The sequence below is a fragment of the Kosakonia sp. CCTCC M2018092 genome (genome assembly GCF_003864115.1).
Lineage (GTDB): Bacteria > Pseudomonadota > Gammaproteobacteria > Enterobacterales > Enterobacteriaceae > Kosakonia > Kosakonia cowanii.
On record NZ_CP034225.1, the window covers coordinates 230,686 to 288,356 of the forward strand.

A 57,671-nucleotide genomic window follows, 5' to 3' on the forward strand; every position below is an offset into this window, starting at 1 on the left:
CACTTATTCCTGTGCTTTAAGTAGCGGTAAATTTCGGAGCATTCGTTTTGCAACGATTTATGAATAAACCCGGTATTACGCAGTTGACCACCGCAGAACAGGGTCGTTCATTTTATCGCTGGGGAAAGAAATCAGAATACGCTCTTATTACGTTAGAGCAATGTCGGCATACCCGCCATACGGCGCGAGAGAAAGAGTGAAAACTCCCGGCGACAGAGGCCGCCGGGAAGGGGATTAGCGGGGGATTTGCTGCGTGATGCAGTGGATGTTACCGCCGCCAAGCAGGATCTCGCGAGCCGGCACGCCGGTGATAATGAAATCCGGAAACATCTCAGTAAACAGTGCCTGCGCCGCGCCATCGGTCGCCGGGTCCAGCAGCGGGAAAATGATCTGCTGGTTGCTGACCAGATAGTTGACGTAGGAACCCGCCAGGCGGTTGCCTTCGTGACGCTCAATCGCCGTGCCTTTCTCGACGTCGCACGTCTCTTCCGCGCTGGCGTAAAGCGGCTGCGGAGAGGGCACTTTCCACACTTTCAGGCGACGACCCTGCGCATCTTCCACGCTTTGCAGCACTTCAAGCGCTGCCATGGAGCGGGCGTACTGCGGATCGTTTTCATCATCGGTCCAGTGCAGGGCAACTTCGCCCGGGCGCACAAAGCAACACATGTTATCGATATGACCGTCGGTCTCATCGTTAAACACGCCGTCCGGCAGCCAGATGATCTGCGCTACGCCAAGGTAGTCACGCAACTGCTGTTCGATCTGCGCTTTGCTCAGGTTTGGGTTGCGGTTGGCGTTAAGCAGACACTCCGCGGTGGTCAGCAGGGTCCCTTCGCCATCAACGTGAATCGAGCCGCCTTCCAGCACCAGGTCCGTGTGGTAGCACGGCATCTGGTGGTAGTTTGCTACCTGTTCTGCCACTAACTGATCGCGATCCCAGCTGGCGTAGAGACCGCCGTTAAGGCCGCCCCATGCGTTAAATGTCCAGCTAATACCGCGTTTTTCGCCCGCAGCATTGGTCACGACCGTCGGGCCGGTATCGCGCATCCAGGCATCGTCGCTCTCCATCTCCACCAGCGTGACGTCGGCGGGCATCGCTGCCTGCGCTTTCGCCATTTCCGCTGCCGGCACGCCCATAATGACCGGCGTGGTACGGGAGATCGCTTTTGCCACCGCAGAGAAAGCCTGCTGCGCGGGCGCGGCGTCGGCACGCCAGTTATCCGTGCGGTAGGGCCAAATCATCCACACGGCCTGATGTGGCGCCCACTCGGCGGGCATGCTAAATCCGTCTTTTACCGGCATGGTCAGCTGTGACATTACTTGCTCCTTACGCTGCCATCGGAGGTTGCCAGCGCGGTGTACATGTTCGGACGACGGTCGCGGAACAGGCCCCAGGAGGCGCGCTGTGCGGCAATAGCATCGAGATCGAATGTGTGAACCAGCACGGCTTCGCTGGTTTTGTTTGCCTGCTCAACCAGCGCACCGGTCTGATCGGCAATGAAAGAGGAGCCGTAGAAGGTCATTTCCAGGCCTTCAATATATTTGCTGGCTTCGGTACCGATACGGTTAGAGGCGATCACCGGCACAACGTTCGCGGCAGCGTGGCCCTGCTGGACGCGGGTCCAGTGCGGCTGGCTGTCGATATCCGGGTAAGCCGGTTCTGAACCGATAGCGGTCGGGTAGAAAATCAGTTCCGCGCCCTGCAGAGCCAGGCAGCGAGCGGTTTCCGGGAACCACTGATCCCAGCAGATGCCGACGCCGATTTTCGCATAGCGGGTGTTCCACACTTTGAAGCCGGTATCACCCGGGATGAAGAACTGTTTTTCCTGGTACGCCGGGCCGTTCGGGATGTGCGTTTTACGGTAGGTGTCGAGCACGCTGCCGTCGGCATCAATCATTACCAGCGAGTTGTAGTAGGCATTGTTGCTCTTCTCGAACAGGCTCAGCGGCAGCACCACTTCCAGCTCTTTTGCCAGGGCAGAGAAATGTTTGATAAGCGGGCTGTTGTCCACTTCCTGCGCCAGCGCATAGTGCTCCGGGCTCTGATCGATGCAGAAGTAAGGCGCGGCGAACAGCTCCTGAATCAGGATCACCTGCGCGCCCTGGCGGTGAGCTTCACGTACCAGACGCTCGGCGTTCTGTACGTTTTTCTCCAGATCCCAGGTGCAGGCCATTTGGGTGGCGGCGACAGTTACATTTCTCATAAACATCTCCCGTAGGTCTCGGTTCGGTTAGTGCAAAATTTCAGCACTTATTGTGGCGCAAACTATAGCAACGATCTGCGTTATGAATAAAATGTATTGTTATCATGAAAACATGAACAGGATGCATAATTGTGGTCGATCTGAATTTGCTGCGCCTTATCCCGATTCTGGCGAAAGAGAGAAACGTCACCCGCGCGGCGCAGAAGGCGAATTTATCCCAGTCGGCCTTTAGCCACGCGCTCAACCGCCTGCGTGAACAGCTTAAGGATGAGATGTTTATTCGCACCCATAGCGGCATGGAGCCGACGCCCTATGCGGCGCGGATGATCCCGGTGATTGAGAGCGCGCTGAGCAAGCTCGATACCGCCACGCGCGGGCCAAGCCACTTCGATCCGGCGCGTGATGCGCACACCTTCTATATCGGTGCGGTCGACTACTTCGAATTTATGTTTATGCCGGTGCTCACCGCGCGCTTTAAAACTATCGCGCCGAATGTGCGGCTCTCGGTGGATATCCTTTCGGAGACGATCAAGGTCGAACGTGTGGAGAACGGGCAGCTGGATGCATTTATCGGCGTCGAAAATGTGCAGCACATTCCGCACTATTTTAATAAGCACCAGCTTATCTCCGATCACTTTGTCGCCATCGCCTCGCTTGAGCGCAGCGATCTGCCGGAACAGCTGACGATGCGCCATCTGGTCAGCGAGGCGCAAATTCACCTGCCTGCCGTCAGCTCCGGCGCAGACCATATCGACAACTGGCTCTTATCGCAGCACCTCTACCGCCCGCTGGCAACGGTAGTGCAAAGCTACGCCGTCGGCGGCCGTGTGGCCGTGGCATCGGGGTATTTAATGTGCGTCCCGTTTCGTATCGCCCAGGAGCTGGCAAAGATGTTGCCGCTGCGCATCATGACGCTGCCGGAAGGCGCGCCGTCGTACGATTTACTGCTGCTCTCGCACCGCCTCTATGACTACCAACCCGCCGTGCAGTGGCTGATCGACGAATTAAAAACGGTGCGGATATAGCGGGCGTTTTAAGGTTTCTACAATCAGAAACACGCTGATCTATAAGTAAAAGAGTGCGAGCGGGAGAGGATCTAAATTCACAAGGAGCGTTATCATTGCTTTCGGGTGAATTTTCCCCAACTATACCGCATCGCCCTGAGAGCCGGAGTTCACGATTGTGAAGATAGCTAAAATTACCCTTAACAACTTCCGCTGTTTTGAAAATATGGAAGTTAAATTTCATCCTCGTTTGACGATTCTTATCGCGCGTAACGGGGCAGGGAAATCAACGTTATTAGACGCAATTGCACTAGGGTTAGGTCCTTTTCTGACGCGTTTGCCTGGGGTGAGTGGCCTCAGTTTCAAGAAAACAGATTTTCGCATCAAGCCTGATGGTAAGCAGCCTGCTTACATGCGTATTAAATGCGAAAGTTTCTCTGGCGTGGTGTGGGACAGAACAGAAAAGCGCGATAAATCCAAAAAAACGCTCAATGCCATTCCGCCCGCCGTCGGTTTAAAAGCCCTCAACGAACATGTTGATACGTTTATCAATGCGCACAATGAGGGCGAACACTATACGTTGCCGGTTTTCATCTATTACGGCACCGGACGTGGTGTTTTTGATGTTCCCATGCGCAAGCGTGACTTTAAAAGCACATTTACCCGGTTCGAAGCGCTCGATGGCGCGCTTGAAAGCAGAACCAACTTCCGCCGTTTTGTGCAATATTTTTACGGCCTCGAAGAGAGAGAAAGCCGTCTGCAAAGAGAGCAGCGCTCCTTTGATATCGAACTGCCGGAATTGTCAGCAATAAGGCTTGCGATCAAACGTCTAATGCCGCAGTTCAGTAATATCCGTTCTGTTGAACCTGCGGGGATCATGGTTGACTGGGAAAAGCAGTATGTTGCGCATGATTCCGATGCCGATAGCCAAATTAAACTCACGCCATTACCTGAAAGCGGCAAGATAAAAAAATCGGAAATACATCAATTAAAGATCGAACAGCTTAGTGATGGATACCGCACCACCCTTGCGATGGTGATGGATATTGCCGGCAGGCTGGCAGAGGCAAATCCATTTTCATCAGACCCGCTGGCCTGTGAAGGGATCATCCTGATTGATGAGGTTGATCTGCACCTTCATCCTGAATGGCAGCGTGAGTTTATGCCGCGGCTGGTGGATGTTTTCCCCAACCTTCAGTTCATTGTCTCCACGCACTCGCCGTTTATTCTGCAATCCGTCAAAGAGGGCGAGTTGATCGACCTCGACCAGTTCAACGTGAACCACACTCCCGACCTCGGCAAAGAGATGAGCGTTGAAGATATCGCGCAGGAGTGGATGGGCATGGACAATGTGCAGCGTAGCGCACTGTTTAACAGGCAAGTTGAGGCAGCGAGACGTTATTACGCCCTATTAAATAGCGGTAAGTCTGAGGGCGATCCTCAAGTCGCAGCGTTATCAGAGGAATTAGATCGGCTGGAGACCTATTTTGGGGATAACCCGGTCTATGTGGCTTTATTACGGGCTGAACGCAGAAAAAGAGTGAAGGAGGCGAAATAATGAGGCCTGTTAAACGCCCGGCATATACCGGCCCGGCGGTGACACATTATCAAGCTTATTTGCAGCCATTGATTGAGGCTTTCGGCACTTACTGCTCATATTGTGAACGGCTGGATAAATTCGATGTGGAGCATGTGGCGCCAAAATCACTTAACCCTGCGCTGGCAACCACGTGGAGCAATATGCTGCTGGGTTGCCCGCGCTGTAACCGTGATTTCAAAAGAAGCAATAATAACAGCCGGTTGAATTATGTCTGGCCTGACACGCATAACACCTACAAGTTACTGAAATACTGGCCTGATGGTCGCGTACAGCCCGCTTCAGGTCTTGATGAAGATATACATAAATATGTAGTGAATACCATCAACCTCGTGTGCCTGGATGATTCCGCGCAACCACAAAATCATTTAAACCTTGCCCGCCGGGCGGCCTTTAATGTTGCAGAGATATTTCTTGCCCATTACGAAAACAAAACCATGTCTATTGATGATGTGCTGACGGGAGCGACGCAGGGACACTGGTCAGTGTGGTTCACTGTATTTCAGGCACACCCGCAGGTGCTCGCGGCGCTGGAAGCGTTGCATCCGAATACCGCTATTCATCGCCCCTAATTGCGGTAAGTTCTTCGCATCTGGATAACAAAATGAAAAATTATCTCAAATGCAGCCTGGTTGCTCTTATGCCTCTACTTAGCGGCTGCCCGATGGGCGACCGTGTCGATCAGCGCTATAAGCCCGCAGAAACCGCCCCGGTGATGGTAAAAAACGCTCAGGTCTGTTTCACCATTAAAGACGCTGAAGATTATCAGCCCGCCTTTATTTCAATCGCGCCGCGCACCACCCCTTATAAAGAGCGTTGGTATCAACAAGCGCCGCGGTTAGCGGTAAAAGAGGGCGAAATGTGTATTCCACCCAGCCTCTATAAATTCCCTGACAGCGGGCAATTCCTTGCGACGTTTGTGCTCTCCTCGAAAGCCAAAGCGCAGACCACGGCGTTTAATACGCGTCGCTTTAACGTTGCCTTCGCGATTGACGCAGGCCATGCGAAACCTATCGCCGTTAACGACAGCGAGTTTTGACGCGTTTCATTAAACGGTCGCTGCTTTCCCGCTCGTGCCGCGCCAGGCATTCGGCATCTGCTGCGCGAGCCACTCGGCTTGCGGGCCGGGTGCTGCGCTGGCCTGCTGCACAAAGAACCCTTGCGCCTCTTCGCGTAGCGAGTCCGGTGAGTGAGTCGGCGACTGCATCACCACCAGCACACCCTGTCGATCCGCGCAGTAGTACCACTGGCACTGAGCCACATACCCGAGGCTGCGCTCGACACGCATCTGGTGGAAGAAGAGCGGCTGATAGCGCTGGATAAGCGCCTGCAGCTCTTCAATATCCTCTTCAACCGGCAGGAACAGCAGCAGCGCGTTGTCCTCCTCATGCGTATCCAGCATGAAGTGTTTCCCGGTCGCGATAAGCGGCGGCGCATCGGTTTCGGTCTCAACAGGAAAGAGAAAGGCGCTTAACAGGTGGGAGAGCGCCTGATGCAGCGCCTCGTCGCCGCCCGTCAGATGGGCTTGCCAGACCTGTTGAGTTGGCTGTGCGACAGAAGTTATCAGCTCGCGCGGCAGCTGCGCCAGCAAGCGGCGCACGGCGCTGCCCTGCATCTCGCGGGCGGTCTCCTGCGCCAGCGCAAGGCGCGCCTGCTCCCCGGCGTTAGCATCCTCGCGGTGTAAAATCTGGTTAATTTCCGCCAGCAGGGACTGCATCAGCAGCGCCTCTCCGCAGAGGTGAAGCTGCCAGATCCCCTGTTCACGCTGCACGGTCAACACCCCACCCTGGCGAGCCGCCCATGCACTGAGTGGGCGCAGGCGCGAGGCCAGCCAACAGCCGGTTTCATCGCTAAATGCCGTGGCGGGCTGTGGTCGCAGCCGCAGTGAAGCGTCGCCCTCTGCCGGTTGCCACGCCAGCGGCGCAGTGGCTGAAGGGAGCGCAGGCGCATGCAGCGGCGCAGGTGTCGGGAAGGGGGTAAAAGAGACCGGCTCATCAGTTGCCGCTTGCGGGACGAAAGGAGCCAGCGTCAGGGTAAAGCCCTGGCTCTCAACGGTTTCTCCGCTCACCTCAGGCGAGGCCCATAACCGGCTGACGTGCGCCGGAGTAAGGGCTGCCAGCAAGGCAGGCCAGCCGTCGGGATCGGGCGGCAGCAGGCCAATGGCGCGCGCGCGCAGCGCTTCAAGCGGCGCGAGCTGCATAAAAGCGTGCTGCGTAAAGCGGCAGAGCGCCTGACACTGCGCCTCGCTCAGGGCGCTGACGGCATCAAGCCAGCGGAAGAAGAGGAACTCAACCTGCGCGGCGCTGACGCTCTCATCGCGCAGCGTAAAGGTGAGCCGCAGCCAGAGGGTTTCGCTATTCAGACAATCGGCCTGCAGGTTGATGGCCGTTACCAGGTTGCGCTGGCGCCAGGTCTCCATCAGCCCGCCCGCGGTTTCGTCCAGCAGCAGGGTTTCCAGCAGACGCAGCGCGCCGCTGACGGCGGCGGGAGGGGTAAAGCTCAGCACCAGCATGGTTTCGCGCGGCTGATGCAGCGCGCAATCTCCCCGTTCGAGGATAAGCGGCATTACCGCATCGGACTCTCTGGCGGAGGGGGGCGGCGCGGCGCTACAGCGCGCCAGCGCTTCAAGATTCTCCAGCGTCTGCGGCCCCTGTAAAAAGAGGCGCAGATTCCCGGCGTGGTAGTGCTGCTGATGAAAAGCCTGCAAGGCCTGCTGAAGCGGGGCGGCTTCGTCGCCAAAACTTGCGTGATTGCCGATGCGAAAACGCGCCAGTTGACCATCGCCATCCAGCATTTTTAGCAGAGCGGCTTCACGGCGTTTTTCAGCATCGTGCTGCAACAGGCGATACTCTGCGTCGATCACCGAAGCTTCTGCGAGGATCTCGCTCTCATTAAGCTGCGGCGTCACCAGCATATCGGTGAGACGTAACAGCCCCGGCTCCAGCAGATCGGCAGGCACTTCAAAAAAGTAGGCTGTCTGCGCCAGGCGGGTTGAGGCATTAAGCCGCCCGCCCTGCGACGGTACCCAGCTGATTAGGCGCTGCGCCTGCGGAAAACCGAGGCTGCCGCGAAACAGCATATGCTCCAGCAGATGCGCCAGCCCCGGCCAGGCCTGCGGCTCTTGCAGGCTGCCGGCGTCGACGCACCACAGCGCTGCCGCCTGGCGCGCGTCGGGTTGATGCACCAGTGTGACGTGCAAACCATTGTCGAGGTGGAGCTGTCGGGTCTGCATGGTTAGCCTTTGACGATCAGTTGCGAGTTAACGCGGTTGCGAAAACGCAGTTCATGCACGCCGATGCGGCTATGGTTGGCCTCTTCGCGTGCCGCGAGAATGGTGCCGTGATGCGGCGATTTGCTGCATACCGGGTCGGCATTCGCCGCGTCGCCGGTCAGCATATAGGCCTGGCAGCGGCAGCCGCCAAAGTCCTGCTCCTTCTCCGGGCAGGAGCGGCATGGCTCCGGCATCCAGTCGTTGCCGCGATAGCGGTTAAAGCCGAAGGAGTCATACCAGATGTGCTCCAGCGAGTGCTCCAGCACCGAGGGGAATTTCACCGGCAGCTGGCGCGCGCTGTGGCACGGCAGCGCGGTGCCTTCCGGGGTCACGCTTAAGAAGATCGCTCCCCAGCCGCCCATGCAGCCCTTCGGGCGCTCTTCATAGTAGTCCGGGGTGACAAACAGTAAGTTGGTCAGGTTGCCGCTTTCCGCCATCTTCGCCCGGTAGTCGCTGACCACCGCTTCGGCGCGGGTAATCTGCTCGCGGCTCGGCAGCAGCCCTTCACGGTTAAGCTGTGCCCAGCCGTAAAACTGACAGGTCGCCAGCTCAACGTCATCGGCTTCCAGCTGTAACGCCAGCGCGATAATCCGGTCAATCTGGTCGATATTGTGCCGGTGCAAGACGAAGTTCAGCACCATCGGGTAGCCGAGCGCTTTGACCGCTTTCGCCATCGCCAGCTTCTGATGAAAGGCTTTCTCATTGCCCGCCAGCGCGGCATTCAGTTCAGGATCGCTCGCCTGGAAGCTGATCTGGATATGATCCAGCCCGGCATCGGCAAAAGTGTGCAGCTTCTTCTCGCTCAGGCCAATGCCGGAGGTGATCAGATTGGTGTAGAACCCCATCCCGCGCGCGGCGGCAATCAGCTCCGGCAAATCTTTGCGCAGCAGCGGTTCACCGCCGGAAAAGCCAAGCTGTACGCTGCCCATCGCCCGCGCCTGGCGAAACACCTCAATCCACTGTGCCGTGGTTAACTCCTGCTCCTGGGTCGAGAAATCGAGCGGGTTGGAGCAGTAGGGGCACTGTAGCGGGCAGCGATAGGTCAGCTCCGCCAGCAGCCAGAGCGGCGGATTGACGCTTTTGGCGGCCTCACTCACGGCAAATCACCCACTTCTGTGCATAGGCCTGCGCCAGGAAATCGAGCACGTCGGCAGCAAGCTCTTCGGCCTCGGGAAAACGCGCCTCCAGCGTGGCGATAATCTCGCCCACGCTTTTAATTCCATCCACTTCTGAGAGGATCGCCGTGGCGCTATCGTTCAGCTTCGCCATCCCTTCCGGGTAGAGGATCACATGGCAATCCTGCGCGGCTTCCCACTGTAAACGGTAGCCACGGCGAAAGGCGGGAATGTGATGTGCCTGAATGTGCATTACACCAGTCTCCTTGTGTGCCACACCGCGTCTGCGGTGACGGTGTGATAGGGTGCGCGATGAAGGCTGTAAGCCATGGTCATCGCATCAAGCATGCTCCAGAGGATGTCGAGTTTAAATTGCAGGATGTCGAGCATCCGCTGCTGCTTCTCAGCGGTGTCGCACCACTCCAGCGCCAGCGATAAACCGTGCTCGACATCGCGTCGCGCCTGGCCGAGACGGCTACGGAAGTAGTCATACCCCTGCGGTTCAATCCACGTGTAGTGCTGCGGCCAGCTGTCGAGGCGCGACTGGTGGATCTGCGGCGCGAAGAGTTCGGTCAGCGAACTGCAAGCCGCCTCTTGCCAGCAGGCGCGGCGGGCAAAGTTAACGTAAGCATCCACCGCAAAACGCACGCCCGGCAGCACCCGCTCTTCTGAGAGCAGGCTTTCGCGGGTTAACCCCACCGCTTCGCCAAGACGCAGCCAGGCTTCGATGCCGCCTTCGCTTTCCCCTTCGCCATCGTGATCGAGAATGCGTTGCACCCACTGGCGGCGCACATCCGGATGCGGGCAGTTGGCCATGATCGCCGCGTCTTTCAGCGGAATGCTGGTCTGGTAGTAAAAGCGGTTCGCGACCCAGCCCTGGATCTGCTCCCGCGTGGCTTCACCGTTATGCATCGCGATGTGATAAGGGTGATGAATATGATAGTACTGACCCTTCGCCCGTAATGCGGCCTCAAACTCCTCGGGCGTCAGGCATATTGCTTCACTCATGAAACCTCTTATAGCGCGATAACCATCCCGTCCCAGCTCACTTCAATCCCCTGTTGCTCAAGGCTTTTTCGTTCCGGGGAGGCTTCATTCAGGATCGGGTTGGTATTGTTAATATGAATTAAAATCTTGCGACGGGCGGGCAGCGTCGCGAGCAAAGATGCAAGACCCTGCTCTTCGGCTAACGCCAGGTGACCCATCGCTTTGCCGCTGTGGCCGCCAACGCCGCTGGCGCTCAGCTCGTTATCACGCCACAGCGTGCCGTCGATCAGCAGGCAGTCGGCGCGCTGCAACCACGGCATAATCGTCTCATCCGGCTCGCCGAGACCCGGTGCGTAAAGCAGGCTCTGCCCGCTGTTGCTGTCTTCAATAAACAGCGCCACGTTGTGCCCGGGTAGCGGGCGATCGCGGTAGGGCGAGTAGGGCGGTGCATTGCTCAGCAGCGGGATAGCGGTAAAGTGCAGCTGCGGGCAAACCGCCACCTGGAAGCGCGTCAGCGGCTCAACAGGGTGATGTTGCAGCCCGCCGTTCCAGTGGCTGAGCATCGGGAAGACGGGAAAGCCGGTGCTGAGATCATCATGCACTTCCGGCGTGCACCACACCTGATGTGGGCAGCCTTCACGCAGGCTTAGCAGCCCCGCGCTGTGATCAATCTGGCTGTCGGTCAGGATAATCGCGCCAATGGCGGTACCGCGCAGCTTTTCGGGTCTGTTCAGCGCAGGCGTGGCGCGTAATTGCTGGCTGATATCGGGCGAGGCGTTGCACAACACCCAGTTTTTGCCGTCATCGCTTATCGCAATCGACGATTGCGTGCGCGCTGAGGTTTGCATTGTGCCGTTACGCACTCCCGCGCAGTTCGGGCAGTTGCAGTTCCATTGGGGAAAGCCGCCGCCCGCTGCGGAACCTAAAACAGTAATCAGCATCTGTGTAAACCGGTAAGCAAAAAAGAGGAAGCCCGCAGCAAGGCGGGCGGGCGCGTTTAGCGGTTGGAAATATAGAGAGTGACTTCCAGACCTAAGCGCAGATCCACGAACGTTGGTTTAGTCCACATAGCGTAACTCCTTGGGATGAGAGGAGGTAACCCGCGTGATTCAGTTACCCCAGGTCATATTCAGAACTCGCAGCCAGTTGCGCCAGGCAAGTTTCTCTGCCAGCGGCTGGCTGATGCCAGACGATGTCAGCAGGGCCATGAGTCGCGGTAGCCCCGTGACATCGCCCAACTCTTCCGGCAGGTCGATGCCGTCAAAGTCGGAGCCGAATGCTACACGATCCTCACCAAGTTTAGTAAGCAGATAGTCGATGTGTTGGAAAATTTTGTGTAAAGGAGTGCGGGCGTCGCGCTTGCCATCTTCACGCAGGAATGCCGTGCCGAAGTTGACGCCCACCAGGCCGTCGCTGGCGGCAATCGCCTCCAGCTGAGCATCGGTGAGATTGCGCGGCTGTGGGCAGAGGGCGTGGGCATTGGAGTGGCTGGCGACCAGCGGCGCATTGCTGAGGGAGGCGGTGTCCCAGAACGCCCGTTCATTCATATGCGAGAGGTCGATCAAAATTCGCCGTTGGTTGCAGGCGCGGATAAGCCGTTTGCCCGCCTCGCTCAGGCCCGGCCCGGTATCCGGCGAGCCGGGAAAGCGGCCATTTACCCCTTCGCCAAAGGCGTTGGGCAGGTTCCAGAACGGCCCAATACTGCGCACGCCGCGTGCGACCAGCGCATCAAGCGGCTCTAACTCTGCGTTAAGCGCGTCGGCGCCTTCAATATGCAGCACCAGCGCAATGGTGCCATCTTGCAGGCACTGCGCAATCTCCTGCGCGCTGTGGCAGACGCGCATTCTGCCCTCTGAGGCGTCGACCATGCGATAGAAGAGATCGATCTGCTGGTGGGTGATCCGGAGCGGATCGTGCAGCGCCTGCGCTTCAGCGGGCGTGATGCCGCGCATCTCTGCGATATAACGAGCGGGCGGCACAAAGACGGCGAACAGCCCGCCGGCAAAACCGGCGCGCTGCATACGGGGAAAATCGAGATGGCCGCCGTTAAGGCCGCTGAAAACCTGTTCGACAGAGGTGTCTGGCTGCTCTATCCACAACCGCAGCAGCAGATCGTTATGACCATCAAACACCGGGAGTTGCGCTGCCATCTTTAAACCTTGTGTAAAAGCAAAACTGGCCGCGGGGGCCAGTTTGCGTGGAGCATTAACGCATGGTGACGAACTCTTCCGCCGCCGTCGGGTGGATGGCGACAGTGTTGTCGAAGTCCTTCTTGGTCGCCCCCATCTTCAGCGCTACGGCGAAGCCCTGCAACATCTCATCCATCCCGGAGCCGATGCCGTGAATACCGACAATCTTCTCCTCCGGCCCGACGCAGACCAGCTTCATGCGGCACGGCTGGCGGTGAGAGGTGACGGCGGTATACATCGCGGTAAAGGAGGATTTATAGACCTTCACCTGGTCGTCGCCATACTGCTCGCGCGCCTGCGGTTCGGTTAAACCAACGGTGCCGATTGGCGGGTGGCTGAAGACCACTGTCGGAATATTGCTGTAGTCCAGATGCTCGTCCGGCTTGTTGTTAAACAGGCGCTCAGAGAGGCGGCGGCCAGCGGCCACGGCCACCGGCGTCAGCTCAACCGCGCCGGTGTTATCGCCCACCGCGTAGATGCCGGGAACGCTGGTGTTCTGGAACTTATCCACTTCGATATAGCCCTTGTCGTTGGTTTTCACACCAGTCGCGGCAAGGTTGAAGTTATCGGTTTCCGGTTCGCGGCCAATCGCCCAAATCAGGCAGTCGACGGTCTGCGAACGGCCATCTTCCAGCGTGATCGTCAGGCTACCGTCGCCGTTTTTCACAACCGCAGTTGGCACGGCGTGGGTGTGCAGATTCGGGCCTTCTGCCGCCATCACTTCCACCAGCGTCTCGGTGATCATCGGATCGAAACTGCGCAGCGGCGCGTGTTTACGCACAAAGAGGTGCGTTTCCGCGCCGAGGCCGTTGATCACGCCCGCCAGTTCAACGGCGATATAGCCTGCGCCTACCACCGCCACGCGTTTCGGCAGCGCGGGCAGGGCGAAGAAACCGTCGGAATCGATGCCATATTCCGCGCCGGGAATCGACGGGTGGCTCGGGCGACCGCCGGTGGCGATCAGGATATGGTCAGCGGTGATCGTCTCGCCGTTCACTTCCACGGTTTTGGCATCGACAAAGCGTGCAAAGCCGCGGATCACATCCACGTTATTTTTGCCCAGCACGTTGTCATAAGAGGTGTGAATACGGTCAATGTAGGCGCTGCGGCTGGCGACCAGCTTGCCCCAGTCGAAGTGATTCACCGTGGTGTCGAAACCGTAATCCGGGCCGTAGAGATGGATCGCTTCGGCGATCTGCGCCGCATGCCACATCACCTTTTTCGGCACGCAGCCGACGTTAACGCAGGTGCCGCCCAGCTCTTTAGCTTCGATCAGCGCGCATTTTTGACCATACATGGCGGCACGGTTGATCGAGGCGATTCCGCCGCTGCCGCCACCGATGGCGAGGTAGTCATAATGTTTGCTCATGGTCGTTTCCTTAATCCTGAACGAAGTCGACAGTCGTGGCGCGATTGTAACGCGCCGGGCGTAATGCGCCACCGATGGCTGCGATTACTCGGGTACTACCTGGTTTATCAGCGTATGGCCTGTACCGGCCGGGACCAGTTTTTTGTGCAGCCACGGCAGCACGCTGTTCATTTGTGCTTCCAGTTTCCACGGCGGGTTAATCACGATCATGCCGGAGGCGGTCATGCCGCGCTGGTCGCTGTCCGGGCGCACGCCCAGCTCGATTTGCAGGATGTTGCGAATGCCGGTCGCTTCCAGATCGCGCAGCATGCGTTTGATCTGCTGGCGCATCACTACCGGATACCAGAGAGCGAAAACGCCGGTGGCAAAACGTTTGTGGCCTTCGCTGATGCCGCTCACTACCGCCTGGTAGTCGGTTTTGATCTCATATGGCGGGTCGATCAGAATCAGACCGCGGCGAGAGACCGGCGGCAGTTTGGCTTTTAATTGCTGATAGCCGTCGGCGCGCGCCACGCGAGTGCGTTCGTCTTTCTGGAACTCCTGGCGCAGCAGCGGGAAGTCGCTCGGGTGCAGCTCGGTCAGCATCAGGCTATCCTGCTCGCGCAGCAGCTGGCGGGCAATCAGCGGTGAGCCTGGGTAGTAACGCAGCTGCTCGCCACGGTTAAAGTGACGCACCACATTCATATAGGGTTCCAGCTCGGCGGGCAGATCGTCCTGCTGCCAGATGCGCGCAATCCCTTCCATATATTCACCGGTGCGCTCCGCATGCTCGCCGGAGAGCTGATAACGCCCCGCGCCTGCGTGGGTATCGAGATAGAGAAACGGTTTCTCTTTTTCTTTCAGCGCTTCGATGATCAGGCTCTGAACGGTGTGTTTGAGGACGTCGGCGTGGTTGCCCGCGTGGAAGCTGTGGCGATAACTGAGCATAGCGTTGGAGATTCCAGAAATTAAACGAGATTTCGCACAGTCTATCGCAGATCGCGGCGGATTACCGCTCAACCCTCCGCTTATTGCAGCGATACCCGGCTTAAGCGCACCCTCCGGCATTGAAATCTCCAGAAGTTAGCCCCATGCTAATCAAACACCCTTTTCAACAGGACTGCGCATATGACCAACCCCCTTTTGACGCCTTTCGAGTTACCGCCGTTTTCCCAAATTCGTCCTGAACACGTTGTCCCTGCGGTAACGAAAGCGCTGGACGACTGCCGAAACGCGGTTGAGAGCGTTGTCGCGCAGGGTGGCCCCTACACCTGGGCCAATCTTTGCCAGCCGCTGGCGGAAGTCGATGACCGCCTGGGTCGTCTCTTTTCTCCCGTCAGCCACCTGAATTCCGTGAAAAACAGCCCGGAACTGCGTGAAGCTTACGAACAGACCCTGCCGCTGCTCTCTGAGTACAGCACCTGGGTCGGCCAGCATGAAGGGCTCTATAACGCCTATCGCGATCTGCGCGATGGCGACCACTACGCTGAACTGAGCGTTGCCGAGAAAAAATCGGTCGATAACGCCCTGCGCGACTTCAAACTGTCGGGTATTGGCCTGCCGAAAGAGACGCAGAAACGCTATGGCGAAATCGCCGCGCGCCTCTCTGAACTGGGCAACCTCTACAGCAACAATGTGCTCGACGCCACCATGGGCTGGAGCAAGCTGGTTACCGACGAATCTGAACTCTCCGGTATGCCGGAAAGCGCCTTAGCGGCGGCGAAAGCGCAGGCGGAAGCCAAAGAGCAAGAGGGCTATCTGTTAACCCTCGATATTCCGAGCTACCTGCCGGTGATGACCTACTGCGACAACCAGGCGCTGCGCGAAGAGATGTACCGCGCGTACAGCACCCGCGCCTCCGATCAGGGGCCGAACGCTGGCAAATGGGATAACAGCCCGGTGATGGCAGAGATCCTCGCCCTGCGTCACGAACTTGCGCAACTGCTCGGCTTTGAGAGCTACGCGGATAAATCCCTGGCGACCAAAATGGCGGAAAACCCGGCGCAGGTGCTGGAGTTCTTAACCGATCTGGCGAAACGCGCGCGTCCGCAGGGCGAAAAAGAGCTGGCACAGCTGCGTGCTTTTGCGAAAGCGGAGTTTGGCGTTGACGATCTGCAACCGTGGGATATCGCCTACTACAGCGAAAAACAGAAGCAACATCTCTACAGCATTAGCGATGAGCAACTGCGCCCGTACTTCCCGGAAAACCGCGCCGTTAACGGCCTGTTCGAAGTGGTTAAACGCATTTACGGCATTACTGCTAAAGAGCGTACCGATGTTGATGTCTGGCACCCGGAAGTGCGCTTCTTCGAACTGTATGACGAAAACAACGAGCTGCGCGGCAGCTTCTACCTCGATCTCTATGCCCGCGAGCACAAACGCGGCGGGGCGTGGATGGATGATTGCGTCGGCCAGATGCGCCGCGCCGACGGCACGCTGCAAAAACCGGTCGCCTATCTCACCTGTAACTTCAACCGCCCGGTGAGCGGCAAACCGGCGCTCTTTACCCATGATGAAGTGATCACCCTGTTCCATGAGTTTGGTCATGGCCTGCACCATATGCTGACGCGGGTTGAAACCGCAGGCGTTGCGGGCATCAGCGGTGTGCCATGGGATGCGGTTGAGCTGCCGAGCCAGTTTATGGAGAACTGGTGCTGGGAGCCGGAAGCGCTGGCGTTTATCTCCGGTCACTTTGAGACCGGCGAGCCGCTGCCACAGGAGCTGCTGGATAAAATGCTGGCGGCGAAAAACTACCAGGCGGCGATGTTTATCCTGCGCCAGCTGGAGTTCGGCCTGTTCGACTTCCGTCTGCATGCGGAATTTAACCCGCAAGAGGGGGCGAAAATCCTCGAAACTCTGGCCGAGATCAAACGCCAGGTGGCGGTGATGCCTGGGCCGTCGTGGGGTCGTTTCCCGCACGCCTTCAGCCACATCTTCGCCGGCGGTTACGCCGCGGGTTACTACAGCTATCTGTGGGCCGATGTGCTGGCAGCCGACGCCTACTCCCGCTTCGAGGAAGAGGGGATTTTCAACCGTGAAACCGGGCAGTCGTTCCTCGATAACATCCTGACGCGCGGCGGTTCAGAAGAGCCGATGGAGCTGTTCAAACGCTTCCGTGGTCGCGAGCCGCAGATTGACGCGATGCTTGAGCATTATGGTATCGAAGGCTAACACTTGAAGATCTGCTTAGTGGATGAAACAGGCACCGGAGACGGTGCCTTATCCGATCTTATCGCCCGCTTTGGGCTGGAGCCGGATGATGACAACCTGATGGCGCTGGTTCGCACGCCAACCCATCTTGAACTGCGTAAACGCGATGAACCGAAACTCGGCGGTATCTTTGTCGATTTTGTCGCGGGCGCGATGGCACATCGGCGCAAGTTTGGCGGCGGTCGCGGGGAAGCGGTGGCGAAAGCGGTCGGCATCAAAGGCAGCTATCTGCCGGAAGTGGTGGATGCCACTGCCGGGCTCGGGCGCGACGCCTTTGTGCTCGCCTCCGTCGGTTGCCGGGTTCGCATGCTGGAGCGCAACCCGGTGGTTGCCGCTCTGCTGGAGGATGGTCTGCAGCGCGGCTACGCAGATGCGGAAGTCGGCCCGTGGCTGCGCGACCGGTTAACGCTGATCCACGCTTCAAGCCTTTCCGGGCTGGCAGATATCACGCCGCGCCCACAGGTGGTTTATCTCGATCCGATGTTTCCGCATAAGCAGAAGAGCGCGCTGGTGAAAAAAGAGATGCGGGTCTTTCAGTCGCTGGTTGGCCCGGATCTTGATGCCGATGGCTTACTGGAGCCTGCGCGTCAGTTAGCGATTAAACGCGTGGTGGTTAAACGGCCCGACTATGCGCCGCCGCTGGCAGGCGTCGCTACGCAATCTGCGGTGGTGACCAAAAGCCACCGTTTCGATATCTACCCCGGCTCCGGGGAATAAAAAAGCCCGGTGGCGTTGCGCGCACCGGGCGGTATTCAGGCTACTGACGAAAGGTCAACGAAGGATTATTCGTCCTCTTCATCGCGCAGCGGGACAATCAGCATATCCACATGAACGGTGTTAATCAGCTGGCGCGCAGAGGACATCAGTTTGCTCCAGAAGTCCTGATGATGGCCGCACACCACCAAATCCATATCATATTTTTTGATCGCATCGACCAGCACCTGGCCCAGATCGCCGCTGCCGCTGAGGGTTTCGGTAATCGGATAGCCTGCGTTGGTGGAGAGCTCCGTCAGCGCCTGGTGCGTTTCGTCGGAGATGCGCTTTTGCATATCGCCGAGGTTAACGTCGATAAGGCCGGTGTAGAGATCGGAGTAGTTCACATCGACATGAATCAGAGAAATTTTTGCGTTGTAAGGGCGCGCCATAGAGACGGCTTTATCAACCAGCAGCTTGCTTTCAGGGGAGAGATCGACGGCGATAAGGATGTGTTTGTAAGCCATAATGTTACTCCTTCCATAAGTTGTCGATGGCCATCCGGGTGAAACCCTGATGGGGTTGCGCTGCGCTCGCATCCTGCGTTGTACGTGAGCGTGGCGCCCGACTTTTCAGGTCGCATTCAAAATGATTCCTACCTTATAACGCTCTAACAGCACCGTCAATCAACCTGGATCACGATTCACTTACGTAATATTTACAGCGAGATGCAGGGATCTGCGTTCGCTTGTGGCAAAAAAAGAGCGCTATCTCCTACACTATTAAGAAACCGTACGGAAGAGAGAGACGGTGTCCCGAAGTTGTCCTGTTTCTTTGCGCGAGGTCAACTACGGAACATCGCCTTCGTTGTGGTCCGTCCGGAGCCTTGGTTACACTCTTTGTTGTCTACCTTAGTGGGGTTTTCAGGAGCGTGAGCGCTGGAGTGAAACTCTGAGGGCTCTCGCCGGGGAGGGGATATGGTGATCAGCACTGTTGCGCTGTTTTGGGCTTTGTGTGTGGTGTGTGTGGTGAACATGGCGCGTTATTACTCATCGCTGCGCGCCCTGTTGGTGGTACTTCGCGGGTGTGATCCCTTGCTGTATCAATATGTCGATGGTGGAGGGTTTTTTACCGCCCACGGTCAGCCGAGCAAGCAGATGCGGCTGGTGTGGTACATCTACGCTCAACGTTACCGCGATCACCATGACGATGAGTTTATCCGCCGCTGCGAGCGGGTGCGTCACCTGTTTATTTTGACCAGTTCGTTATGCGGGCTGGTGGTGCTGAGCCTGATTGGGCTGATGATTTGGCACTGAGCGCTGTTTTGATAACTGCCTGATGGCGCTACGCTTATCAGGCCTACGGGTTACCGGGTTAGGGTTTCGGCGTAGGCCGGATAAGGCGCGAGCCGCCATCCGGCAATGTGCACGGTTTCGGCCACTGCCTGATGGCGCTGCGCTTATCAGGCCTACGGGTGACCGGGCTGAGCTTTCGCGTAGGCCGGATAAGGCGCGAGCCGCCATCCGGCAATGCGCACGGTTTCAGCAAATGCCTGATGGCGTTACGCTTATCAGGCCTACGGGTTACCGGGTTAGGGTTTCGGCGTCAGCCGCCATCCGGCAATGTGCACGATTTCAACAACTGCCTGATGGCGCTTCGCTTATCAGGCCTACGGGTTAGGGGTTCGGCGTAGGCCGGATAGGGTGTCAGCCGCCATCCGGCAATGTGCATGATTTCAACAACTGCCTGATGGGGTTACGCTTATCAGGCCTACGGGTTACCGGGTTAGGGTTTCGGCGTAGGCCGGATAAGGCGTCAGCCGCCATCCGGCAATAAGCATGGTTCCGGCAATAAAAAAACGGGTCAGTTTCCTGACCCGTTTTTTCGTCTCTCTGAAGCTTACGTTAAATCAGCTTCAGCGCAATCCAGTACAGACCGCCGGAGAGGATAATCGACGCCGGCAGCGTGAAGATCCAGGCCATCAGAATGTTGGTCACGGTTTTACGCTGCAGACCGCCGCCGTCGACAATCATCGTACCGGCTACGGACGATGAGAGCACGTGGGTGGTCGAGACCGGCATACCGGTATAGCTTGCCAGACCAATCGACACCGCTGCGGTCATCTGCGCGGACATCCCTTGAGCGTAGGTCATGCCTTTCTTACCGATCTTCTCGCCGATGGTGGTGGCAACACGACGCCAGCCAATCATCGTCCCCAGACCCAGCGCCAGCGCGACCGCCATGATGATCCAGATTGGCGCGTACTCAATGGTGCTGAGCATATCGCCTTTCAGTTTCTTCAGCAGACGCTGATCGTCGGCACCGATCTCCGGCTGCTTCGCCACTTTATCCGTGATATCGGAGAGGCAGAGCATAATCCGGCGCAGCTGTCCGCGCTGTTCCAGCGGGATCTGATCGTAGTTTTCAATCCCGGTGAGCATCGCTTTCGCACGGTCCAGTGCAGTGATAGCGTGGCCCGCGTGGCAATGAAACTCGCCAGGCTTAGTGGCTACTTCTTCCGGCGTTGGGATCAGCGGATCGACACCGGTCGCTTTTTGCAGCAGCGCCGGATGTTGCTGGAAGTAGGTTTCCACGTTATTGACGGCATCCCGCGTACGGGTGATGTCGTAACCGGAGGCGTTCATATTGACCACGAAGCCCGCCGGAGCAACGCCGATCAGCACCAGCATAATCAGGCCGATACCTTTCTGACCGTCGTTTGCGCCATGAGAGAAGCTGACGCCGATAGCAGAGAGGATCAGTGCGATACGCGTCCAGAAAGGCGGCTTTTTCTTGCCGTCGATCTTCTCACGTTCCGCAGGCGTCATATGGATACGCGCACGTTTCTTGGTGCTGCTCCAGTAGCGGCGCAGCAGGAACACCAGCCCACCGGCAAATACCAGGCCGACGATCGGTGAAACGATCAGCGAACCAAAGATATTCAGCACTTTCGGGATGTTCAGCGCGTCGACCACCGAGGTGCCGGTCATCAGTGCATTGGTTAAACCAATACCGATAATTGCGCCAATCAGGGTGTGAGAACTGGAAGCAGGCAGGCCCAGATACCAGGTGCCAAGGTTCCAGATAATGGCAGCCAGCAGCATGGAAAAGACCATCGCCAGGCCGTGTGCGGAGCTAACATTCAGCAACAGATCGGTTGGCAACATATGCACAATGGCATACGCAACGCTTAACCCGCCCAGCAAAACGCCGAAGAAGTTAAACACTGCCGCCATCACAACCGCCAGCTGAGAACGCATAGCGCGTGTATAAATCACGGTTGCAACGGCATTCGCTGTGTCGTGGAAGCCGTTAATGGCCTCGTAAAACAGAACAAAAACCAGTGCAAGCACGAGGAGTAGCCCGGTATGGAGATCCAGGCCGGCAAACAAATGTACCATAGGTCGTTAAGCCATTTTGGGGACACGAACGCCGCGCATTATCAGGGACATTGGCGGTATGGGCAAAGTGAAATATCGACTTTTTTTGACATCATCGCTTACATTCCGCTGAATTTCTAAAATTATCTTATAAATTTCAATGGTATGTTTCTTTTCTCACCACGCCGCGCTGGTGTGACCAGCCTGAACTCTTTACAATTCGCGACCAGGTAAGAGAGAGGGTGAAGATGTGGAAAGCTTTGATGCCATTATAGTCGGTGCTGGCGCGGCGGGGATGTTTTGTGCGGCGCTGGCGGGGCAAGCGGGTCGGCGCGTGCTGCTGCTGGATAACGGCAAAAAGCCGGGGCGTAAGATCCTGATGTCCGGCGGCGGGCGCTGCAACTTCACCAATCTTTATGTCGAACCGGCGGCTTACTTAAGCCAGAACCCCCATTTTTGTAAATCTGCCCTCGCGCGCTACACCCAGTGGGATTTTATCGATCTGGTGGGTAAACACGGCATCGCCTGGCATGAAAAGACGCTCGGCCAGCTCTTTTGCGACGACTCCGCGCAGCAGATTGTCGATCTGCTGGTGGCGGAGTGCGAGAAGGGCAATGTCACCCAGCGCCTGCGCACGGAAATCCTCTCCGTCGAGCGTGATGACAACGGCTACACCTTACAGCTGAACGGCGGCACGGTGCAGGCGGCGAAACTGGTGATCGCCTCCGGCGGGCTGTCGATGCCGGGGCTGGGCGCTTCGCCTTTTGGCTACAAAATAGCCGAGCAGTTTGGGCTGAAGGTGCTGCCGACCCGCGCCGGTCTGGTGCCCTTTACTCTGCACAAACCTTTACTCGAGCAGATGCAGACCCTCTCCGGCGTCTCTGTACCCTCTGTTATCACCGCTGAAAACGGCACGGTATTTCGCGAAAACCTGCTCTTTACCCATCGCGGCCTGTCGGGGCCTGCGGTGCTGCAAATCTCCAGCTACTGGCTGCCGGGCGAGTTCGTCACTATTAACTTAGTGCCGGAGTGCGATCTGGCAGAGTTTCTGAATCAGCAGCGCGACGCGCACCCCAATCAGAGCCTGAAAAACACCCTCGGCATGCAGTTGCCAAAACGGCTGGTGGAGTGTTTACAGCAGCTTGGGCAGATCCCCGATGTGACGCTGAAGCAGCTCAATAGCCGTGACCAGGAGAAGCTGGTTGAGACCCTGACCGCGTGGCGCGTCCAGCCCAACGGCACCGAAGGCTACCGCACCGCAGAGGTAACGCTCGGCGGCGTGGATACCCATGAACTCTCGTCGCGCACGATGGAAGCGCGAAACGTGCCGGGGCTCTATTTTATTGGCGAAGTGATGGATGTGACCGGCTGGCTGGGGGGCTACAACTTCCAGTGGGCATGGTCCAGCGCCTGGGCCTGCGCACAGGCACTGGCGGAGCAAGAGGCATAAGCATTTTTCGATCGCGCACGGTTTACCGCCAGCAACGTTCATTTTTCAGGCAATAAATTGCGAGAGCCCTCGCGAAACCGCAATGTGAGCATTTGACTCTGCGGCTGCGCACTCACACAATCCTTTTCACTTAAAGCAAATTACGCTGAAGGCCATTGATTTAAGCCTCTTTATTTTTGCGGGGTGTTTATTAACTCGCTAAAAACAGACGCTTTTTTTGGTAGGTTTGCTATGGATTAGGATAATTCCTGGCACTTATTTCGCCGAAAAATCAGACAATAGAGGCCTTTTCGCTTTCAGAAAGGGTGCGGTAGCTTTCTATCAAGCCCGCCACGTTAAACCGATGAACGCGCCTGGAGTGGTGCGTTTTATGTCAGGATCCGCTTTATGAGCAATCGCATCACTGTTCAGTTACCTGCCGAGGGGCTGCTCTTCTGGAAAATTTCTGGTCGTGAAGCCCTGTCCGAAGCATTCTCCTTTACCCTGCAATTGCTCGGTACTGACGCGCGCATGGATCGCAGCCAGCTGCTCGGTAAACCGGTCACCGTCACCCTGCCAACCCAGGGCTTGTCCGGCAGCCGCTACCTTAACGGTAAAATCACCCGCGTCGCCGTAAGCGCCGTCGAGCTGAGCGGTACGCGTTATGCCGTTTACCAACTTACCGTAGAGTCGGATCTCTGGCCGATGAAGCGCGACCGCAACCTGCGTATTTTCCAGGGACAGACGGTGCCGCAAATCGTGAAAACCCTGCTGGGCGAATACCAGGTCAATATTGAAGATAAGCTGACAGGCAGCTACCGCACGTGGGAGTACTGCGTGCAGTACCAGGAGAGCAGCTTCGATTTCATCAGCCGTCTGATGGAGCTGGAAGGCATCGCCTACCATTTCAGGCATGAAGCGGACAAACACACGCTGGTGCTGACCGACGCGGCCACCCAGCATCAGCCCTTTAGCGGCTATGAATTTATTCCCTATCACCAGACGCCATCGGGCGGCAGTACCGATGAAGAGGGGATCAGCCAGTGGGCGCTGGAAGATAGCGTGACGCCAGGGATTTACAGCCTGGACGATTATGATTTCCGCAAACCGAACGCCTGGCTTTTCCAGGCGCGGCAAAACCCGAACTCTCCGTCGCCCGGCGCTATTGATGTCTACGACTGGCCGGGCCGCTTCGTCGAGCATGGGCACGGTGAATTCTACGCTCGCATTCGCCAGGAGCGCTGGCAGGTTGAGCATCAGCAAATAGAAGGCACCGCAACGGCAATCGGAATTGCGCCGGGCTGCACTTTCCAGCTGACTAACGCCGCGTTCTTTAATGACAATGGCGAATATCTTGTTACCGCCGCCCACTACAATTTTGAAGAGAACCGCTACGCCAGCGGTGCCGACAGCCAGACGGTGCACCGCATCGACTTCAGCGTTATTCCCTCCTCGGTGGTGTTTCGCCCGCCGCAGCACACTCCCTGGCCGCGCACTTACGGCCCGCAGACCGCGCGCGTCGTTGGCCCGCAGGGAGAGAGCATCTGGACGGATAAATATGGCCGCATAAAAGTGAAGTTCCACTGGGATCGGCTGGCGAAAGGCGATGACACCAGCTCCTGCTGGGTGCGCGTCTCCAGCGCCTGGGCTGGTCAGGGCTATGGCGGCGTACAGATCCCGCGCGTCGGCGACGAAGTCGTCATCGACTTTATCAACGGCGACCCGGACCGCCCGATAGTCACCGGCCGCGTATACAACGAAGCGAGCATGCCGCCCTGGGCGCTGCCTGCCGCCGCAACGCAGATGGGCTTCCTCAGCCGCTCGAAAGATGGCTCGGTAGATAACGCCAATGCCCTGCGCTTTGAAGATAAAGCGGGCGAAGAGCAGGTGTGGATCCAGGCCGAGCGTAACCTCGATACCCATGTGAAAAACGATGAGACGCGCAGCGTTGGCGGCTCACAGACCGTCAACATCACGCGTGATCACAGCGGCAAAGTGGCCGGAACCCACTTCCAGGCGACGCAGCTATCCCACGACGAGGTGATCGGCGGCGATTTTACGCAGAAGGTTCAGGGCAATCTGACACTTGCCTCTGGCTCAAGCATCAAACTCGTTACCGGACAATCAGCCCTGATACTGGGGGCCAACGGCACGGTCACACTGCAGTGCAATGATTTTAAAATCGACGCGCTGGGCAGTGGGCAGATTAATACCAAAGGATTGCTGGATTTGAACTTATCAACACCGCAAAAACATGACGATGTTGCCCCCACCATCGACCAAATCCAGGCCGCGGTTACAAAAGCATTTGATCAAGGGAAAGATAAATAATGGCGACCGCACAGTTTGTTATTTCGGAAGGCATCCTCAACCTGCCGGAAGCATGCCAGGATCGCAGCATTAACGTGCTGCGCTTTAATGAGAGCAACGCGACGCTGGTGATCACCCGTGCGTGGGACATCAAGGCAGGCGAGGAAGAGGCGTTTATCAGCCAGCAGCTGGCGAAAGTGAAGCGCAGCATGAAGAAGGTAGTAATGGGCGAAGTGGGAGATAGCCAGGTGGCGAACCAGCCTGCCCGTGAAGTTTCACTGCGCTTTGAAAACCAGGGCGTGCTGGTGCATGAGAAACTGGCCATCACCCGCGTGGATGACCATCTGCTGGTGCTGACGTTCAGCCGTACCGCGCCCTTTGACGCACCTGCTGATGCATTCTGGGCGTCGATCAAATCGGGCTTACAGTTAGGGGCGTAACGATGACGGATTACATCGCGGCCCGTATTGATGACCCACTGATTCACAGTTCAGCGCTGGCAGATTTTGTTGGCGCTGTCGTTGAAGGGGCGATTATCGCCGGGATCATTGCTGCATCTGGTTTTATCGGCCCTGTGCTTTGCGCAGTGGCGATTGGCGCACTAGTCTTCAGCGGCGAGCTGCAAGAAATCGGCGATGCCGCCGGGAGGCTGGTCGACAGCCTGATAGATCCTGGGCCCCCCGACGCGCATATCTTCACCGGCTCTGAGAACGTACATATCAAGGGCAAAAAAGCCGCACGTGCCGCCGGAACCGTGGATCGTGATTATCTTCTCGCGCCTCCTGCTCCTGAAGAGAGCATCGACTGGGCGGCTGTTGGCGTGCTGGCGCTGGCCACTGCGGCTGAGGCGGCAAAGCTCGCCCTGGTACCTGGCGCCATGGCAATGGCGATTGCCGAACGCGCCAAAGGTCTCACCCTTGATGATATGAAAAAGTGGGGCTCAAACCTGTGGGAATCTCTTTCGCAGCCACTGGTAGAGAGCGCCGATCCCCATGCGACCCCGATGCCACTCGATACCGTTGACTGCAAAAAAGGCCATGCGGTCACCAGCAGTAACTTTATCGCCCAGGGTTCCAAAAGCGTCCTAATCAATAATCAGCCCGCAGCGCGCAATGGTGAGAAAAGCACCTGCGAAGCGGAAATCAAAGTCAGTGAAAATCCCCGTGTACGCATCGGCGGCGACACGATCACCGTTCGCGATATCCGTAGTGGCAAAAACCAGCTGGCCTACTTGCTGGGCGCGATTGTCGGCTCGCTGGGGGTCGCTGAACTGCCCAATCTGGCAAGAATGCTCTGCCGACGCATGCTAACCCGCAGCGTGCTGAAAAATATCGTCTGCGCTTTTGGCAGCGCGGTGGTTTCAGATACGATTTCCTCCGTTCTTGTCTCCGCGGCGAGCACCGCTTTCCCGGTCAATATTGCCAGCGGCGCAAAGATCCTCGCCAAAGAGGAGGATCTCGACTTTGTGCTGCCGGATCGTATGCCGCTCTACTGGCAGCGTATCTACAACAGCCGCAACCGCGCCTCCGGCATGTTCGGTCCTGGCTGGATGATGCCGTTTGAGACGCGTCTTTACCGTCTGGCGGACAATCAAATCATTTTCAAAGACATGAGCGGGCGCGAGCTGGGGCTCGGTGAAGTGCTCAGCGGCGATATGATCTCCTATCCGGACGAGGGGCTCAGGCTCTTCTCCAGCCCGAACGGCGCGATCGCGATCCAGACCGGCGAAGGCGATCATCAGGTTTATGAACCGGATCCCACCCGCCCGGGCGAGTGGCGGATGCACCGCATCTACGACCGCCATGAAAACGCCCACTACTTCAGCTGGAACGAACAGGGCCAGCTGGCGCGTATCTCCAGTGACAACGAAGCGCTGGATGTCGAACTTGAGTACGACGCCCATAGCGGGCGGTTACGCGCGGTTTACCAGATTGTTGACGGCGCACGCCAGCTGCTGGTGAGCTATCGCTACAACGACCAGGCGCAACTGATTGCGGTCATTGATGCCGATGATGTGGTAACCCGCCAGTTTGGCTGGGATCGCGCCAGCGATATGCTGGCCTGGCACAGCTTCTCTACCGGCCTGAAAGTGCATTACCAGTGGCAGCCGACGGCAGATGCCGAACACTGGCGCGTGAAGGCGTACCAGGTTCACGACGAGCAGGGCACGGTGCTGGAAAACTGGCGTATCGACGCCGATGAGAGCAAACGCTACGCCCGCGTCAGCAATGATGAAGGCGTGGTCAGCGAACACTACTGGGATGAGATCTACCGCATCACAGCGTACACCGATGTGCACGGCGGTAAGTGGCAGTTCAACTGGGCGGGACAGTCCGAACAGCTGCTGTCAGCCGTTCAGCCTGACGGCGGGCGCTGGGAGTATGCCTGGGACGATCGCGGCAATATGACGCTGGAGCGCGACCCGCTCGAACGCGCAACGCTGAAAACCTGGCATCCGCTGTATGACTTCCCGTTAAAAGAGGTGCTGCCGGACGGCGGCGTCTGGCAGTACGAATACAACCTGGCAGGCGATGTGGTGGCGCTGACCGATCCGGAAGGCGGCGTGACGTGCTTTGAGTGGAACGATCAGGGCGACTTAATCCGCCGCATTGATGCGCTGGAGAACAGCCACCGTTTCTGGTGGGATGCGCTGGGCCAGCTGATCCGCGAGGAGGATTGCTCCGGTAACCAGAGCCAGAATCAGTATGATGGTGCCGGGCGCCTTATCCGCAGCACCGACCCGCTCGGCAATACGGACCGCTACGTCTGGAGCCCCGCCGGTCGCCTGCGGACCTATATTCGTGCCGACGGGCGCGAGACGCAGTTCAGCTACACCAAATCCGGCCTGCTCTGCGGACAGAGCGTCGATGGCGTCAGCACGCGCTGGGTAAAACTCAATGCGCGCGGCCAGGTAACGGAAGCCACCGACCCGGCAGGGCATGTCACCCGTTTCCGCTTCAACCGGGCGGGGCGTCTGGTGACGCTGACCAACGCCAACAACCAGGAGTGGCGTTTCGACTACACCCCGACCGGGCTGCTGACCTGTCAGCAGGATTACGCCGGGCGGCAGACGGAGTATCACTACAACGCCGCGCAGCAGGTGGCTTCGCTTGTACGCCACCCGGAGCGCGGCAGCGATCTGCCGGCGCAGGTGCTGAATTACGAATATGACGCCCTCGGGCGCATGACGGCGCGGGAAACCCCGGAGCACCGCACCGAGTACCGTTATAGCGCGCTGGCCACTGAAATCCGCCGTTATGCCTACACCGAGTGGCGTCAGGCTGCGGTGGAGATGCGTGAACCGGCGCACAGCGAAGCCATCATCCTCGCACGTAACAAGCTTGGCGACCTGGTCCGCGAGGAGAACCATTCCGGCGTTTATCAGCATGAATACGATGCCTTAAGCAACCTCAGCGCCACCACCTTCCCGGACGGGCGGGAGCTGAAGTTCCTGCGCTACGGCACCGGGCACCTGCTGGAGATGCAGCTCTCCCTGAGCGGCAAAACGCTGCCGGTCACTGGCTACCAGCGTGACCGCCTGCACCGGGAGACGCACCGCACGATGGGCGCGCTGGAGCTGGAGACGCACTACGACATGGCCGGGCGCATCACGCACCGGCGCTGCACCGACAACCTGCGCGACCGTCTGGTCTCGGAGCGCCGCTACCAGTGGGACCGCGCGGACCAGATAATCCGCCGCATGTACACCGACGGCGCACCCTCCACTCCGGCAGAGAAGTACCGCCAGTCCCTGTGGGGCTACGACGCGGCCGGGCGCATGACGCAGAGCCTGCAGCCGGAAGGGGAAGAGCGTTTCTGGTATGACGCCGCGGATAACCGCACCACGCCGGAACTGCAGCCGGTGTGGAACAACCTGCTGAAACGTCTGGACGGCGTGAACAGGGAGTACGACGGTTTCGGGCGCATGACCGTGCGCCACGACACGCACCGGAGAGTGACGCAGCGTTTCAGCTATGACGACGATCACCGCATCAGCCGGGTGGAAATAGACGGCGACGCGGAGTTTACAAAAGCAGAATATCGCTACGACGCCCTGGGCCGCCGCACGGAGAAACAGGTGTGGCGACGCCATGCCCGCAAACCGGAACGCACGCAGTACGCCTGGTCCGGCCTGCAGATGGTGGGCGAAACCAGCGACAGTCACCCGGACGCGGTGGTGCAGTATATCTACACCGAAAACAGCTATGAACCGCTGGCGCGCGTCGACAGCCACGGTGAGCATGCGGACGTCTTCTGGTACCACACGGAACTGAACGGCCTGCCGGACAGCGTGACCGACAGCAGCGGCGACACCGTCTGGCGTGGGGCTTCCACCGCCTGGGGCCGCAGCCTGCGCGAGAGCACACCGGTAAACTGGGACATCCCGCAGAACCTGCGCTTCCAGGGCCAGTACCTGGACCGCGAAACGGGCCTGCACTACAACACCTTCCGCTACTACGACCCGGCGGGCGGGTGTTACACCCAGATGGACCCGATAGGGCTGCTGGGCGGGCTGAATACCTATACCTATGTCGTTGACCCGCTGGGTTGGGTGGATCCGTTGGGGTTAGTTGGTTGTTCTACTACTCTTGGTAAAAATATGATGGAGGGGATGGGGTTGCCACGTTCAACCTCGTGGAAAGGATACCAGGCTCACCATATCATTCCTAAAGAATTGGCTAATCACCCTGCGCTTAAGAGAATCAATTATTATATTGATGACAGCGTAAACGGAATCTTTTTAAGGAAAAAAGATTCACAGATAAGTGCTATGGCCCGGCATCAAGGAAACCATGATGGCTATACTAAAGCAGTTAAGTCTGCATTAGATAAAATAGACTTAAGTCAATCTAATAAAGCAATTTCAGCACAGGTTGCTGAAATACAGGATATTGCACGTACCGGTTTGAAAAATGGTTACCCGCTTAGGCCGTTAGATATGGATACAGCTGGTGGGGCAATCGGTAATTCTAAAGTTAACGACGTATGGGCCAAAATTTTCAGTAAAGGAGGGTGGTAATGAATACAAATTATGTATTTGAACCGATAGATTTTATTTTTACAAATTCTTTTTTTAAAGGTTTATCTGCAGAAGATGTTAAAAATTATGTAATTACAGATTCTTTGAGTGACGCCTATGAATTTGCTTTTGAGCAGAATCTATCCTCACCATATAAAGTCTGGAAGGATGTTATTGAAAATTATAGAAAAGATTTAAGGGTTCATGATGATTTTGATGATGCGGAAGAGGTTGTTAATGAATATTTAGCAAACCTACAAACCCAACATGCTGGTATTTTATTGGAATACAGGAAGAAAAAAGTAAAAAAAATCAACACCGATTATGATGATTTTTTATTTTCTGATGCTCGCGAAGATGCTTTTTTTGTTCTCTCCACAGTGGCAATAAATAGATTCTTAGATAATCCTCTACGCAATAGTCTTCTTGAGGAAATATTTGATTGCTATAAAAAAGGCGGCTGGCCTTGTGGTCTCAAAGGCCATGACCTAATCGTATTTGATCCCAGTGCTTTAAAGAAATAAGTATTCTAACAGCCCCGTCGGACCCTGCCATTCTGCATTCGTACCGACGGGCGCGAAACACGGTTTGCCTACACTGAGTGGCGTCAGGCCGCGGTGGAGATGCGCGAGCCGGCGCACAGCGAAACCATCATCCTGGCGCGTAACAAGCTTGGCGATTTGGTCCGCGAGGAGAACCACTCCGGCGTTTATCAGCATGAATACGATGCCTTAAGCAACCTCAGCGCCACCACCTTCCCGGACGGGCGGGAACTGAAGTTCCTGCGCTACGGCACCGGGCACCTGCTGGAGATGCAGCTCTCCCTGAGCGGCAAAACGCTGCCGGTCACTGGCTACCAGCGTGACCGCCTGCACCGGGAGACGCACCGCACGATGGGCTCGCTGGAGCTGGAGACGCACTACGACATGGCCGGGCGCATGACGCAGAGCCTGCAGCCGGTGTGGAACAACCTGCTGAAACGCCTGGACGGCGTGAGCCGTGAGTACGACGGTTTCGGGCGCATGACCGTGCGCCACGACACGCACCGGAGAGTGACGCAGCGCTTCAGCTATGATGACGAACACCGCATCAGCCAGGTCACTATTGAGGGCGACGCGGAATACACCCGGGCCGAATACCGCTACGACGCCCTGGGCCGCCGCACGGAGAAACAGGTGTGGCGACGCCATGCCCGGAAACCGGAATGCACACAGTACGCCTGGTCCGGCCTGCAGATGGTGGGTGAAACCCGCGACAGCCACCCGGACGCGGCGGTGCAGTATATCTACACCGAAAACAGCTATGAGCCGCTGGCGCGTATCGACAGCCACGGTGAGCACGCGGACATCTTCTGGTACCACACCGAAATCAACGGCCTGCCGGACAGCGTGACCGACAGCAGCGGCGACACCGTCTGGCGCGGCGCTTCCTCCGCCTGGGGCCGCAGCCTGCGCGAGAGCACACCGGTAAACTGGGACATCCCGCAGAACCTGCGCTTCCAGGGCCAGTACCTGGACCGCGAAACGGGCCTGCACTACAACACCTTCCGCTACTACGATCCCGCGGGCGGGTGTTACACGCAGATGGATCCGATAGGGCTGCTGGGCGGGCTTAACACGTATACGTATGTGGTTGATCCGCTGGCGTGGGTGGATCCGTTGGGTTTACAGCGGCTTTGCGCTTTTGGAAATAGAGGCGGGCCAAAAGGGATCCGAGAAAAAGATCTTGCTCCCAACAAGCAAGGATTGCTCCCATCCCAAGAAGGTATGAAGAGACCACAGGGCAAGTCTGTAACAAGAACACCAAAAGAGTCGGGTTTACAAGGCCACTACCATATTTTACCCGAGGAAGTAAAAATGCCTGATGGATTGGGTATTAAACATGATGGAAGGGACATGCCTGGAGGGTATATGTCACCGGGACATAGCACAATATATCCTACTAAAGATATGACTGTAGACGAATTTAACGATTTGTTTAACTCATTGCCATGGGAATATGGAGGTAAAATATGAGTAATTTTATTGATGACTTCTTCGAGGCTGAGGATGAATTAAATGAAAACACTAGGTTTCTTATCGATAAATCACACCAAAATGGCCTCACTTGGCCAATGTATGAAAAACATGAAAAAGCTTTAAATAAGTATTTCTACAAAGTAAAAAAGATAATTTCTAGCCATGATTTTGATTTCTACACATTGTTGAGATCAAAGGATGCTGAAGTTAGGATGGTAGCTATTAAATTGATTAAAGATGGTTTGTTAGATGTTTCATCTTCAGTAATGAAGGAGTTGTTCATGATTTCTATAGCAGGAAATGATGAAGAGAAACTCTTGGCTTTCAGTTTGATTTCATTACGAAACTGGTTGGAGGATTATGAGGAAATTATTCAAAATCTTTTGAGTGAATTATATAATGAACCTATGGATTATTACTTATTTGAGTCCATTGCTAATTTTTTGTTTATTTTAAAAGATAAAAACATGTTCATTAAACATGTGCAAATGGGCTTAGCAAATAATGATGAAGATATCCTTGAGTTAGCAAATGAATATATGGAAAAGCTTTAGTTTTTTGTGCTGTTAGATTAGTCATGATTATTTATACCTAAACGGGAATCGTTACATCTCTAATCAGGCGTTTTCATAAATTTTGCAATTGGATGAACAATAGCGTTTCTGGTATGACGCCGCGGACAACCGCACCACGCCGGAACTGCAGCCGGTGTGGAACAACCTGCTGAAACGCCTGGACGGCGTGAGCCGTGAGTACGACGGTTTCGGACGCATGACCGTGCGCCACGACACGCACCGGAGAGTGACGCAGCGCTTCAGCTATGACGACGAGCACCGCATCAGCCGGGTGGAAATCGACGGCGATGCGGAGTTCACAAAAGCAGAATACCGCTACGACGCCCTGGGCCGCCGCACGGAGAAACAGGTGTGGCGCCGTCATGCCCGTAAACCGGAGCGCACGCAGTACGCCTGGTCCGGCCTGCAGATGGTGGGCGAAACCAGCGACAGTCACCCGGACGCGGCGGTGCAGTATATCTACACCGAAAACAGCTATGAACCGCTGGCGCGCGTCGACAGCCACGGTGATCACGCAGACATCTTCTGGTATCAAACGGAACTGAATGGCCTGCCGGACAGCGTGACCGACAGCAACGGCGACACCGTCTGGCGCGGCGCTTCCACCGCCTGGGGCCGCAGCCTGCGGGAAAGTACACCGGTCGAGTGGGACACCCCGCAGAACCTGCGCTTCCAGGGCCAGTACCTGGACCGCGAAACGGGCCTGCACTACAACACCTTCCGCTACTACGACCCGGCGGGCGGGTGTTACACCCAGATGGACCCGATTGGTCTGGCGGGCGGTCTGAACACGTATACCTATGTGGTTGATCCGCTGGGGTGGGTGGATCCGTTGGGACTCTTGCCTTGCGCGAAAAAAATCCATGCACTGAGAACTGGTGGGAAAAATACTATTGTCGAAGTTAGGACAAAAGCGGAAGCGGATGAGTTGTTACACGCTGCATTTCCCGGTTATCAGAAGGTTAAGGGAGTTGGGCCGCAAGATGCCATTGGTGTGCGAAAGAAAAGAAAAATGGATCGTTTTAAAGAGGGCGGTGCTTACCATAAAGATTATGCAATTGATCCTAATACGGGAAGAGTAAGAGGCCATGCACCTAGTGATGATCATGGCACATATCCCCACATAAACATTAAACGTACAGACGGTGTTAAAGTCGTAATTAATATTACAGGTGGTTTATGAGTAATGATAAAAACTTAATTGAAAAAATCGAGAAAGGGCAGCAAGTAGGACAGCGATTTTCATTTTCACACAATGGAAAGATATTCTGGTCTTCAGTTGGAATTCAAAAGTGGGAAGGGAAATATAAGGTTTTTGTAGATGAGATCCTAGATGAAAATATGGATGCGGAAGACTATGAACGAGAAGAGATAATTGCTTTCGAATCTATTGAGGCTGCTTTTGAATTCATACAAAACAGCACTCAGGCAGATCTCAAAAAACTAGCACCATGTAAAGGTCAAAAAATATTCAATCCACGATTTAATTAAATAATTAAGAATTGCTTTAGTATATTTTACTGGACTGTAATTTAAAAGAATTTAGAGAATATAAGATAAATAGGTTTGAGCGCCACACCGAGAAACAGGTGTGGCGACGCCATGCCCGGAAACCGGAACGCACGCAGTACGCCTGGTCCGGCCTGCAGATGGTGGGCGAAACCAGCGACAGTCACCCGGACGCGGCGGTGCAGTATATCTATACCGAAAACAGCTATGAACCGCTGGCGCGCGTCGACAGCCACGGTGAGCACGCGGACATATTCTGGTACCACACGGAACTGAACGGCCTGCCGGACAGCGTGACCGACAGCAGCGGCGACACCGTCTGGCGTGGGGCTTCCACCGCCTGGGGCCGCAGCCTGCGTGAAAGCACACCGGTAACCTGGGACACCCCGCAGAACCTGCGCTTCCAGGGCCAGTACCTGGACCGTGAAACGGGCCTGCACTACAACACCTTCCGCTATTACGACCCGGCTGGCGGGTGCTATACGCAGATGGACCCGATTGGTCTGGCGGGCGGGCTTAACACCTATACCTATGTGGTTGACCCGTTAGTTTATGTTGATGTCCTTGGGTTGAGCTGTACTGTAATCAAGGCAAAAAGTAGGACTGACGCGTTAAGAAAAGCTCGGCAGCATGCTCAGGTTCCCAGAATCAGTCGTGGGGGGGAAAATATTGCTATGGATGATTTGAACTCAACCAGCCGAGGGACTAAGTGGAATGTTATGAAGAAGGATAAAGCTCAATCTTTGGGGCGGCGCAATCCTAACGGAAAGAATTACTGGTTTGAACATCCGGATGGTCATCCTGATGCAGGAAAACCTGGGGTCCCGGAGCATCATTCCAGCGGACATATACATGCAACAGATCCTAAAGGTAATGAGGTTGTTTTTACATGGTAAATAAAAAATTAGAAAGGTTGATGAAATTTCCTGTTTCAAACTGGATAGCTGATGTTAATAAGCTCGCGGGCAAGATACCCTCTTGCGCATATTGTATTTGTTATCAATTTGGTTTAAATGAAGATAACTATGGGCCTTATGGCTTTAGCACTTCTTCATCAGAGGGCTTACTGAGAATTCTTTTTCCTGAACCCTTCTTCTATGACAAAGATAATTTGGAACTTAAGCAAACTTCAAATTTTGGCAAATCTGGTATTTATTTTTATGGCGAAACTGCAAAGGAAATTAATAGTGAGTTAAAGGAATATAAAAAAGCATCCCTTAAAAAAAGACTCTTAGTTAATAAAGGGCAGGGCGCTGATTTCTCTATTAAAGCTCCAGCTATTGTTGGTCTATATGAAGATAATAAAGTTTGCGAGGCGGTTCTAACTTCTTTTATACAAAGAAAATATTCTTTTTTCTTTAGTTGCTTTTTAACTCCAATGGCAGGGCAAACTTTCATTTTTTTTGAAAGTGATATATGGGAAAAGGCACGTTCCTATTGCGAAGTAAATGGGGTTCAGATTTTTGAAGCGAATTCAGTTGATGAACTCAGTTCATGGTAAACTTCGATAAATTGAGTGGTTTTTTTAATTGAATGAGTACGTCTTGTCCGGCCTGCAGAAATTGGGCAAAACCAGCGATATTCACCCGGACGCCGCGGTGCAGTATATCCACACCGAAAACAGCTATGAACCGCTGGCGCGGGTCGACAGCCACGGTGAGCATGCGGAAACTTTCTGATATCACACAGCCAAAATCGCAGAATAAATATGGAAAAAATCAACAATAGCTATATCTCGATGATTTGGCAGGCACTTTCTGAAGATCCAAATATGGATGCTTCCCTTGTTGGTTTAAACTTATCCAATGAAAAAAGCTTATCATTAGCCCTCCGGGAGTTAATAAATCCGTTTTATGATAACTTCCCTTGTTTTATAAAAGGCAGATGCAAAAATAGTCTTGCATATGCGATTAATTTCTATGATGAAAAAATGCTTTCGCGTCTTTATGAGTCTGCCATTCCGCTTTTTGACCCGCCTAACAACATGAGTATGAAACAGCTTTATATAACCGTTTGGGAATGTCTCTTTCCGGGGGAGAGTTGTTTGATAAACAATCCAGAGGAATACGTAGAAATCCCCTTTAATGAGTTATACAAAAAATAGCATAATTTAGGTGTGGCTTAAACATAGCTCTGTCTTTCTTATCTCCCCAGTTATGCCCTAAAATCATCAGAGTATTGCTCTTGATGTTTAGTTTGTCCTGAATTTATCAATAACATCCAGGAGGCAGTAAATTGAAATTATTAAAAGAAAATGAAGAGATCTCTTTGTCAGGAGATGAGGCCATTAAAATATTAACAGATGTTGAATATATTCTTATTTCATTGCGAGATATCGCCAGGCATTATTACGATAACGTCGATGGTAAGATTACATCTGAGAATAGACCTTCCTATTGTGAAGAAACCACAAGATTTATAGATGAAAATGAGATTACTAAAAAATTAGCAAATATAAGAAGAGTGATTAGCGAGAAATTTAACCTTAAGCCAGGCGATGATGAGATGGATGATATTGAAAGAGAATTAGAAAATATTCGTTATTGGAAGCCGCGTTCGGAGTAGAGTATTGATAAATTGGAGTTTTGTTAGAGTTATTTATCGGCGCTGCTTTTTTATGAATAGTAATACTATATTGGATTTTTATCGTGGTCATTAAAAAGAGCACTCTTAAAGATGGTTTTATTTTTATAAATGACGATAACCCAGGTGAGTCCGTTATAGTTAATTTCTATACTTTTGTTAGCCTTGTCAAAGGCATAATGATCGCTTATGGTAACAAATCAGAAGACGAGGCCGAATCTATAATTAATAACGCACCTATGCTAACCGCGCCACCCCAAAATTATCTGGAAGCTTGCTTGCTGGGGCACGAGGAAGAATATTATTGGGCTATGGTTATTTCGCATGTTGATCGATATTTTGAAAAAGGGTTTAGTTATGCTGCGCCTGATAGCTACGATGAGTGGGAAAGTAAATATATAAATGATAACAATCTCAAAACTAATGCGCTGATATTTAAAGATGAATCTTGACTACAGGGATTACGATGAGGATTTCATACTGGCAAATAAATGTATACGGGCGCTGGAGAAAATACAGGACCAAAATGCTATTGAGAAAATGGAATCATCAGCCAGCGCTGATAATGAATTAATCCGTCAATATGCCCAAAAACACTTAAACTGAGTTCGGCGCTAAAGCAGAGTAAGCTTATTGGATTGGTTGATCTTTAAGGCGTGAAGGCGCGCTATCCGCAACAAGTCGCGCTTCTTAAGACCTTACTTATCTCTTCTGGCAGACCAAATTGACAACCACACCTCGCCACGCTAGTTTTCCCGAAAGCCCTCGACCTGTTAAACCATGATTGATTTTAACGCCGATATTATTAGCTTCACCTCGCTTGCCAATATCTGTCTCGGGCATTCCGTGGATATTTACCTTGAGGAGATGCTTACCCGCTTTACTGTCGAGACGAAAGAGTACCCCTCTTCATCGCCATTGGGCGGCGATATGCACGGCTATTTTCTTGATGACCACACGGTATCGATCTTTACCGATGCGAACGACATCATCGTCTCCGTCGTCTGTAACCAGAACTATCACGGGAGATATCAGAACAGGCTCTATTCCGGTATCACCATGGAGCGGCTTACGCTTCTTAGCAAAAGCGTCCTGCTGATTAACGGCGCCCTGATTGTTGATGGTGATTACGGGCTCGCTTTTTCTCTCCCTTCGCCTTATGACGAAATTGCCGATCATCTCCAGCACATCCCCGGCGATCTGCAAATTTTTGAGATTGTCGTCAGCGACCACTCTTCCTGGGCACCACAAGCTTCACGTATAGGACGTAAAAAAAAATGAATAACAGCCTCGCGTTCAAAGCCTCCATCATCTGACTTTCCCCGAACGTTACACGCGCTTTCTCGCCGCACTGCCGCTGAGAGTATCGACCAGCTGCTCGCCTGAGCATTTTGCCTTTGATTTTCCTCACAAAGCCCTTTCCAGTACTGCCCGCCCGCGCATCACACAAAAATTTAATTTAAAGCCGGTATAACTTTTGCGCACATTCTTCCGATATATCCGTCATGCGCCCCGCGCCACGCCATATCGGAGAAGTTATGTCAGTCAAAAGAAACACCGGGAAAAAGCTCAAAGCCAGGACGCTGATGTTGATATCCATCTTTGTCACGATAACCGCCGGTTTTCTTGTGACCATTGGCCTGCTGATATGGCAAGCGATGGCGCAACAGGAGGCGTTGGCGAAGAAACATCTGCAACAGATCGCTCAAACCGAAACCCTGCAAGTGAGCCAGCAGCTTGATTCCGCGCTGGTTGCTGCGCGCGATGTCGGTAACAGCGCCTGGTCACTGCGTGAAGCGGGCCTTGCGGATCGCAAAGGCCTGGATCAGCTCCTGCGTGACTACCTGCATGCGCACAGCGATTTCCTCTCAATGTCGCTGGCGTTTGAACCCAACGCTTTCGACGGCAAAGATGCCGAATTTGCCGGCAAACCGGAGCAGGATCCTGCCGGGCGCTACGCCCGTTATGTTGATCGTGATTCGGCAGGCAACCCGTCTCTGCACAACCTGCTCGATTACGAAACGCCGGGCAGTGGCAACTATTATGTGTTGCCGCGCCAGCGCCAAAAAGAGGTGATCATCGAGCCCTATATCTACCCCTACAACGGGGTCGATGTGATGCTTACCTCCATCGCCGCGCCGATTATGCGCAACGGTAAATTCCAGGGTTCGGTCACGTCCGACTTCTCACTGGCGACGTTGCAAAAACGGATTAGTGCCATTAAACCGTGGGACGGCGTCGGCTATGCCGTGCTGCTGTCGGCGGAGAATAACGTCGTCTCCAGCACGGATAAAGCGGCCATCGGCAAGCCCTACAAGGGCAGCATTACGGGCAGCGAGGTGGTGCGTTTTAACGATCCGCAGCTCGGCGAACCAGCATTCATCACCTGGCGCACCATTGCGGTCGGTAACAGCGGCACGCCGTGGAAGCTGGCGATTATCACCCCGGTCAGCGTGGTGATGGCGGAAGCCTGGCACTTCCTGATGAACGCGATTGTGATGATGGTGCTGAGCATTATTATCGTCAGCCTGGTGGTGGCGCTGGTCTTTACCCGCAAAGTCGCGCGCCCGGTGGGCGGTGAGCCATCCGAAGCGGCGGAGATCGCTCTCTCGGTTGCACAGGGCGATCTCAGCAGCATCATCCCCGTGCAGAGGGGCGACAGTAGCAGCATCTTCTACGCGCTGCACGCCATGCAGGGGCAGTTGCACCGCATTGTCAGCACCATTACCGATGCCAGTAACTCGGTGCGTGCGGGCAGTAGCGAAATTGCCGCCGGTAACCTCGATCTCGCTTCACGCACCGAAGAGCAGGCGGCGGCGATTGTGCAAACCGCGGCGAGCATGGAGCAGATTGCCGTCACGGTGAAAAATAACGCCGACAACGCCCACAAAGCGACGCGTCTTACCGAGCAGGCGACGGACATTGCCGGGCAGGGCGAAGCGCTGGTCGACGAAGTGGTCGATGTCATCAATAAAATCGACGAAAGCGCGCAGAAGATCGGCGATATCAACAGCATCATCGACGGTATCGCTTTCCAGACCAATATCCTCGCGCTGAACGCCGCCGTGGAAGCGGCGCGCGCCGGTGAGCAGGGTCGTGGCTTTGCGGTGGTTGCGGGTGAAGTGCGCAGCCTGGCGCAGCGCAGCGCCAATGCGGCGAAAGAGATCTCAACGCTGATTGATGAGTCGACCGGGCGCGTCAGCAAAGGCGTAGCGCTGGTGAATGAAACCGGCGCGATGATGAAGCAGATCATCGAGGCGGTGACCAATGTTCACCTGGTGATCAACGAAATCGTGCAGGCGCTGGATGAGCAGACCAAGGGCATCAACCAGGTCAGCGTGGCGGTAAACCAGATGGATAGCGCCACCCAGCAGAATGCCTCGCTGGTGCAGCAGATCTCCGCCGCGGCCATGTCGCTGGAGGAGCAGGCGAAATCTCTGGAAGAGACGCTGGCCTTCTTCACCGCGCGTCAGGTGTAATGCAAAGGCCCGCCTGGAGCGGGCCTTTCTCTTTAATGCGTCACTTTGCCAGATCGTCGAGCAGCGCCCGGTGAAACGTCGCCGGGTCCTGCATCTGCGGCGCATGGCCTAAGCCATCAAACTCCACCAGCCGGGCATTGGGGATCAGTTCCGCGGCCTCTTTGCCCAAGACCTTGTAGTTGCCGACTGCCTTTTTCACCTCCGGCGGCGCATCATCGCTGCCGGGCGCGGTTGTATCGCCGGTGCCGATAAACAGCGTAGTGGGCACGCGTAAATCCTTGAACTCATAGAACACCGGCTGGGTGTAGATCATGTCGTAGATCAGCGCCGAGTTCCACGCCACGCGCGTCTTGCCCGGCCCGTTGTTTAACCCCGCCAGCATCTCAACCCATTTATTGTATTCCGGCTTCCATTCACCCATGTAATAGGTCTTCTGCTCGTAGGCTTTAATGCTCTGCGCGGTGGTTTTCAGCTCGCGCTGATACCACGCGTCCACGCTGCGATAGGGCACGCCCTTCGCCTTCCAGTCCTCAAGGCCAATCGGGTTAACCATCACCAGCTTTTTCGTCTCTTGCGGGTACATCAGCGCATAGCGCGTCGCCAGCATGCCGCCGGTAGAGTGGCCGATAATCACCGCTTTTTTCACTCCCAGCTTCGCCAGCAGCTGATGGGTATTCTCCGCCAGTTGCTGGAAGCTGTACTGGTAATTGGCCGGTTTAGTGGAGGTGCAGAAGCCAATCTGGTCGGGGGCAATCACCCGGTAACCGGCCTCATGCAGCGCGGTAATGGTGCTCTCCCAGGTGGCGGCGCAAAAGTTTTTGCCGTGCAGCAATACCACGGTTTCGCCGTTCGGTTTATCGGCGGAGATATCCATATACCCCATGCTTAAAGGCTGGCGCTGGGACTGAAACTCAAAGTGCATCAGCGGCCACGGGTAGGTGAAACCTTCAAGCTGACCACCATATTCTGCGGACTGCGCCGCACCGGTGAAGAGCAACGCGAGCAGTAGCGCGCGGCGGGGAAAACGTCGCATACAACCTCCTGGCTCGTTTAAACGATATCGTCCACCACGCCGCCATCGACGCGCAGTGCCGCGCCGGAGGTTGCCGACGCCTGCGTTGAGCAGACATAAACCACCATATTCGCCACCTCTTCAACGGTGGCGGCGCGCTGGATAACGGATGAGGGGCGATTCGCCATCACAAACTCTTTCGCCAGCGTCTCCAGAGACTTACCGGTTCTCTCCATCTCTTCCTGCATCATGCCGGCGAAACCGTCGGACATCGTCGGCCCCGGTAATACGCTGTTAACCGTGACGCCGCTACCGGCAACAAACTTCGCCAGCCCGCGCGCCAGCGACAGCTGTGCCGTTTTGGTCACGCCGTAGTGGATCATATCGGCCGGAATATTCAGGGCGGACTCGGAGGAGATAAACACCACGCGGCCCCAGCCTTTATCGACCATCGCGGGCAGTAGCGCGCGTGCCAGCCGCACGCCGGACATCACGTTGGTCTGCCAGTAATTCTCCCAGGTCTCGTCATCGGTGGCGTAGAAATCTTGCGGGCCATAAATACCGGCGTTATTAACCAGGATATCAACGTCAGAGGCGGCTTTAAGCAGGGAAGCCACGCCTTCCGCCGAGCCAAGATCGGCAACGGCGGTACGCACGCGAGCGCCGCTCACTTGCTGGGTTAACGCCGCTTTGGCCTTGTTGACCGACTCGTCGCTGCGCCCGTTGAGGATCACCTCTGCGCCGCTCTGCGCCAGCCCGGTCGCAATCGCGAAACCAATCCCGCCCGTCGAGGCGGTAACCAGCGCTACTTTTCCGCTCAGATCAATCTTCATCATTCGCTCCTTGTCACGTGGATTTGGCAAATAAATAAGCCTGGCACATGTGGCGCGGTGCGGGCGAAAAAGCATCAGCTGTGACTATGGGGTTCCTGCGCCAGAGACTGTAAATGACCGTGGCGCACGCCGCGCTGGGCGATCACCTCATCGGCGAAGCGCTCAATCTCGCCGCGTTTGCCTTTTAGTACGGCGATCTCAAGGCAGTCGTCATGGCTGATGTGCACGTGCAGCGTAGCCACTGAGAGATCGTGGTGGTGATGCTGGGTGGCGATCAGGCGGCTTGCCAGTTCGCGCTTCTCATGTTCATACACGTAGGTCAGCACACCGAAGCCCGGTTTATCCTGATCGGCTGGAGCCTCCTGCGCCAGCGCGCCGCGCAGCAGATCGCGCGCGGCTTCTGAGCGGTTGTGGTAGCCGCGCCGCTGGCTCAGCGCGTCCAGGGCGGCGAGCAGATCGTCATCGAGCGTTAGGGTAACGCGTTGCATAGCGGGTTCCTCGGGCGGAGTGAAGGGAGGGCGGGTAACACCGCCTGTTGTAGCGCCCGGCCCGCAAGGGAGCTAAAGCGCAGCGGCGCACTGACGGTGACGTTTTCGACTATCTGCCCGGCCTCCATCACCAGCACCCGCTGGCAGAAGCGCTCCACCAGGCGCAGATCGTGGGTGATAAACAGGCACGCCGCGCCGGAGCGCTGTTGCAGGCGTTGCAGCAGGGCGATGATGCCGCTTTGCACCACGCGATCGAGGCTGGAGACCGCTTCATCCAGAATCAGCAACCCCGGCGCGACCGCCAGCGCCCGGGCGAGGCAGACACGTTGCAACTGCCCGCCGCTCAGCTGCATAGGGCGCTTCTCCAGTAGATCTGGCTCCAGCTCGACATCTGCCAGCAACTGCGTGATGCGCTGGAGCTGCTGCGCTTTGCTGAGCTTTGCCAGGTGGCGCAGCGGTTCACGCACGATGTCGCGCACTGTCATGCGCGGGTTAACCGCGCTAATCGGATCCTGAAACACCATCTGCACATCGCGGCGAAAATCGCGGCGCGCGGCACGATCAAGCGTCGAAAGTGGCGTTCCACGCCAGCAGACGTGGCCTTGCTCTGGCGCTTCCAGCCCGACCAGCAGACGCGCCAGCGTGCTCTTGCCGCAGCCGCTACGCCCGAGCAGGGCGACGGTTTCACCCTGCTTCAGGGTCAGGGAGATATTGCTCAGCACCTGTTGGTGGCGGTAAGCGTGCGAGAGTTGGTTAACGGTAAGAATCGTCATTGCGCAAGCTCCATGCCGTAGAGCGCCAGGTGCGCGCTCACTAACTGGCGGGTCAGCGGGTGCTGCGGCGCGTGAAAAATAGCCCCGACCGCGCCGCGCTCGATGATGCGCCCGTTATCCATCACCGCTACCTCGTCAGCGAGGCGCGCCACCACGCCCATATCGTGCGTCACCAGCAGCATGCCCGGCTGGCGCTGCTGCATCAGGGAATCGAGCAGGTCGAGGATATTGGCCTGGGCGATGGCGTCGAGATCGGTGGTCGGCTCATCGGCGATAAGAAAGGGCGCATCGGCCAGCAGCGCCAGCGCAATCATCACCCGTTGCAGCATGCCGCCGCTCATCTCAAAGGCGTGAAGGGCGAGAACCCGGCGCGCATCGCGCAGGCCGACCTGCTCCAGCGCGGCGATAGCGTGCGCTTCACTGAACGGTTTGCCCAGCGCCAGGCAGCTCTCCCGCGCGTGGTCAGCCATGGTTCGCAGCGGGTTAAAGGCGCTGCGTGGGTTTTGCATCACCGTTGCCACCGTCACGCCGCGCAGCGCCTGGGGGGAAACCGGCTGGCCGTCGATCAGCACCGCGCCCGCCGTTTGTCGAACGCCTGCGGGCAGCACGCCAAGCGCTGCCGCGCAGGTGAGGGATTTACCGCTGCCGCTGGCACCGACCAGCGCCAGCGCCTGGCCGCGCCGTAGGGTAAGAGAGAGATCGTCAACCAGCGGTTGTGCTGCCGAAAGAGAGAGGTTTTGCAAACTCAATTGTGTGGGCATCAGTGGGCATGCTCCGTGACCAGATGCGGATCGAGATGGTCGCGCAGCGCGTCGCCCACCAGGTTGAAGGCCATGACGCTCAGAAACAGCGCCAGCCCCGGCCACAGCATTTGCAGCGGCTGCGTCCAGATAAACTGCCGCGCGTCATTGATCATCACGCCCCACTCCGGCGTCGGCGCGCTGACCCCGAGGCCGAGAAAGGACATCCCGGCGACATGCAGCATCATATGGCCGATATCCAAAGTCGCCAGCACCAGCAGCGACGGCACAATCGCGCCCGCGAGGTGGTCGCGAAAAAGATGCAGATAACCCGCTCCGCTGAGCCGCGCTGCCAGCACATATTCACGGCTGCGCAGCGATAGCACCAGGCTGCGCACCATGCGCGCATACCATGCCCAGTGGGAGAGGGCGATGGCGATAATCACATTGGTCAGGCCGGTGCCGAGCACGCCCACCATAAAAAACGACAGGATCGAGGTGGGAAAGGTCATAAAGAGATCGGCGATACGCATGATGAACTGGTCAACGCGCCCGCCAAGCAGCCCGGCGCAGCCACCGGCGCCCAGCCCGAGGACCAGTACCAGCAGCAGGCAGCAGAGCACTGACCCGAGCGACACGCGGGTGGCGGCCAGCAGCCGGGAGAAGATATCGCGCCCGAGGTGATCCGTGCCGAGCCAGTGCTGGCTATCGGGCGGCAGCAGCCGCGCAGGCAGGTCGATAGCCTGCGGATCGAAGGGCAGCCACCACTGGCAGCTCAGGGCGATGATAAACAGCAGCGCCAGTATCAGCAGGGCGAGGCGCACCGGCCAGCGCGCGGTGTGGAGAAAGTGCATCAGCGCGCTCCTTCATGATGACGCACGCGCGGATCGAGCGCGGCGCTCAGCAGATCCACTGCCAGGTTGCAGAGGGCAAAAACCATCACCATCACCAGCGTAAAGCACTGGATCACCGGGTAGTCGCGGTTGAAGATCGCCGAGACAGCGTAGCGGCCAATACCAGGCCAGGCGAAGATGCTCTCAATAATCATCGTGCCGCCAATCAGCTCGCCAATATGCATCCCCAGCGCGGTGATCACCGGCAGCGACGCGTTGCGTAAAATATGCCGCCGCTCGGTCTGCTTCTCGCTTAGCCCGCGCAACCGCGCCCAGGTGACGTGGCGCTGCCCGGCGGCTTCCAGCAGGCTGGCACGCAGCAGACGCGCATTGATAGCCAGCGACATCAGTGCGATGGAGACGGCGGGCAGAATCAGGTGCTGCCAGCCGCCGTAACCGAGCGCGGGCAGCCAGTGCAGATGCACGGAAAAGAGCATCACCAGCAGAAACGCGAGCCAGAAGTTGGGCATTGAGACGCCAAGAAACGCCACCGCGCGGACAACAAAATCGGGCCATTTATCACGGTGTCGCGCCGCCCAGATACCGAGCGGCAGCGAGGTCAGCAGGATCAGCATCAGCGCCACCCCCGCCAGCTGCAAGGTGGCGGGCAGAAAGCGCAGCACATCCTCCAGCACCGGGCGCTGGGTGGCATAGGAGAGGCCAAAATCAAGATGCAGCGCGCGCCATAACCAGTGGGCGTACTGATCGGCTAACGGCTGATCCAGCCCGAGCGCCACGCGCGTGGCGGCAATCATCTCCGGCGTCGGCGGCAGGTTCGACAAGCGCAGGTAATCGAGCGCCGGGTCGCCCGTGCCGAGGCGCAGCAGCAGGAAAATGACCACCGAGGCGGCAAGGATCATCGGGATCAGTATCAGCAGGCGCTTTAACACGTAGCGGCTCATTGCGCGCTGCCCGGTTTGATCTGATCAAACGGGATCTCAGCGGCAACGGGCGCGAACGGGATCTCTCCAAGCTCCGGCTTCGCCACCACCATCGTCGACACATAGCTGATGGGCAGATAGACGGCATTGTTATGCAAGCGGGTGAGAATATCGCGGTAGAGCGCCTGCCGAGTGGCTTCATCGCGGGCGGTAAGTACTTCGCCAATTTCTTTGTCGATTAGCGGCTTGTCGGGCAACCCGTGCTGGGCCTGGTAATCGGCGTGCGAGGGTACACGCATCGAACTGATAAACGCGTGGGGATCGTAGGGTGCGCCCCAGCTGCGGTTGAAGATCATGCCGAAACGGCCGTCGCGCTGGCGGGCGTAGATGCTGCTCTCCTCTTCACCGACCAGCGCGATATCCACGCCCACCTGGCGCAGATTGGCCTGAATGATTTCCGCCATCGATTTGCTCAGCGCGTCGGTGCCGGTAAAGGCCAGCTCAATATGCAGCGGCTGGCCCGCTTTTTCGCGAATGGTTTTCCCGGCGGGCAATAACCAGCCCGCTTTTTCCAGCAGTGCATTAGCACGGGCGGGATCGTACTGGCGCGCTTTAAGGCCAATATTGGCGTAGGGCACGCCCGGAGCGAAAAGTGTATCGGCGACCTGCTGCGTACCGTACAGTGCGCCATTAATAAGGGTTTTTTTATCCACCGCGTAGTTCAGCGCTTCGCGTACTGCCAGCTCGTTGGTCGGCGCACGGGCGGAGTTGAGCGCCAGCATCACCGTTTCCACTGGCGCAGAGAGTTGGGTGCGCCACTGCGGGTTCTGGCGATAGCGGGCGAAGGTATCGAGCGTCAGCAGCCCTTCGTTGCCGTAGAGCAGGTCAATCTCGCCGGTTTCAAACGCCACGGCGCGGCTGGTGGCATCGGGGATCACCTTAATCACCACTTTCGCCAGCGCCGGTTTCGCGCCCCAGTAGCGCTCGTTGCGCACCATCACGTCATATTGATTCAGGGGTGACTCCTGCAAGACCCACGGCCCGGTGCCGATGGGGGCGACAATGCCGTTCAGGGTTTCATGGTTTTTAAACTGCGACGGGGCGATAAAGCGAAACGGGCGGGGCAGGGCAAGCTCTTGCAAGAAGGGGTAATAGGCACTTTTGAGCGTGATTTGTAACTGATTGGGGCTTAACGCTTTCACCTCGCTTATCTGGTTCACCAACTCCAGCCAGGCGTGGCGCGAGCGGTTATCCAGCACCGCGCGGAAGTTCTCCGCTGCCGCTTCGGCGTTAAAGGGTTCACCGTTGGAGAAGGTCACGCCGTCGCGCAGGGTGAAGACCCAGGTTTTACCATCGTCCGAATGGTGCCAGCCTGTCGCCAGCCACGGCCGCACCGTGCCGTCGGCCTGGTATTTCACCAGCGGTTCATAGACCATGCTCTGCGCGAACATCTGGTTCGGGGTGTAGAGGTGAGGGTTGAGCGGGCCGACATTCACCGGCCAGGCGGTGGTGAGAGTATCCGATGCCGCGAAAAGGGCAAACGATGCGCAGAGCAGCAGCAGAGCGCCAGCATAACGGTAGAAAAACACGTAAGCGTCCTGACGAAACGTCATTGGCGGGAAAGTATGACGATTTTAATTATTCATCATACGAATGAGATGTTCTGGATCAAATGGCGGGCGGTTGGGCGGGATTAATTTTCAGTGGGTGGAAGTGCGAATTGCCGGATGGCGGCTGCGCCTTATCCGGCCTACGGGTACGGGGCCTGTTTGTCGGCATGATGGCTCATTGTGCCTTAAACAACTGCAACAGCATCTCTACCTGCTCATCAAGCGGGGCGAGATCCTTTTTGACGATCAGATGCAGCGGCGTGGCGCGGCGTGCGCCGTGGTTGAGCGGCAACGCTTTCAACTGCCCGCTCGCCAGCAGCGGGGCAATACGCTCCTGCGGCAGCCAGCCGTAACCGACCTGATACTGCACCGCTTCGATGGCGGCATCAATGGTGGAAAAGGTCCACGCCTCCTGCGCAACCGGCGTCTGCCGGGCGTCGCTTTCGGCGATACGGATCTGCGGCCAGGCGGCAAGCATTGCTTCGCTCACCTGCTGCGCCGCGCTAAGAGGGTGATCGCGATGCGCCACGCAAACAAAATCGATATTCATCAGCCACTCGCCGCGCCCGGTCATATCCTGGCGGCGGGTCAGCACCATCACATCGGCCTGCGCGTAGCTCGGCGCATCGTCCGGGGCAGTCTCCAGCACTTCAGTCAGGCGCACCTGGGTTTGCGGATAGCAGTGCTGGAACTGGCGCAGGATGGCGAACAGCCGCGCGCGCGGAAAGATGCTATCGACCACCAGATCCAGCCGGGTGCGCATGCCATTTCGCAGCGTGGCGGCGCGGGTCTCTACCCACTCAAACGCTTTCAGCAGCGGCTTCACCTGGCTGAGCAGCAGTTCGCCCGCAGGCGTCAGCACCGCTCGTCGCCCCTCCGGTACCAGCAGCGCAACGCCGAGACGCTCCTGCAACAGCGCCAGGTTATAGCTGACCGAAGACTGGCTGCGGTGCGTCTCTTCCGCCGCTCTGGCAAAGCTGCCCAGTTCGACCACTTTTTGCAGCAGTGACCATTGTTCCAGCGTGCTCTTATGCATAACTCATCTAATTTTTGAATGAATTTGATGCAAATATAGCGTTATTCATTGGTTTTTTGCAGAGGTACGATCTCCTCAACAACAAGAGGAGATGAGATATGAGCAGCTTTGATAAACATGATTTGAGTGGCTTTGTCGGTAAACATCTGGTCTACACCTACGATAATGGCTGGAACTACGAGCTGTATGTGAAAAATGCCAACACTATCGATTACCGCATTCACAGCGGGATCGTGGCCAACCGTTGGGTGAAAGATCAGCGGGTCTATATCGTTCGCGTCGGTGAGAGCATCTATAAAATTTCCTGGACTGAGCCGACCGGCACCGACGTCAGCCTGATTGCCAATCTCGGCGATCGCCTGTTCCACGGCACCATCTTCTTCCCGCGCTGGGTCATCAACAATCCGGAGAAAACCGTCTGCTTCCAGAACGATCATATTGCGCTGATGGAATCCCTGCGCGAGGCAGGCCCGGCTTACCCGACGGAAGTCATTGATGAGTTTGCCACCATCACTTTTGTGCGCGACTGCGGCGAAAATAATGAGCAGGTGATTGCCTGCCCGGCCAGTGAATTACCGGCTAATTTCCCGCGAAACTTGTCAGAATAGTTTCACATTTATGTCGCTATTAACGGTGTGGCTAATGAAATAATTGTTTGCAGAAAAATAAGACTATTTTTGCTTTGTTGTCATTCCGTTTAAATAATTAAGATAACGCTCGTTCACTGCTTGAACGGGCGTTTTTTATTGCACTTTTTTGACAGTAATCACAGTATCAGAAACCTGCTGTATTATATATCGCTATGTTTTTAAAGGTTTTTATATTTTTATCTGAAGGTTAATTTCTTAATCTTGTCCTAATCTTTTGTTGCTACCCTCACCATTATCACTTTTTCGGTAAAAAGCACTGAAATCGTAGGTTCATTCTATTTTCATTTAAGTTTTGTGCGCCATTTTATTCCCATTACATGTTTCACTGTGGCAGGTTTCTAATATGCCGTTGATGCCAGGAAAAAATGATGAGTGAATTTTTACCCTTTTCACGCCCATCGATGGGAGAGGATGAACTCGCCGCCATTCAGCAGGTGCTGGCGTCGGGCTGGATCACCACCGGGCCGAAGAATCAGGCACTTGAAGCGGCATTTTGCACACTGACCGGCAACCAGCACGCTATTGCCGTCAGTTCTGCAACAGCGGGGATGCACGTCACGTTAATGGCGCTGGGTATCGGCGCGGGCGATGAAGTGATTACTCCCTCAATGACCTGGGTCTCTACCCTCAACATGATCGTGCTGCTCGGCGCGACGCCGGTGATGATCGATGTCGATCGCGACACGCTGATGGTGACGCCTGAGGCGATCGAAGCGGCGATCACACCGCGCACCAAAGCGATTGTGCCGGTGCACTACGCGGGCGCGCCGGTGGATATCGACGCCATTCACGCCCTCGGTGAAAAGTACGGCATTCCAGTGATTGAAGATGCCGCGCATGCGGCGGGCACTTACTACAAAGGCCACCACGTCGGCGCACGTGGTTGCGCGATCTTCTCCTTCCACGCCATCAAAAATATGACCTGCGCTGAAGGCGGGCTGGTGGTAACCGATGACGAAGCGCTGGCAAACCGCATTCGCAGCCTGAAGTTTCATGGTCTCGGCGTCGATGCCTATGACCGCCAGACCCACGGCCGCGCGCCGCAGGCCGAGGTGATTTCGCCGGGCTTTAAATACAACCTCGCGGATATTAACGCCGCTATTGCGCTGGTACAGCTCGACAAACTGCCGGCCGCCAACGCCCGCCGTCAGGAAATTGCCCAACGCTATCTGAATGAACTGGCAGCGACGCCATTTCAGCCGCTGGCGCTGCCGTCGTGGCCGCATCAGCACGCCTGGCATCTGTTTATTATTCGCGTCGACGAGCAGCGCTGCGGCCTCTCCCGCGATGCACTGATGGAGCGGCTAAAAGCGCAGGGTATCGGCACCGGCCTCCATTTTCGTGCGGCGCATACCCAGAAGTACTACCGCGAAAACTTCCCGACCGAACTTCCCAACACGGAGTGGAACAGCGCGCGTATCTGTTCCCTGCCGCTCTTTCCGGATATGACCCATGACGACACAACCCGCGTCATTGACGCGCTTAAACAGATCGCAGGCTGCTGATATGTTCACCCTCCCGCTTATCGAAAAAGTCTCGGTGGTGATCCCGGTTTATAACGAACAGGAGAGCCTGCCGGAGCTGATCCGCCGCACCACCACCAGCTGCGCGCAAATCGGTATCGATTACGAAATCCTGCTGGTGGATGACGGCAGCAGCGATGACTCCGCGCGTATGCTGACCGACGCGGCCGAGCAGCCCGACAGCCATATCGTCGCGGTGCTGCTCAACCGCAACTACGGCCAGCACTCAGCGATCATGGCCGGTTTCAGCCATGTTACCGGCGATCTGGTGATTACCCTGGATGCGGATCTGCAAAACCCGCCGGAGGAGATCCCACGTCTGGTGGCAAAAGCCAACGAAGGGTATGACGTAGTGGGCACCGTGCGGCAAAACCGCCAGGACAGCCTGTTTCGCAAGCTGGCGTCGCGCGGCGTTAACCACCTGATCCAGCGCGCCACCGGGAAAGCGATGGGCGACTACGGCTGCATGCTGCGTGCCTATCGCCGCCATATCGTTGACGCGATGCTGCGCTGCCATGAGCGCAGCACGTTTATCCCGATCCTCGCCAACACCTTTGCCCGCCGGGCGGTTGAGATCCCGGTGCAGCACGCCGAGCGTGAATTTGGCGACTCGAAATACAGCTTTATGCGCCTGATTAACCTGATGTACGACCTGGTGACCTGCCTGACCACCACGCCGCTGCGTCTGCTCAGCGTGTTTGGCAGCGCCATTGCCCTGTTTGGCTTTTCGCTGTCACTGCTGCTGGTCATTCTGCGGCTGGCGTTTGGCGCGCAGTGGGCGGGGGAAGGGGTGTTCACGCTCTTCGCCATTCTCTTCACTTTTATCGGCGCACAGTTTATCGGCATGGGCCTGCTTGGGGAGTATATCGGGCGCATCTACAACGATGTGCGCGCCCGTCCCCGCTACTTTATTCAACGCGTTGTCCGCCAGGATCATGATGTTTCGCAAGAGGAAAAGAACCAATGAAAGCCGTTGTTTTTGCTTATCACGATATGGGATGCGTCGGTGTGCAGGCGTTACTGGATGCCGGGTTTGATATCGCCGCGATTTTCACCCATGCCGACAACGCACAGGAAAACGCCTTTTTCGGCTCGGTGGCGCGCCTTGCCGCCGAGCGCGGTATCCCGGTTTATGCCCCGGATGATGTTAACCATCCGCTGTGGGTCGACCGTATTACCGAGATGAAGCCGGAGGTCATTTTCTCGTTCTACTATCGTAACCTGCTCGGCGAAGCGATTTTGAACAGCGCGCGGATTGGCGCGTTTAACCTGCATGGTTCACTGCTGCCCGCCTATCGTGGACGCGCGCCGCTGAACTGGGTGCTGGTGAATGGCGAAACGCAAACCGGCGTCACGCTGCACCGAATGGTCTCCCGCGCGGATGCCGGGGCGATCATCGCCCAGCAAGCGGTTGAGATTGCCGACGCCGATGACGCACTGTCGCTGCACCGTAAACTGACCGAGAGCGCAAAACATCTGCTGGAAGGGATTTTACCGACGCTGAAAAGCGGCACCTTCAGCGAAACCGCGCAGGATGAGAGCAAGGCGAGCTATGTTGGCCGCCGCACGCCAGAAGATGGGCGGCTGGAGTGGGAAAAACCGGCGAAAACTCTGCACAACCTGGTGCGCGCGGTGAGCGATCCGTGGCCGGGCGCGTTCAGCTTTGTCGGCACGCACAAATTTATCGTCTGGAAATCCCGCGTGCGCAGCGACGTTGCGCCCGCACGAGCGGGAACCGTTATCTCCGTCGCGCCGCTGATTATCGCCTGCGGCGAGGGGGCGCTGGAGGTGATGACCGGCCAGACGGAGAAAGGCGTTTATATGCAGGGCGCACAACTGGCGCAGTCGCTGGGACTGGTAGCCGGGGCGCTGTTGAGCAGCAAACCGGTAGTGGCGGTAAAACGCCGCACTCGCGTGCTGATCCTCGGGGTAAACGGCTTTATCGGCAACCACCTGACGGAGCGCCTGCTGCGCGACGATAACTACGAGATTTACGGCCTCGACATCGGCTCCGACGCCATCGGACGTTTCCTCGACTGCCCGCGTTTTCACTTTGTCGAAGGCGATATCAGCATCCATTCCGAATGGATTGAGTACCACATTAAAAAATGCGACGTGGTGCTGCCGCTGGTGGCGATAGCCACGCCGATTGAGTACACCCGCAACCCGCTGCGCGTTTTTGAGCTCGATTTTGAAGAGAACCTGAAGATCATCCGCGACTGCGTGAAGTACAACAAACGCATCATCTTCCCGTCGACCTCGGAAGTGTACGGCATGTGCACCGACAAAGTGTTTGATGAGGATAACTCGAACCTGGTGGTCGGGCCGGTAAGCAAACAGCGCTGGATCTACTCGGTGTCGAAACAGCTTCTCGACCGTGTGATTTGGGCATACGGCGAGAAAGAGGGGCTGCGTTTTACGCTCTTCCGTCCGTTTAACTGGATGGGCCCGCGTCTGGATAACCTCAATGCCGCGCGCATCGGCAGCTCCCGCGCCATCACTCAGCTGATCCTCAACCTGGTGGAAGGCTCGCCGATCAAGCTGGTTGAAGGCGGAAAACAGAAGCGCTGCTTTACTGATATCAGCGACGGCATCGAAGCGCTGTTCCGCATTATTGAAAACCGCGACGGGCGCTGCGACGGCGAGATTATCAATATCGGCAACCCGGATAACGAAGCCAGTATTAAGGAGCTTGCCGAGATGCTGCTGGAGAGCTTTGAGCAGCATCCGCTGCGCCACCGCTTCCCGCCTTTTGCCGGTTTCCGTGACGTTGAGAGCAGTAGCTATTACGGTAAAGGCTACCAGGATGTTGAGCACCGCAAACCGAGCATTCGCAACGCCAAACGCTGCCTGCATTGGGAGCCGACGGTGGCGATGCGCCAGACCGTTGATGAAACGCTCGACTTCTTCCTGCGTACGGTCGAACTGACGGATGAGCAATAAGCATGAAAAAAATCGGCTTACGTATTGATGTCGATACCTTTCGCGGCACGCAGCAAGGCATGCCGCGTCTGCTACAGCTGCTGGAGAAGCACCAGATCCAGGCGAGCGTCTTTTTTAGCGTCGGCCCGGACAATATGGGGCGGCATATCTGGCGTCTGCTGAAGCCGAAATTTTTCTGGAAGATGCTGCGCTCGCGCGCGGCGTCGCTGTATGGCTGGGATATTCTGCTGGCGGGTACCGCCTGGCCGGGGCGCATTATTGGCGATGCCAACGCAGAGATCATTCGCCAGACGGCGCGCATGCATGAAGTGGGGCTGCACGCCTGGGATCACCACGCCTGGCAAAGCTGGAGCGGCGTCTGGGATCAGGCGCGGCTGGAAACGGAGATTGCACGCGGCCTTTCGGCGCTGGAGCGGATTATCGGCCAGCCGGTTACCTGCTCGGCGGCGGCGGGCTGGCGCGCAGATCAGCGGGTGGTGAAGGCGAAAGCGGTTTTCCCGTTCCGCTATAACAGCGACTGTCGCGGTAGCCAGCCCTTCCGCCCGCAATTGACAGAGACAACCTACGCCGCGCCGCAAATCCCCGTTTCGCTACCCACCTGGGATGAGGTGGTCGGCTCCTCGGTGAGCGCCGAGGGCTTCAACCGCTTTATCCTCGATCGCATGCATCGCGCCCACGGCACGCCGGTTTACACCATCCATGCTGAAGTGGAAGGGATTATCGGTGCCGATGCGTTTGATCAGCTGCTGACGCTGGCGGCGCAGGAGGAAATTACATTTTGCCCGCTGGGGCAGTTACTACCGGACGATGTCACGACACTGCCGCCCGGCAAAGTGGTACGCGGCGAAGTGGTTGGCCGCGAAGGGTGGCTGGGATGCCAAAAACTGTTGAGTGCACAACGATGAAACCTGTTCACTATGGTTTAGCGCTGCTGGCGCTGTTTGCCCTTTATTACCTTGCGCCGCTGGAGTACCGCCTGCTCTGGCAACCGGACGAGACCCGCTATGCGGAGATCAGCCGCGAGATGTTGCAAAGCGGCGACTGGATGGTGCCCCATTTCCTCGGGCTGCGCTATTTTGAAAAACCGATCGCCGGGTACTGGGTCAACACCCTCGCGCAGTGGGTATTTGGTCACAACAACTTCGCGGTACGCTTTGGCGCGGTCTTCTCCACCACCGTTTCCGCTCTTCTGGTTGGCGCGTTAGCGTGGAAGATGTGGCGTGACAAAGCGACGGCGCTGCTCTCCGGCGTGATCTACCTGACCGTGCTGCTGGTGTACGGCGTCGGTACCTATGCCGTGCTGGATCCGATGATCGCCTTGTGGATGACGCTGGCGATGTTCAGCTTCTGGCTGGCGGCGCAGGCCACCAGCCGACGCGGGAAAGCGGGTGGCTATCTGCTGCTCGGTATCGCCTGCGGCATGGGGGTAATGACCAAAGGGTTCCTGGCGCTGGCGCTGCCGGTTATCGGCGTGTTGCCGTGGGTGATTGCGCAGCGGCGCTGGAAAGAGGTGCTGATTTGGGGCTGGCTGGCAGTGCTGGCGTGCGTACTGACGGTGCTGCCGTGGGGGCTGACCATTGCGGCGCGCGAGCCTGATTTCTGGCGCTACTTCTTCTGGGTGGAGCATATTCAGCGCTTTGCCCAGGATGACGCGCAGCATAAAGCGCCGTTCTGGTACTACATTCCCTGTTTGCTTGCCGGTTCGCTGCCGTGGCTTGGGCTGCTGCCCGGTGCGCTGAAAACCGGCTGGCGGGCGCGCAGTGACGCCTTTTACCTGCTCGGCTGGGTGGTGATGCCGCTGATCTTCTTCAGTATCGCCCAGGGAAAACTGCTGACCTATATTCTGCCCTGCTTTGCGCCGCTGGCGATATTGATGGCGCGTTACGCGCGCACCGCCGCGAGCGTAAAAGTGCTGCGTATCAATGCCGGAATCAATATCGCTTTCGGGCTCACTGGCGCGATCGCCGCGCTGGTGGTGTCGCCGTGGGGGATGTTGAAGCATCCCGTCTGGCTGCCGATCGAAGATTATAAAGCGGCGCTCGCCGCCTTTATCTTCCTGATGTGGGCGCTGGTCGGGCTGTTTACCTTCAAGGCGAGTGCTGAGCGTTGGTTCTTCGCCGCGCTTTCGCCACTGACGCTGGCGCTGCTGGTGGGGTTTGCCATTCCGGATAAAGTGATGGATTCCAAACAGCCGCAGTTCCTGATCGCCTGCATTGATGACGCGCTGGCGGAGAGCCGCTACGTGCTGTCGGATAATCCCGGCGTTGCCTCCGGGCTCGCCTGGGAGCTGAAGCGTAGCGATATTCTGCTGTTCGGTTCGCGCGGCGAGCTGGCTTATGGCCTGGATTATCCCGATGCGAAAGGGCGTTTTGTCGCCGAGCGTGATTTTACCGACTGGCTGGCCGGGCATCGCCAGCAGGGGATTGTTTCGCTGGTGCTTCATCAGTCGCAGGCCGATGAGTTTATGCGTCTGCCCATTCCGAAACCGGATAACGTCTATCAGCAGGGGCGGATGGTGTTATTGCAGTACTTTCCGCAATGAGTAGCTGGATCTGGCTCGGTGCGGCCAGCCTGTTGAGCTGCCTGGGGCAGCTGTGCCAGAAGCAGGCGACGCGCCCGGCGAGCGGGGCATCGCGCGGCAGGCACGTTGGCCTGTGGCTGGCGCTGGCACTGCTGGCACTGGGTGCGGGGATGGTGCTGTGGCTGCTGGTGTTGCAGCGCATTCCGGTCGGCGTCGCCTACCCGATGCTGAGCCTCAATTTTGTCTGGGTGACGCTGGCGGCGAGGGCGATCTGGCATGAGCGCATTACGTTGCGCCATGCCTGCGGTCTGGCGTTGATTATTGCCGGTGTGGCGCTACTCGGGAGTTCATTATGAAGGGGTTACCCTGGGCGCTTCTTAGCGTGCTGCTGGTGAGCGGAGCGCAACTGTTACTGCGTGATGGCATGCTGTCGCTGCCGCCGTTGACCGAGCTGCGCGCCTTTTTGCTGGCGCTGCTGCATGGGCACGCTGGCACGCTGGCGCTGCTGTTGGGATTAATGGGCTACGTGGCGTCGATGGGCTGTTGGTATCTGGCCCTGCACCGGATGGCGCTGAGTAAAGCCTATGCCCTGCTCAGCCTGAGTTACATTCTGGTGTGGGCCGCCGCCATCTGGCTACCTGGCTGGCATGAACCCTTCACGCTGCGCGGTGCGTTTGGCGTGGCGCTGATTGTGGCGGGCGTGCTGGTTATCTTCCTGCCCGCCCGCAATAGAGCTTAACCCGGTAATCGCGATTTCGGTCGGCCTGGGCCAAGCATGATCGCCAGCTTGCTGCCGCCGGAGGTGGTCTCCATCCAGATTTTGCACACGCTGGTAAGCGGCACCGAGAGCAGCATTCCCACCGGGCCGAGCAGCCATCCCCAGATTAATAATGAGAGGAACACCACCAGCGTCGACATGCCGAGGCGGTGGCCCATCATGCGCGGCTCAAGGATGTTGCCAATCAGCATGTGTACAACAAGGAAGAGGGCACCGACTAACAGGCACTCGTAGGTGCCGTTGAACAGCAGGGCCTGGATCATCGGCGGAATGGCGGAGATCACTGACCCGATATTTGGCACGTAGTTCAGCAGGAAGGCGAGCACGCCCCACATCAGCGCAAACTGCACATCCAGCGCCACCAGCCCGACCCAGACAATCAGCCCGGTCCAGACGCTGAGCAGCGTTTTCAGCGCCAGGTAGTGCGACACCCCTTTCAGTGCGCGGTGCAGGCCAGCAATGTGAATCTGCGGATTATTCAGGGCGAAGCGCATTTTGTACGGCACGTGGCGCACTTCAAACAGCATAAACACCACCGTCATCACCAGCAGCACGACGCTTGCCATCGCATTCGATAACTGTGTCGCCATGGTAGTGGCGAAAGACATCATGCGGTCCGAGTCCATGCGTTGCAGCATGCGCTCCGGGGAGAGATGCAGATGCAGGAACGGCAGCGCGTCCTGAAGCTGCAAAAACTTGCGTGTCAGCTCGCGGTTGTACTTCGGCAGCAGGGTCATAAAGTCGTTCATCGACGCGGCAAGCACGGCGAATAACGCGGTCAGGAAGACCAGCATCACCAGCACGACAATGGCAATGGCCGCCGGGCGCTTGATGCCGCGGCGTAGAAACCAGGTCACTAGCGGGTTAAGAACAATGGCGAAGAAGAGCGCCAGCAGGAGTTGGACAATAATATCGGCTGCGGCGTGGATACCGGCGAGAATGACCACCAGTGACGCCAGTTTGAGAAGAATGTGGAGGCCCGCCCGGTCTGGCTGAGGTTGCATCATGATTAATTCCTTTTTTTCTTATTGCCAGTAAGTGTAGTGCGCCGCGCCACCTTCGCCTGACA

At 56.8% G+C, this 57,671-nt stretch carries 54 protein-coding genes and 1 pseudogene; 32 read left to right on the top strand and 23 right to left on the bottom strand.

Annotated features, from left to right (window positions below; translation table 11 throughout):
- Positions 1 to 234 precede the first annotated feature (234 nt).
- Both aguA and aguB read right to left on the bottom strand, forming a co-directional pair.
- Positions 235 to 1,317 (bottom strand): agmatine deiminase, encoded by a 1,083-nt coding sequence (aguA, locus tag EH164_RS01040; RefSeq protein WP_124967057.1) that lies wholly within the window; start codon positions 1,315 to 1,317, stop codon positions 235 to 237.
- Complete coding sequence (gene aguB, locus EH164_RS01045) at positions 1,317 to 2,204, bottom strand: N-carbamoylputrescine amidase (protein ID WP_023481996.1); 888 nt, start codon at positions 2,202 to 2,204, stop codon at positions 1,317 to 1,319. The genes aguA and aguB overlap by 1 nt, the downstream gene beginning before the upstream one ends.
- Before the next feature lie 131 nt (positions 2,205 to 2,335).
- Between aguB and EH164_RS01050 the strand changes: the two genes are divergently transcribed.
- The 4 genes from EH164_RS01050 (at position 2,336) to EH164_RS01065 (ending at position 5,844) form a co-directional block, all read left to right on the top strand.
- Positions 2,336 to 3,229 carry a LysR family transcriptional regulator gene (locus EH164_RS01050; protein ID WP_124967058.1) on the top strand — a complete coding sequence of 298 codons (894 nt, stop codon included), beginning with the start codon at positions 2,336 to 2,338 and terminating at the stop codon, positions 3,227 to 3,229.
- A gap of 157 nt (positions 3,230 to 3,386) precedes the next feature.
- Entirely contained in the window at positions 3,387 to 4,766 is a 1,380-nt protein-coding gene (locus tag EH164_RS01055) for an AAA family ATPase (protein ID WP_124967059.1), read from the top strand.
- Positions 4,766 to 5,377: an HNH endonuclease gene (locus EH164_RS01060; RefSeq protein WP_124967060.1), complete on the top strand. Its 612-nt coding sequence runs from the start codon at positions 4,766 to 4,768 to the stop codon at positions 5,375 to 5,377. Before EH164_RS01055 ends, EH164_RS01060 begins: the two co-directional genes overlap by 1 nt.
- Positions 5,378 to 5,445: 68 nt before the next feature.
- Positions 5,446 to 5,844: a putative T6SS immunity periplasmic lipoprotein gene (locus EH164_RS01065; protein ID WP_124967061.1), complete on the top strand. Its 399-nt coding sequence runs from the start codon at positions 5,446 to 5,448 to the stop codon at positions 5,842 to 5,844.
- A 9-nt stretch (positions 5,845 to 5,853) separates the two neighbouring features.
- Here the strand turns inward: EH164_RS01065 and pqqF are convergent, their stop codons facing one another.
- The 9 genes from pqqF to EH164_RS01110 all read right to left on the bottom strand — a co-directional run bounded on the left by pqqF (position 5,854) and on the right by EH164_RS01110 (position 14,663).
- The gene (pqqF, locus tag EH164_RS01070; protein WP_124967062.1) at positions 5,854 to 8,037 is read right to left on the bottom strand and encodes a pyrroloquinoline quinone biosynthesis protein PqqF; all 2,184 of its coding nucleotides are present in this window, start codon (positions 8,035 to 8,037) and stop codon (positions 5,854 to 5,856) included.
- A gap of 2 nt (positions 8,038 to 8,039) precedes the next feature.
- Positions 8,040 to 9,173, bottom strand: a complete 1,134-nt coding sequence (gene pqqE / locus EH164_RS01075) for a pyrroloquinoline quinone biosynthesis protein PqqE (protein ID WP_124967063.1) — start codon at positions 9,171 to 9,173, stop codon at positions 8,040 to 8,042.
- Positions 9,166 to 9,444 carry a pyrroloquinoline quinone biosynthesis peptide chaperone PqqD gene (gene pqqD, locus EH164_RS01080; protein WP_124967064.1) on the bottom strand — a complete coding sequence of 93 codons (279 nt, stop codon included), beginning with the start codon at positions 9,442 to 9,444 and terminating at the stop codon, positions 9,166 to 9,168. Before pqqD ends, pqqE begins: the two co-directional genes overlap by 8 nt.
- The gene (gene pqqC / locus EH164_RS01085; RefSeq protein WP_124967065.1) at positions 9,444 to 10,199 is read right to left on the bottom strand and encodes a pyrroloquinoline-quinone synthase PqqC; all 756 of its coding nucleotides are present in this window, start codon (positions 10,197 to 10,199) and stop codon (positions 9,444 to 9,446) included. The genes pqqD and pqqC overlap by 1 nt, the downstream gene beginning before the upstream one ends.
- An 8-nt stretch (positions 10,200 to 10,207) precedes the next feature.
- The gene (pqqB, locus tag EH164_RS01090; RefSeq protein ID WP_124967066.1) at positions 10,208 to 11,119 is read right to left on the bottom strand and encodes a pyrroloquinoline quinone biosynthesis protein PqqB; all 912 of its coding nucleotides are present in this window, start codon (positions 11,117 to 11,119) and stop codon (positions 10,208 to 10,210) included.
- Between the two features lie 56 nt (positions 11,120 to 11,175).
- Complete coding sequence (gene pqqA / locus EH164_RS01095; protein ID WP_071789594.1) at positions 11,176 to 11,247, bottom strand: pyrroloquinoline quinone precursor peptide PqqA; 72 nt, start codon at positions 11,245 to 11,247, stop codon at positions 11,176 to 11,178.
- Between the two features lie 40 nt (positions 11,248 to 11,287).
- Positions 11,288 to 12,328, bottom strand: a complete 1,041-nt coding sequence (locus EH164_RS01100; protein WP_124967067.1) for a dipeptidase — start codon at positions 12,326 to 12,328, stop codon at positions 11,288 to 11,290.
- Between the two features lie 55 nt (positions 12,329 to 12,383).
- Positions 12,384 to 13,736 carry a glutathione-disulfide reductase gene (gorA, locus tag EH164_RS01105; protein ID WP_124967068.1) on the bottom strand — a complete coding sequence of 451 codons (1,353 nt, stop codon included), beginning with the start codon at positions 13,734 to 13,736 and terminating at the stop codon, positions 12,384 to 12,386.
- Between the two features lie 84 nt (positions 13,737 to 13,820).
- Entirely contained in the window at positions 13,821 to 14,663 is an 843-nt protein-coding gene (locus tag EH164_RS01110) for a 23S rRNA (adenine(2030)-N(6))-methyltransferase RlmJ (protein WP_023481954.1), read from the bottom strand.
- Positions 14,664 to 14,843: 180 nt separating this feature from the next.
- On the opposite strand from EH164_RS01110, the gene prlC reads away from it, so the two are divergent.
- Positions 14,844 to 16,886: an oligopeptidase A gene (gene prlC, locus EH164_RS01115; RefSeq protein WP_124967069.1), complete on the top strand. Its 2,043-nt coding sequence runs from the start codon at positions 14,844 to 14,846 to the stop codon at positions 16,884 to 16,886.
- Between the two features lie 3 nt (positions 16,887 to 16,889).
- Entirely contained in the window at positions 16,890 to 17,642 is a 753-nt protein-coding gene (gene rsmJ / locus EH164_RS01120; protein ID WP_054802668.1) for a 16S rRNA (guanine(1516)-N(2))-methyltransferase RsmJ, read from the top strand.
- A 65-nt stretch (positions 17,643 to 17,707) separates the two neighbouring features.
- Here rsmJ and uspA read toward each other — a convergent pair whose 3' ends face one another.
- Positions 17,708 to 18,145: a universal stress protein UspA gene (gene uspA / locus EH164_RS01125; RefSeq protein WP_042713217.1), complete on the bottom strand. Its 438-nt coding sequence runs from the start codon at positions 18,143 to 18,145 to the stop codon at positions 17,708 to 17,710.
- A 453-nt stretch (positions 18,146 to 18,598) separates the two neighbouring features.
- Between uspA and uspB the strand changes: the two genes are divergently transcribed.
- Positions 18,599 to 18,934: a universal stress protein UspB gene (gene uspB, locus EH164_RS01130; RefSeq protein ID WP_023481978.1), complete on the top strand. Its 336-nt coding sequence runs from the start codon at positions 18,599 to 18,601 to the stop codon at positions 18,932 to 18,934.
- A gap of 588 nt (positions 18,935 to 19,522) precedes the next feature.
- Here uspB and pitA read toward each other — a convergent pair.
- On the bottom strand, positions 19,523 to 21,019 hold the full coding sequence (gene pitA, locus EH164_RS01135) for an inorganic phosphate transporter PitA (protein ID WP_124967070.1): 1,497 nt from the start codon (positions 21,017 to 21,019) through the stop codon (positions 19,523 to 19,525).
- A gap of 229 nt (positions 21,020 to 21,248) precedes the next feature.
- Here pitA and EH164_RS01140 point away from each other — a divergent pair, with 229 nt between their 5' ends.
- From EH164_RS01140 to EH164_RS01215, 17 genes and pseudogenes are all read left to right on the top strand, one after another.
- On the top strand, positions 21,249 to 22,448 hold the full coding sequence (locus EH164_RS01140) for an NAD(P)/FAD-dependent oxidoreductase (protein WP_124967071.1): 1,200 nt from the start codon (positions 21,249 to 21,251) through the stop codon (positions 22,446 to 22,448).
- A 387-nt stretch (positions 22,449 to 22,835) separates the two neighbouring features.
- Positions 22,836 to 24,758: a type VI secretion system Vgr family protein gene (locus tag EH164_RS01145; protein ID WP_023482079.1), complete on the top strand. Its 1,923-nt coding sequence runs from the start codon at positions 22,836 to 22,838 to the stop codon at positions 24,756 to 24,758.
- A complete protein-coding gene (locus tag EH164_RS01150) occupies positions 24,758 to 25,177 on the top strand; it encodes a DcrB-related protein (protein WP_042713213.1) in 420 nt (139 codons plus the stop codon). The genes EH164_RS01145 and EH164_RS01150 overlap by 1 nt, the downstream gene beginning before the upstream one ends.
- A gap of 2 nt (positions 25,178 to 25,179) precedes the next feature.
- Positions 25,180 to 29,757, top strand: a complete 4,578-nt coding sequence (locus EH164_RS01155; protein WP_124967072.1) for an RHS repeat-associated core domain-containing protein — start codon at positions 25,180 to 25,182, stop codon at positions 29,755 to 29,757.
- Complete coding sequence (locus EH164_RS01160; protein WP_124967073.1) at positions 29,757 to 30,281, top strand: hypothetical protein; 525 nt, start codon at positions 29,757 to 29,759, stop codon at positions 30,279 to 30,281. The genes EH164_RS01155 and EH164_RS01160 overlap by 1 nt, the downstream gene beginning before the upstream one ends.
- A 99-nt stretch (positions 30,282 to 30,380) precedes the next feature.
- The gene (locus tag EH164_RS01165) at positions 30,381 to 31,772 is read left to right on the top strand and encodes an RHS repeat-associated core domain-containing protein (RefSeq protein ID WP_124967074.1); all 1,392 of its coding nucleotides are present in this window, start codon (positions 30,381 to 30,383) and stop codon (positions 31,770 to 31,772) included.
- Positions 31,769 to 32,329, top strand: a complete 561-nt coding sequence (locus tag EH164_RS01170) for a hypothetical protein (RefSeq protein ID WP_124967075.1) — start codon at positions 31,769 to 31,771, stop codon at positions 32,327 to 32,329. The genes EH164_RS01165 and EH164_RS01170 overlap by 4 nt, the downstream gene beginning before the upstream one ends.
- A gap of 103 nt (positions 32,330 to 32,432) precedes the next feature.
- Positions 32,433 to 33,204 (top strand): annotated as a pseudogene (locus tag EH164_RS01175) (RHS repeat-associated core domain-containing protein); the annotation flags it as partial.
- A gap of 325 nt (positions 33,205 to 33,529) precedes the next feature.
- Positions 33,530 to 33,841, top strand: coding sequence for a hypothetical protein (locus EH164_RS01180; RefSeq protein WP_124967076.1), 312 nt, complete (start codon positions 33,530 to 33,532; stop codon positions 33,839 to 33,841).
- Between the two features lie 158 nt (positions 33,842 to 33,999).
- Entirely contained in the window at positions 34,000 to 34,755 is a 756-nt protein-coding gene (locus tag EH164_RS22870) for an RHS repeat-associated core domain-containing protein (protein ID WP_370276874.1), read from the top strand.
- Positions 34,749 to 35,360, top strand: a complete 612-nt coding sequence (locus tag EH164_RS01190) for a hypothetical protein (RefSeq protein WP_124967077.1) — start codon at positions 34,749 to 34,751, stop codon at positions 35,358 to 35,360. Before EH164_RS22870 ends, EH164_RS01190 begins: the two co-directional genes overlap by 7 nt.
- Before the next feature lie 43 nt (positions 35,361 to 35,403).
- Complete coding sequence (locus EH164_RS22840; protein WP_255411424.1) at positions 35,404 to 35,538, top strand: hypothetical protein; 135 nt, start codon at positions 35,404 to 35,406, stop codon at positions 35,536 to 35,538.
- A gap of 29 nt (positions 35,539 to 35,567) precedes the next feature.
- On the top strand, positions 35,568 to 35,963 hold the full coding sequence (locus EH164_RS01195) for a hypothetical protein (protein ID WP_124967078.1): 396 nt from the start codon (positions 35,568 to 35,570) through the stop codon (positions 35,961 to 35,963).
- A 131-nt stretch (positions 35,964 to 36,094) separates the two neighbouring features.
- Positions 36,095 to 36,424, top strand: coding sequence for a hypothetical protein (locus EH164_RS01200; protein ID WP_124967079.1), 330 nt, complete (start codon positions 36,095 to 36,097; stop codon positions 36,422 to 36,424).
- A gap of 83 nt (positions 36,425 to 36,507) precedes the next feature.
- A complete protein-coding gene (locus EH164_RS01205) occupies positions 36,508 to 36,894 on the top strand; it encodes a hypothetical protein (RefSeq protein WP_124967080.1) in 387 nt (128 codons plus the stop codon).
- A gap of 328 nt (positions 36,895 to 37,222) precedes the next feature.
- Positions 37,223 to 37,723: a hypothetical protein gene (locus EH164_RS01210; protein ID WP_124967081.1), complete on the top strand. Its 501-nt coding sequence runs from the start codon at positions 37,223 to 37,225 to the stop codon at positions 37,721 to 37,723.
- Between the two features lie 305 nt (positions 37,724 to 38,028).
- Entirely contained in the window at positions 38,029 to 39,921 is a 1,893-nt protein-coding gene (locus EH164_RS01215; protein ID WP_370276876.1) for a methyl-accepting chemotaxis protein, read from the top strand.
- A 40-nt stretch (positions 39,922 to 39,961) separates the two neighbouring features.
- On the opposite strand, the gene EH164_RS01220 is transcribed toward EH164_RS01215, so the two are convergent.
- The 9 genes from EH164_RS01220 to EH164_RS01260 form a co-directional block, all read right to left on the bottom strand.
- Complete coding sequence (locus EH164_RS01220; RefSeq protein ID WP_124967083.1) at positions 39,962 to 40,954, bottom strand: alpha/beta fold hydrolase; 993 nt, start codon at positions 40,952 to 40,954, stop codon at positions 39,962 to 39,964.
- 17 nt (positions 40,955 to 40,971) lie between these two features.
- Entirely contained in the window at positions 40,972 to 41,766 is a 795-nt protein-coding gene (locus EH164_RS01225; protein WP_124971205.1) for an SDR family NAD(P)-dependent oxidoreductase, read from the bottom strand.
- A 74-nt stretch (positions 41,767 to 41,840) separates the two neighbouring features.
- Complete coding sequence (nikR, locus tag EH164_RS01230; RefSeq protein ID WP_124967084.1) at positions 41,841 to 42,254, bottom strand: nickel-responsive transcriptional regulator NikR; 414 nt, start codon at positions 42,252 to 42,254, stop codon at positions 41,841 to 41,843.
- Positions 42,236 to 43,027 carry a nickel import ATP-binding protein NikE gene (gene nikE / locus EH164_RS01235; RefSeq protein ID WP_124967085.1) on the bottom strand — a complete coding sequence of 264 codons (792 nt, stop codon included), beginning with the start codon at positions 43,025 to 43,027 and terminating at the stop codon, positions 42,236 to 42,238. Before nikE ends, nikR begins: the two co-directional genes overlap by 19 nt.
- A complete protein-coding gene (gene nikD / locus EH164_RS01240; RefSeq protein WP_124967086.1) occupies positions 43,024 to 43,788 on the bottom strand; it encodes a nickel import ATP-binding protein NikD in 765 nt (254 codons plus the stop codon). The genes nikE and nikD overlap by 4 nt, the downstream gene beginning before the upstream one ends.
- A complete protein-coding gene (gene nikC / locus EH164_RS01245) occupies positions 43,788 to 44,621 on the bottom strand; it encodes a nickel ABC transporter permease subunit NikC (RefSeq protein WP_124967087.1) in 834 nt (277 codons plus the stop codon). The genes nikD and nikC overlap by 1 nt, the downstream gene beginning before the upstream one ends.
- A complete protein-coding gene (nikB, locus tag EH164_RS01250) occupies positions 44,621 to 45,562 on the bottom strand; it encodes a nickel ABC transporter permease subunit NikB (RefSeq protein WP_124967088.1) in 942 nt (313 codons plus the stop codon). Before nikB ends, nikC begins: the two co-directional genes overlap by 1 nt.
- A complete protein-coding gene (gene nikA / locus EH164_RS01255; protein WP_241174995.1) occupies positions 45,559 to 47,130 on the bottom strand; it encodes a nickel ABC transporter substrate-binding protein in 1,572 nt (523 codons plus the stop codon). The genes nikB and nikA overlap by 4 nt, the downstream gene beginning before the upstream one ends.
- Before the next feature lie 196 nt (positions 47,131 to 47,326).
- Positions 47,327 to 48,187, bottom strand: coding sequence for a LysR family transcriptional regulator (locus tag EH164_RS01260; protein ID WP_124967090.1), 861 nt, complete (start codon positions 48,185 to 48,187; stop codon positions 47,327 to 47,329).
- A 98-nt stretch (positions 48,188 to 48,285) separates the two neighbouring features.
- Here EH164_RS01260 and EH164_RS01265 point away from each other — a divergent pair, with 98 nt between their 5' ends.
- The 8 genes from EH164_RS01265 (at position 48,286) to arnF (ending at position 56,563) form a co-directional block, all read left to right on the top strand.
- The gene (locus EH164_RS01265; protein ID WP_023482074.1) at positions 48,286 to 48,795 is read left to right on the top strand and encodes a phenolic acid decarboxylase; all 510 of its coding nucleotides are present in this window, start codon (positions 48,286 to 48,288) and stop codon (positions 48,793 to 48,795) included.
- A gap of 410 nt (positions 48,796 to 49,205) precedes the next feature.
- Complete coding sequence (arnB, locus tag EH164_RS01270; RefSeq protein ID WP_124971208.1) at positions 49,206 to 50,342, top strand: UDP-4-amino-4-deoxy-L-arabinose aminotransferase; 1,137 nt, start codon at positions 49,206 to 49,208, stop codon at positions 50,340 to 50,342.
- Position 50,343: 1 nt separating this feature from the next.
- Positions 50,344 to 51,327: an undecaprenyl-phosphate 4-deoxy-4-formamido-L-arabinose transferase gene (gene arnC / locus EH164_RS01275; RefSeq protein ID WP_042713194.1), complete on the top strand. Its 984-nt coding sequence runs from the start codon at positions 50,344 to 50,346 to the stop codon at positions 51,325 to 51,327.
- Positions 51,324 to 53,303 (top strand): bifunctional UDP-4-amino-4-deoxy-L-arabinose formyltransferase/UDP-glucuronic acid oxidase ArnA, encoded by a 1,980-nt coding sequence (arnA, locus tag EH164_RS01280; RefSeq protein ID WP_124967091.1) that lies wholly within the window; start codon positions 51,324 to 51,326, stop codon positions 53,301 to 53,303. The genes arnC and arnA overlap by 4 nt, the downstream gene beginning before the upstream one ends.
- Before the next feature lie 2 nt (positions 53,304 to 53,305).
- Positions 53,306 to 54,208 carry a 4-deoxy-4-formamido-L-arabinose-phosphoundecaprenol deformylase gene (gene arnD / locus EH164_RS01285; RefSeq protein ID WP_023482069.1) on the top strand — a complete coding sequence of 301 codons (903 nt, stop codon included), beginning with the start codon at positions 53,306 to 53,308 and terminating at the stop codon, positions 54,206 to 54,208.
- Positions 54,205 to 55,845: a lipid IV(A) 4-amino-4-deoxy-L-arabinosyltransferase gene (gene arnT / locus EH164_RS01290; RefSeq protein WP_124971211.1), complete on the top strand. Its 1,641-nt coding sequence runs from the start codon at positions 54,205 to 54,207 to the stop codon at positions 55,843 to 55,845. The genes arnD and arnT overlap by 4 nt, the downstream gene beginning before the upstream one ends.
- Positions 55,842 to 56,180, top strand: coding sequence for a 4-amino-4-deoxy-L-arabinose-phosphoundecaprenol flippase subunit ArnE (gene arnE, locus EH164_RS01295; protein WP_042713190.1), 339 nt, complete (start codon positions 55,842 to 55,844; stop codon positions 56,178 to 56,180). The genes arnT and arnE overlap by 4 nt, the downstream gene beginning before the upstream one ends.
- A complete protein-coding gene (arnF, locus tag EH164_RS01300) occupies positions 56,177 to 56,563 on the top strand; it encodes a 4-amino-4-deoxy-L-arabinose-phosphoundecaprenol flippase subunit ArnF (RefSeq protein WP_124967092.1) in 387 nt (128 codons plus the stop codon). The genes arnE and arnF overlap by 4 nt, the downstream gene beginning before the upstream one ends.
- Here arnF and EH164_RS01305 read toward each other — a convergent pair.
- Complete coding sequence (locus EH164_RS01305; RefSeq protein WP_124967093.1) at positions 56,560 to 57,609, bottom strand: AI-2E family transporter; 1,050 nt, start codon at positions 57,607 to 57,609, stop codon at positions 56,560 to 56,562. The two genes, arnF and EH164_RS01305, sit on opposite strands and share 4 nt — an antisense overlap.
- Positions 57,610 to 57,671 lie beyond the last annotated feature (62 nt).

Coding starts and splice junctions, on each gene's coding strand:
- prlC (WP_124967069.1), top strand. CDS start 14,844: ATGACCAACCCCCTTTTGACGCCTTTCGAGTTACCGCCGTTTTCCCAA.
- arnC (WP_042713194.1), top strand. CDS start 50,344: ATGTTCACCCTCCCGCTTATCGAAAAAGTCTCGGTGGTGATCCCGGTT.
- EH164_RS01210 (WP_124967081.1), top strand. CDS start 37,223: ATGATTGATTTTAACGCCGATATTATTAGCTTCACCTCGCTTGCCAAT.
- EH164_RS01215 (WP_370276876.1), top strand. CDS start 38,029: ATGTTGATATCCATCTTTGTCACGATAACCGCCGGTTTTCTTGTGACC.
- pqqF (WP_124967062.1), bottom strand. CDS start 8,037: ATGCAGACCCGACAGCTCCACCTCGACAATGGTTTGCACGTCACACTG.
- gorA (WP_124967068.1), bottom strand. CDS start 13,736: ATGAGCAAACATTATGACTACCTCGCCATCGGTGGCGGCAGCGGCGGA.
- EH164_RS01110 (WP_023481954.1), bottom strand. CDS start 14,663: ATGCTCAGTTATCGCCACAGCTTCCACGCGGGCAACCACGCCGACGTC.
- EH164_RS01190 (WP_124967077.1), top strand. CDS start 34,749: ATGGTAAATAAAAAATTAGAAAGGTTGATGAAATTTCCTGTTTCAAAC.
- pqqC (WP_124967065.1), bottom strand. CDS start 10,199: ATGAGTGAAGCAATATGCCTGACGCCCGAGGAGTTTGAGGCCGCATTA.
- nikD (WP_124967086.1), bottom strand. CDS start 43,788: ATGCCCACACAATTGAGTTTGCAAAACCTCTCTCTTTCGGCAGCACAA.
- EH164_RS01155 (WP_124967072.1), top strand. CDS start 25,180: ATGACGGATTACATCGCGGCCCGTATTGATGACCCACTGATTCACAGT.
- arnE (WP_042713190.1), top strand. CDS start 55,842: ATGAGTAGCTGGATCTGGCTCGGTGCGGCCAGCCTGTTGAGCTGCCTG.
- nikB (WP_124967088.1), bottom strand. CDS start 45,562: ATGAGCCGCTACGTGTTAAAGCGCCTGCTGATACTGATCCCGATGATC.
- uspA (WP_042713217.1), bottom strand. CDS start 18,145: ATGGCTTACAAACACATCCTTATCGCCGTCGATCTCTCCCCTGAAAGC.
- EH164_RS01170 (WP_124967075.1), top strand. CDS start 31,769: ATGAGTAATTTTATTGATGACTTCTTCGAGGCTGAGGATGAATTAAAT.
- arnD (WP_023482069.1), top strand. CDS start 53,306: ATGAAAAAAATCGGCTTACGTATTGATGTCGATACCTTTCGCGGCACG.
- arnT (WP_124971211.1), top strand. CDS start 54,205: ATGAAACCTGTTCACTATGGTTTAGCGCTGCTGGCGCTGTTTGCCCTT.
- EH164_RS22870 (WP_370276874.1), top strand. CDS start 34,000: ATGGTGGGCGAAACCAGCGACAGTCACCCGGACGCGGCGGTGCAGTAT.
- arnF (WP_124967092.1), top strand. CDS start 56,177: ATGAAGGGGTTACCCTGGGCGCTTCTTAGCGTGCTGCTGGTGAGCGGA.
- EH164_RS01180 (WP_124967076.1), top strand. CDS start 33,530: ATGAGTAATGATAAAAACTTAATTGAAAAAATCGAGAAAGGGCAGCAA.
- pqqD (WP_124967064.1), bottom strand. CDS start 9,444: ATGCACATTCAGGCACATCACATTCCCGCCTTTCGCCGTGGCTACCGT.
- EH164_RS01160 (WP_124967073.1), top strand. CDS start 29,757: ATGAATACAAATTATGTATTTGAACCGATAGATTTTATTTTTACAAAT.
- EH164_RS01260 (WP_124967090.1), bottom strand. CDS start 48,187: ATGCATAAGAGCACGCTGGAACAATGGTCACTGCTGCAAAAAGTGGTC.
- EH164_RS01065 (WP_124967061.1), top strand. CDS start 5,446: ATGCCTCTACTTAGCGGCTGCCCGATGGGCGACCGTGTCGATCAGCGC.
- aguA (WP_124967057.1), bottom strand. CDS start 1,317: ATGTCACAGCTGACCATGCCGGTAAAAGACGGATTTAGCATGCCCGCC.
- EH164_RS01100 (WP_124967067.1), bottom strand. CDS start 12,328: ATGGCAGCGCAACTCCCGGTGTTTGATGGTCATAACGATCTGCTGCTG.
- EH164_RS01145 (WP_023482079.1), top strand. CDS start 22,836: ATGAGCAATCGCATCACTGTTCAGTTACCTGCCGAGGGGCTGCTCTTC.
- EH164_RS01265 (WP_023482074.1), top strand. CDS start 48,286: ATGAGCAGCTTTGATAAACATGATTTGAGTGGCTTTGTCGGTAAACAT.
- arnA (WP_124967091.1), top strand. CDS start 51,324: ATGAAAGCCGTTGTTTTTGCTTATCACGATATGGGATGCGTCGGTGTG.
- nikR (WP_124967084.1), bottom strand. CDS start 42,254: ATGCAACGCGTTACCCTAACGCTCGATGACGATCTGCTCGCCGCCCTG.
- arnB (WP_124971208.1), top strand. CDS start 49,206: ATGAGTGAATTTTTACCCTTTTCACGCCCATCGATGGGAGAGGATGAA.
- EH164_RS01195 (WP_124967078.1), top strand. CDS start 35,568: ATGGAAAAAATCAACAATAGCTATATCTCGATGATTTGGCAGGCACTT.
- EH164_RS01220 (WP_124967083.1), bottom strand. CDS start 40,954: ATGCGACGTTTTCCCCGCCGCGCGCTACTGCTCGCGTTGCTCTTCACC.
- EH164_RS01150 (WP_042713213.1), top strand. CDS start 24,758: ATGGCGACCGCACAGTTTGTTATTTCGGAAGGCATCCTCAACCTGCCG.
- nikE (WP_124967085.1), bottom strand. CDS start 43,027: ATGACGATTCTTACCGTTAACCAACTCTCGCACGCTTACCGCCACCAA.
- EH164_RS01060 (WP_124967060.1), top strand. CDS start 4,766: ATGAGGCCTGTTAAACGCCCGGCATATACCGGCCCGGCGGTGACACAT.
- EH164_RS01225 (WP_124971205.1), bottom strand. CDS start 41,766: ATGAAGATTGATCTGAGCGGAAAAGTAGCGCTGGTTACCGCCTCGACG.
- EH164_RS01165 (WP_124967074.1), top strand. CDS start 30,381: ATGCGCGAGCCGGCGCACAGCGAAACCATCATCCTGGCGCGTAACAAG.
- nikC (WP_124967087.1), bottom strand. CDS start 44,621: ATGCACTTTCTCCACACCGCGCGCTGGCCGGTGCGCCTCGCCCTGCTG.
- aguB (WP_023481996.1), bottom strand. CDS start 2,204: ATGAGAAATGTAACTGTCGCCGCCACCCAAATGGCCTGCACCTGGGAT.
- pqqB (WP_124967066.1), bottom strand. CDS start 11,119: ATGCTGATTACTGTTTTAGGTTCCGCAGCGGGCGGCGGCTTTCCCCAA.
- pitA (WP_124967070.1), bottom strand. CDS start 21,019: ATGGTACATTTGTTTGCCGGCCTGGATCTCCATACCGGGCTACTCCTC.
- EH164_RS01305 (WP_124967093.1), bottom strand. CDS start 57,609: ATGATGCAACCTCAGCCAGACCGGGCGGGCCTCCACATTCTTCTCAAA.